General features: G+C 63.9%; 47 protein-coding genes and 4 tRNA genes (1 of these 51 running past the window's edge). 29 read left to right on the top strand and 22 right to left on the bottom strand.

What is annotated here, in order from left to right; genetic code table 11:
* From QRN54_RS23110 to QRN54_RS23100, 3 genes are all read left to right on the top strand, one after another.
* Positions 1–992, top strand: partial view of a PucR family transcriptional regulator gene (locus tag QRN54_RS23110; RefSeq protein ID WP_003945374.1) — the 3' portion only. Its footprint begins 268 nt before the window's first position; only the last 992 of its 1,260 coding nucleotides appear in the window; the start codon falls outside the window, past its left edge; the stop codon is at positions 990–992.
* Between the two features lie 363 nt (positions 993–1,355).
* Positions 1,356–1,499, top strand: a complete 144-nt coding sequence (locus QRN54_RS23105) for a hypothetical protein (RefSeq protein ID WP_003945326.1) — start codon at positions 1,356–1,358, stop codon at positions 1,497–1,499.
* Positions 1,500–1,742: 243 nt separating this feature from the next.
* Positions 1,743–1,910 (top strand): hypothetical protein, encoded by a 168-nt coding sequence (locus QRN54_RS23100; protein WP_003945367.1) that lies wholly within the window; start codon positions 1,743–1,745, stop codon positions 1,908–1,910.
* 154 nt (positions 1,911–2,064) lie between these two features.
* Here the strand turns inward: QRN54_RS23100 and QRN54_RS23095 are convergent, their stop codons facing one another.
* From QRN54_RS23095 to QRN54_RS23085, 3 genes are read right to left on the bottom strand one after another with little or no spacing between them, the layout of a single operon-like run.
* Positions 2,065–2,310 (bottom strand): hypothetical protein, encoded by a 246-nt coding sequence (locus QRN54_RS23095; protein ID WP_003945295.1) that lies wholly within the window; start codon positions 2,308–2,310, stop codon positions 2,065–2,067.
* A gap of 13 nt (positions 2,311–2,323) precedes the next feature.
* Positions 2,324–3,496 (bottom strand): fatty acid desaturase family protein, encoded by a 1,173-nt coding sequence (locus QRN54_RS23090; RefSeq protein ID WP_064689260.1) that lies wholly within the window; start codon positions 3,494–3,496, stop codon positions 2,324–2,326.
* Between the two features lie 35 nt (positions 3,497–3,531).
* Entirely contained in the window at positions 3,532–4,665 is a 1,134-nt protein-coding gene (locus QRN54_RS23085) for a ferredoxin reductase (protein ID WP_042923877.1), read from the bottom strand.
* A gap of 168 nt (positions 4,666–4,833) precedes the next feature.
* Between QRN54_RS23085 and QRN54_RS23080 the strand changes: the two genes are divergently transcribed.
* The 3 genes from QRN54_RS23080 to QRN54_RS23070 all read left to right on the top strand — a co-directional run bounded on the left by QRN54_RS23080 (position 4,834) and on the right by QRN54_RS23070 (position 7,301).
* Positions 4,834–5,529 (top strand): TetR family transcriptional regulator, encoded by a 696-nt coding sequence (locus tag QRN54_RS23080; RefSeq protein ID WP_003945327.1) that lies wholly within the window; start codon positions 4,834–4,836, stop codon positions 5,527–5,529.
* Between the two features lie 35 nt (positions 5,530–5,564).
* On the top strand, positions 5,565–6,404 hold the full coding sequence (locus tag QRN54_RS23075) for an alpha/beta fold hydrolase (RefSeq protein WP_003945355.1): 840 nt from the start codon (positions 5,565–5,567) through the stop codon (positions 6,402–6,404).
* Positions 6,405–6,479: 75 nt separating this feature from the next.
* Positions 6,480–7,301, top strand: a complete 822-nt coding sequence (locus QRN54_RS23070; RefSeq protein ID WP_007733332.1) for an acyl-CoA thioesterase — start codon at positions 6,480–6,482, stop codon at positions 7,299–7,301.
* On the opposite strand, the gene QRN54_RS23065 is transcribed toward QRN54_RS23070, so the two are convergent.
* Complete coding sequence (locus QRN54_RS23065; protein WP_099698702.1) at positions 7,291–8,652, bottom strand: MFS transporter; 1,362 nt, start codon at positions 8,650–8,652, stop codon at positions 7,291–7,293. The genes QRN54_RS23070 and QRN54_RS23065 overlap by 11 nt on opposite strands.
* A gap of 128 nt (positions 8,653–8,780) precedes the next feature.
* Here QRN54_RS23065 and QRN54_RS23060 point away from each other — a divergent pair, with 128 nt between their 5' ends.
* The 5 genes from QRN54_RS23060 (at position 8,781) to lysA (ending at position 14,334) form a co-directional block, all read left to right on the top strand.
* Entirely contained in the window at positions 8,781–9,395 is a 615-nt protein-coding gene (locus QRN54_RS23060) for a PadR family transcriptional regulator (protein ID WP_042923881.1), read from the top strand.
* Positions 9,392–11,422, top strand: coding sequence for an NADPH-dependent 2,4-dienoyl-CoA reductase (locus QRN54_RS23055; RefSeq protein WP_007733329.1), 2,031 nt, complete (start codon positions 9,392–9,394; stop codon positions 11,420–11,422). Before QRN54_RS23060 ends, QRN54_RS23055 begins: the two co-directional genes overlap by 4 nt.
* Before the next feature lie 19 nt (positions 11,423–11,441).
* Positions 11,442–12,245: a mycolate reductase gene (cmrA, locus tag QRN54_RS23050; RefSeq protein WP_007733327.1), complete on the top strand. Its 804-nt coding sequence runs from the start codon at positions 11,442–11,444 to the stop codon at positions 12,243–12,245.
* Positions 12,246–12,417: 172 nt separating this feature from the next.
* Positions 12,418–12,855, top strand: a complete 438-nt coding sequence (locus QRN54_RS23045) for a hypothetical protein (RefSeq protein WP_007733324.1) — start codon at positions 12,418–12,420, stop codon at positions 12,853–12,855.
* A gap of 135 nt (positions 12,856–12,990) precedes the next feature.
* On the top strand, positions 12,991–14,334 hold the full coding sequence (gene lysA, locus QRN54_RS23040; RefSeq protein WP_047270266.1) for a diaminopimelate decarboxylase: 1,344 nt from the start codon (positions 12,991–12,993) through the stop codon (positions 14,332–14,334).
* A gap of 19 nt (positions 14,335–14,353) precedes the next feature.
* On the opposite strand, the gene QRN54_RS23035 is transcribed toward lysA, so the two are convergent.
* On the bottom strand, positions 14,354–16,093 hold the full coding sequence (locus QRN54_RS23035) for a helicase HerA-like domain-containing protein (protein ID WP_285183122.1): 1,740 nt from the start codon (positions 16,091–16,093) through the stop codon (positions 14,354–14,356).
* A 120-nt stretch (positions 16,094–16,213) separates the two neighbouring features.
* Here QRN54_RS23035 and orn point away from each other — a divergent pair, with 120 nt between their 5' ends.
* Positions 16,214–16,813 carry an oligoribonuclease gene (gene orn, locus QRN54_RS23030; protein ID WP_024487359.1) on the top strand — a complete coding sequence of 200 codons (600 nt, stop codon included), beginning with the start codon at positions 16,214–16,216 and terminating at the stop codon, positions 16,811–16,813.
* A gap of 84 nt (positions 16,814–16,897) precedes the next feature.
* Positions 16,898–16,970: transfer RNA gene (locus QRN54_RS23025), tRNA-His, on the top strand.
* Positions 16,971–17,262: 292 nt separating this feature from the next.
* Here QRN54_RS23025 and QRN54_RS23020 read toward each other — a convergent pair.
* Positions 17,263–17,673: a MerR family transcriptional regulator gene (locus tag QRN54_RS23020; RefSeq protein WP_099698696.1), complete on the bottom strand. Its 411-nt coding sequence runs from the start codon at positions 17,671–17,673 to the stop codon at positions 17,263–17,265.
* Between the two features lie 55 nt (positions 17,674–17,728).
* On the opposite strand from QRN54_RS23020, the gene QRN54_RS23015 reads away from it, so the two are divergent.
* Complete coding sequence (locus tag QRN54_RS23015) at positions 17,729–18,691, top strand: oxidoreductase (RefSeq protein WP_058038876.1); 963 nt, start codon at positions 17,729–17,731, stop codon at positions 18,689–18,691.
* A gap of 134 nt (positions 18,692–18,825) precedes the next feature.
* Here QRN54_RS23015 and QRN54_RS23010 read toward each other — a convergent pair whose 3' ends face one another.
* Positions 18,826–19,995 carry a L,D-transpeptidase gene (locus QRN54_RS23010; RefSeq protein ID WP_125052658.1) on the bottom strand — a complete coding sequence of 390 codons (1,170 nt, stop codon included), beginning with the start codon at positions 19,993–19,995 and terminating at the stop codon, positions 18,826–18,828.
* Between the two features lie 368 nt (positions 19,996–20,363).
* Between QRN54_RS23010 and QRN54_RS23005 the strand changes: the two genes are divergently transcribed.
* The 3 genes from QRN54_RS23005 (at position 20,364) to QRN54_RS22995 (ending at position 22,144) form a co-directional block, all read left to right on the top strand.
* Positions 20,364–20,436 (top strand) — tRNA-Lys (locus QRN54_RS23005).
* A 111-nt stretch (positions 20,437–20,547) separates the two neighbouring features.
* A complete protein-coding gene (locus QRN54_RS23000) occupies positions 20,548–21,978 on the top strand; it encodes an amidase (RefSeq protein WP_285183121.1) in 1,431 nt (476 codons plus the stop codon).
* Between the two features lie 93 nt (positions 21,979–22,071).
* A tRNA-Lys gene (locus QRN54_RS22995) sits at positions 22,072–22,144 on the top strand.
* Between the two features lie 66 nt (positions 22,145–22,210).
* On the opposite strand, the gene QRN54_RS22990 is transcribed toward QRN54_RS22995, so the two are convergent.
* Positions 22,211–22,432 carry a DUF3618 domain-containing protein gene (locus QRN54_RS22990; RefSeq protein WP_007733292.1) on the bottom strand — a complete coding sequence of 74 codons (222 nt, stop codon included), beginning with the start codon at positions 22,430–22,432 and terminating at the stop codon, positions 22,211–22,213.
* Positions 22,433–22,577: 145 nt separating this feature from the next.
* Between QRN54_RS22990 and bcp the strand changes: the two genes are divergently transcribed.
* Positions 22,578–23,051 (top strand): thioredoxin-dependent thiol peroxidase, encoded by a 474-nt coding sequence (bcp, locus tag QRN54_RS22985; protein ID WP_285183120.1) that lies wholly within the window; start codon positions 22,578–22,580, stop codon positions 23,049–23,051.
* On the opposite strand, the gene QRN54_RS22980 is transcribed toward bcp, so the two are convergent.
* Positions 23,048–24,397: a dipeptidase gene (locus QRN54_RS22980; protein WP_285183119.1), complete on the bottom strand. Its 1,350-nt coding sequence runs from the start codon at positions 24,395–24,397 to the stop codon at positions 23,048–23,050. The genes bcp and QRN54_RS22980 overlap by 4 nt on opposite strands.
* Before the next feature lie 290 nt (positions 24,398–24,687).
* Here QRN54_RS22980 and QRN54_RS22975 point away from each other — a divergent pair, with 290 nt between their 5' ends.
* Positions 24,688–25,389: a TetR family transcriptional regulator gene (locus QRN54_RS22975; RefSeq protein WP_003945379.1), complete on the top strand. Its 702-nt coding sequence runs from the start codon at positions 24,688–24,690 to the stop codon at positions 25,387–25,389.
* Positions 25,390–25,447: 58 nt separating this feature from the next.
* Here QRN54_RS22975 and acpS read toward each other — a convergent pair whose 3' ends face one another.
* Together acpS and QRN54_RS22965 are read right to left on the bottom strand one after the other, a co-directional pair.
* The gene (gene acpS / locus QRN54_RS22970) at positions 25,448–25,846 is read right to left on the bottom strand and encodes a holo-ACP synthase AcpS (RefSeq protein WP_003945362.1); all 399 of its coding nucleotides are present in this window, start codon (positions 25,844–25,846) and stop codon (positions 25,448–25,450) included.
* A gap of 10 nt (positions 25,847–25,856) precedes the next feature.
* On the bottom strand, positions 25,857–35,168 hold the full coding sequence (locus tag QRN54_RS22965) for a type I polyketide synthase (RefSeq protein WP_285183118.1): 9,312 nt from the start codon (positions 35,166–35,168) through the stop codon (positions 25,857–25,859).
* A 419-nt stretch (positions 35,169–35,587) separates the two neighbouring features.
* On the opposite strand from QRN54_RS22965, the gene QRN54_RS22960 reads away from it, so the two are divergent.
* Together QRN54_RS22960 and QRN54_RS22955 are read left to right on the top strand one after the other, a co-directional pair.
* Positions 35,588–36,304: a DUF8548 family protein gene (locus QRN54_RS22960; RefSeq protein ID WP_064075832.1), complete on the top strand. Its 717-nt coding sequence runs from the start codon at positions 35,588–35,590 to the stop codon at positions 36,302–36,304.
* Between the two features lie 73 nt (positions 36,305–36,377).
* Positions 36,378–36,459, top strand: a tRNA-Leu gene (locus QRN54_RS22955).
* A gap of 59 nt (positions 36,460–36,518) precedes the next feature.
* Here the strand turns inward: QRN54_RS22955 and QRN54_RS22950 are convergent.
* On the bottom strand, positions 36,519–37,238 hold the full coding sequence (locus QRN54_RS22950; RefSeq protein WP_099698634.1) for an aspartate/glutamate racemase family protein: 720 nt from the start codon (positions 37,236–37,238) through the stop codon (positions 36,519–36,521).
* Between the two features lie 282 nt (positions 37,239–37,520).
* On the opposite strand from QRN54_RS22950, the gene QRN54_RS22945 reads away from it, so the two are divergent.
* The gene (locus QRN54_RS22945; protein WP_020970031.1) at positions 37,521–37,928 is read left to right on the top strand and encodes a hypothetical protein; all 408 of its coding nucleotides are present in this window, start codon (positions 37,521–37,523) and stop codon (positions 37,926–37,928) included.
* A complete protein-coding gene (locus tag QRN54_RS22940) occupies positions 37,925–38,305 on the top strand; it encodes a DUF3817 domain-containing protein (protein WP_003945334.1) in 381 nt (126 codons plus the stop codon). The genes QRN54_RS22945 and QRN54_RS22940 overlap by 4 nt, the downstream gene beginning before the upstream one ends.
* Positions 38,306–38,367: 62 nt before the next feature.
* Here QRN54_RS22940 and rdgB read toward each other — a convergent pair whose 3' ends face one another.
* The 7 genes from rdgB to clpS form a co-directional block, all read right to left on the bottom strand.
* Positions 38,368–38,976: an RdgB/HAM1 family non-canonical purine NTP pyrophosphatase gene (rdgB, locus tag QRN54_RS22935; protein ID WP_285183116.1), complete on the bottom strand. Its 609-nt coding sequence runs from the start codon at positions 38,974–38,976 to the stop codon at positions 38,368–38,370.
* 3 nt (positions 38,977–38,979) lie between these two features.
* Positions 38,980–39,765, bottom strand: coding sequence for a ribonuclease PH (gene rph, locus QRN54_RS22930; RefSeq protein ID WP_003945332.1), 786 nt, complete (start codon positions 39,763–39,765; stop codon positions 38,980–38,982).
* A 52-nt stretch (positions 39,766–39,817) separates the two neighbouring features.
* Complete coding sequence (locus QRN54_RS22925; RefSeq protein ID WP_007733274.1) at positions 39,818–40,576, bottom strand: cyclic nucleotide-degrading phosphodiesterase; 759 nt, start codon at positions 40,574–40,576, stop codon at positions 39,818–39,820.
* Positions 40,577–40,673: 97 nt separating this feature from the next.
* Positions 40,674–41,333: a rhomboid family intramembrane serine protease gene (locus tag QRN54_RS22920; RefSeq protein ID WP_285183115.1), complete on the bottom strand. Its 660-nt coding sequence runs from the start codon at positions 41,331–41,333 to the stop codon at positions 40,674–40,676.
* Between the two features lie 92 nt (positions 41,334–41,425).
* Complete coding sequence (locus QRN54_RS22915; protein ID WP_064689272.1) at positions 41,426–42,493, bottom strand: P1 family peptidase; 1,068 nt, start codon at positions 42,491–42,493, stop codon at positions 41,426–41,428.
* The gene (aosR, locus tag QRN54_RS22910; protein ID WP_042925785.1) at positions 42,490–43,080 is read right to left on the bottom strand and encodes an oxidative stress transcriptional regulator AosR; all 591 of its coding nucleotides are present in this window, start codon (positions 43,078–43,080) and stop codon (positions 42,490–42,492) included. The genes QRN54_RS22915 and aosR overlap by 4 nt, the downstream gene beginning before the upstream one ends.
* 56 nt (positions 43,081–43,136) lie before the next feature.
* Entirely contained in the window at positions 43,137–43,448 is a 312-nt protein-coding gene (gene clpS / locus QRN54_RS22905) for an ATP-dependent Clp protease adapter ClpS (RefSeq protein WP_029255695.1), read from the bottom strand.
* Positions 43,449–43,569: 121 nt separating this feature from the next.
* Here clpS and QRN54_RS22900 point away from each other — a divergent pair, with 121 nt between their 5' ends.
* From QRN54_RS22900 to QRN54_RS22890, 3 genes are read left to right on the top strand one after another with little or no spacing between them, the layout of a single operon-like run.
* A complete protein-coding gene (locus tag QRN54_RS22900) occupies positions 43,570–44,910 on the top strand; it encodes a nicotinate phosphoribosyltransferase (RefSeq protein WP_030537905.1) in 1,341 nt (446 codons plus the stop codon).
* A complete protein-coding gene (locus tag QRN54_RS22895; protein WP_042925786.1) occupies positions 44,907–45,554 on the top strand; it encodes a nicotinamidase in 648 nt (215 codons plus the stop codon). Before QRN54_RS22900 ends, QRN54_RS22895 begins: the two co-directional genes overlap by 4 nt.
* Before the next feature lie 9 nt (positions 45,555–45,563).
* The gene (locus QRN54_RS22890; RefSeq protein WP_058038870.1) at positions 45,564–47,612 is read left to right on the top strand and encodes an ATP-dependent DNA helicase; all 2,049 of its coding nucleotides are present in this window, start codon (positions 45,564–45,566) and stop codon (positions 47,610–47,612) included.
* Positions 47,613–47,680: 68 nt separating this feature from the next.
* Here QRN54_RS22890 and glgP read toward each other — a convergent pair whose 3' ends face one another.
* The gene (glgP, locus tag QRN54_RS22885) at positions 47,681–50,281 is read right to left on the bottom strand and encodes an alpha-glucan family phosphorylase (protein ID WP_217017436.1); all 2,601 of its coding nucleotides are present in this window, start codon (positions 50,279–50,281) and stop codon (positions 47,681–47,683) included.
* Between the two features lie 176 nt (positions 50,282–50,457).
* Between glgP and QRN54_RS22880 the strand changes: the two genes are divergently transcribed.
* The 3 genes from QRN54_RS22880 to QRN54_RS22870 are packed head-to-tail and all read left to right on the top strand — an operon-like array spanning position 50,458 to position 56,131.
* The gene (locus QRN54_RS22880) at positions 50,458–52,482 is read left to right on the top strand and encodes an alpha-1,4-glucan--maltose-1-phosphate maltosyltransferase (protein WP_234552673.1); all 2,025 of its coding nucleotides are present in this window, start codon (positions 50,458–50,460) and stop codon (positions 52,480–52,482) included.
* Entirely contained in the window at positions 52,482–54,683 is a 2,202-nt protein-coding gene (gene glgB / locus QRN54_RS22875; protein ID WP_003945366.1) for a 1,4-alpha-glucan branching protein GlgB, read from the top strand. The genes QRN54_RS22880 and glgB overlap by 1 nt, the downstream gene beginning before the upstream one ends.
* The gene (locus QRN54_RS22870; protein ID WP_042446171.1) at positions 54,683–56,131 is read left to right on the top strand and encodes a neutral zinc metallopeptidase; all 1,449 of its coding nucleotides are present in this window, start codon (positions 54,683–54,685) and stop codon (positions 56,129–56,131) included. The genes glgB and QRN54_RS22870 overlap by 1 nt, the downstream gene beginning before the upstream one ends.
* 18 nt (positions 56,132–56,149) lie before the next feature.
* On the opposite strand, the gene QRN54_RS22865 is transcribed toward QRN54_RS22870, so the two are convergent.
* Both QRN54_RS22865 and QRN54_RS22860 read right to left on the bottom strand, forming a co-directional pair.
* Complete coding sequence (locus tag QRN54_RS22865) at positions 56,150–57,046, bottom strand: tetratricopeptide repeat protein (RefSeq protein ID WP_030537899.1); 897 nt, start codon at positions 57,044–57,046, stop codon at positions 56,150–56,152.
* A gap of 105 nt (positions 57,047–57,151) precedes the next feature.
* Positions 57,152–57,514: a DUF3817 domain-containing protein gene (locus QRN54_RS22860; protein ID WP_003945330.1), complete on the bottom strand. Its 363-nt coding sequence runs from the start codon at positions 57,512–57,514 to the stop codon at positions 57,152–57,154.
* Between the last annotated feature and the right edge of the window lie 157 nt (positions 57,515–57,671).

Raw genomic sequence — 57,671 nt, 5'->3', positions numbered from 1 at the left:
TCCAACAAGCATTGAAAGGCGTGCCACTCAGCGCGATCCTCAACTTGACCAACGAGGGCATCAGCACTTTTCGCACCCTCATCCTCAGCCGGGCCGACGCCGAGGACTCCGCCAATCTCGGGGATCTCAACGAGTTCTTGTTCGCACTTGCGCAGCGGCTTCACTCGTTCATCTCGATCAGCTATCTCTCGGCTCTTCCAGCCGGTTCCCAACTCGGGGAATACTCCGCCGGCGCCCTCGTGAAGGCCATGCTGGACGGCGACGATCCCACCCAGCTTGCGTTGCAGATGGGCGTTGAACTCGCACCCCGCTATCTCGTCCTGCGGCTCCTGGTGAACCTGCCGCCCATCCGCCCGGGAGCACGCAACGGCAACCACCAGCGCATACAGGCCTACCGTGACCTCTCCGTCGCTCAATCGAAAATCGCGGCACACTTCGGGTCGGCACTGCTCGAAGCTCCTGCACCGCAACGTGGTCTGGTGCTGATCGAGGGCACGCCCGACTGGGGAACAGTGTGCGAGGTCATCCAACGTGCACGCGCGACGGTCGGGGTGGAGATCACAGCAATCGCCGAGAACGCAGCGGTACGAGATATCGCCGCCGCCCAAGCAACCACTCACGAATTGGCGCAACTCGTGCGGCGCCTGAGACTGCCGGCGCGGTCCTACCGAATGGAAGACCTCGCGCTCGAGTATCAACTCACTCGGGGTGGCGCAGGCCGCGACAGCTTGATCAATCTTCTCAAGCCACTCGACGGCAATCCGGAACTGCTGCAGACATTGTCCATACATCTCGCCAACGGCCAGCATCGTCAGCGCACCGCGTCGGCGCTCGGCCTGCACACCAACACCGTCGACAATCGAATCAAGCGCATCGCAACCCTGACCGGATTGGATCCGGCCCTGCCCTCTGAACTGCTCAAACTGCGCGCTGCCATGATCTCGCTGACCTTCGCAAGCACTGATGTGGACAATCGTCCAGCGAAAATGTGAACACTCACATCCTCGCTATTAGCTGTCCACGTGTGGCGCCTGGACCCCACTTTTCCGCCCCGAACCGGGCTATAAAAGTGTGGTGCGAATCACCGCGCAAACCAGTAACAATTAAGGGGAAACACATGATCAACGGCCAGGATAACGCTCTCCTCGGTGCCTTCTTCGACACCATCCTGCAGCTCTTCAACGCGGGCAGCACCGGCACGGGCTCGACGGATGGCGGCGGCGTCTCCTAGGACGAATCTCGGGCCCTGTGCGAGAGAATTTCTCGCACAGGGCCCGCTCCAAGCCGCCTGACACTGTGATGGCGGTGACCACGGTGACCACCACGTCGCCACCGCTGAAACCAGGAGCAAGCACATGATCGCCGCACCAACCACAGGCGCTTTGGCCGTCGTTTTGAACACCGTCCTACAGATGTTCAACGCCGGCAGCAGTTTCCTCTACACCGACAACTCTCCGATTGGCGGCGGCGGCGAAACTCCCACGACGCCTGCTCCCTGATCGACTTACCCGCTCGCATCACACAGTCGCGGCACAGACAGGAACCACCGTGATAAACCAGCACACCCTGGGCAGCCTGGTCATCGACTTCGGCTCACTCTCCCGAGCACTCGGCTTCGGCAACGGCTCCATCGTGTCGCTCGGCAGCACCGGAAGTGGCTGAAACAGCCCGCCTGACCACGTCGACGATCCCGTCGCCGCTCACCTTCTCACCACATCTCGAAACAGAAAGCAGGTCCCCCTGTGCCTACAATTCCGCTCACCGGCGACCCCATCGTCATCAACATCATCGTCCAGCTACTGAGCGCGGGCAGCAGCAATGCACTCGCACTGGGCGGAGTCGGTAGCAGCGGTCTCGGTAGCACCGGGCTCGGCAGCTTCGACTCGGCGAGCCTCGGCAGCGCTGCTTAGGACCTCACTTGTGATCGGTGTTCGATCCGCGTCTTCGGCCGCCGAAACAGTCCACGAAACCCACGTTGCCCTCCGTCATCTGTGACGGAGGGCAACGTGGTCGTTCAGGCGAGACGGCTCGCGGTTGCGCGATCAGGCCGTCCGCCGCGGTGAATCAACGCCAGTCTTCAGGTGGATCGCTGTCGTCGTGCTCGATGGTCACGGACTCCGAACGATCGTCAGCTGCAGCCTTTTTCGCTGCTTCACGCATCTCGATTCCGTCGGACACCCAGTCGCCGATCTCGCGCGTCACGTCTCGAACGGCCCCGGCGATGATCATCGCGATCGAGCCCACGTGGTTGGCTGCACTTTCGGTCAGTTCCTGGACCGTGTCCTTGCGGCGTTCGAATTTCCCGACCATCAGTGTGTGCCTCTCAGGCTGCAGTTCGCTGGCGCTCGACGATAACACCGGGAGGGGTCGTCGACTTGACCAAACCGGGCGGAAGAGCGAGCTTGAAGATCTTGCCCCATACCGAACCGATCTGCTTGAAGAACCCACCGGTGTTGTACGGCAAACCGTACTTCCCACACAATTCTTTCACCTGGGGAGCGAGTTCCGGATAACGATGCGCAGGCAGGTCCGGGAACAGGTGGTGCTCGATCTGGTGCGAGAGGTTGCCGGACATGATGTGGAAGAGCGGGCTTCCCTCGATGTTGGCGCTGCCGAGCATCTGACGCACGTACCACTGCCCGCGAGTCTCGTCGGCCGTCTCGTCCTCGGTGAAACTCTGGACACCGGTGGGGAAATGGCCACAGAAGATGATCGAGTACGTCCACACGTTCCGGACCAGGTTGGCGGTGACATTCCCCGCGAGAGTGGTCACGAACAGCGGCCCCGTGAGAACCGGGAAGATGACGTAGTCCTTGAGGACCTGCTTGCCCGCCTTGTTCCACCAGCCCTTCAGAAGCGGCTTGACGTCGTGCCACTTGCGTTTGCCCTGGATGACGTTCTCGATCTCGAGGTCGTGCATCATCACGCCCCACTCGAAGAGCATCATCAAGGCAAAGGCCCAGACCGGATTACCGAGGTAATAGGGGTTCCACTTCTGCGCGTCGTCGATACGCAGGATGCCGTATCCGATGTCACGGTCTTTGCCGAGAATATTGGTGTACGTGTGATGCATGTAGTTGTGCGAGTGACGCCACTGGTCGGCCGGGCACACCGTATCCCATTCGAAGACTTCGGAATTGAGCCCTGGTTCACGCATCCAGTCGTACTGACCGTGCATGACGTTGTGGCCGATCTCCATGTTGTCGAGGATCTTGGACACGCTCAATGCACCGACTGCCGCGAGCCACACCGGAGGCAGGAAGCCGAGGTACATCAAGCCGCGACCTGCGACCTCGAACCCGCGCTGAGCCTTGATGATCTTGTAGATGTACTCCCGATCCTCCGCCCCGAGCGAGGCGACGGTGCGATCGCGCAATGCGTCCAACTCGCGGCCGATCTCCTCGACCTGCTCGTACGTCAGGACGACGGGAGCGTCGTCCTTCGCATCGGAACCGTTGCCGAGGAACGGGAGGGTGGGAAGTGAAAGTCCAAACATGTCGGTCTCCAGACAGTCGTGTGGAAAATGGGACTTCAGATGTCGACGGTGACGTCGCCGACGGGAGCACTGACGCACAGCTGGATCTTCTTGTCCGGCTCGTCGTCTGTCTCACCGGTGCGCACGTTTCGGGTACGGCCCGCCTTCTTGACGGAGGTGCAGGAGAAGCAGATTCCCATCCGGCATCCGTACTCGGGATTGAGGCCCGCAGCTTCTGCTTGTTCGAGAAGTGTTTCGCCGGAGTTCTCGGCCGCCACCCCACTTTTGGTGAACGACACCTCGCCGCCGGCCTCCCCCGGCTCGGCCACCGCCGGCGCGAACTCCTCGGTGTTGAGCAAGTGCTCGACGTCGACCTCACGGAACACCTCACGCACTCCCCGCATCAGACCGGGAGGTCCGCAAAGATAAGCCTGGGCGTCGATCGTGTCCGGATCGGCGATCCACGGAGCCACGGCGTCGAGGTGCCCGCGATCGAAGAAACCTTCGAGGTCACCTCCACCGCTTTCGGTGTACACGAGTACCAGTTTCACGTTCGGGTTCTGCTCGGCGATGGTCTTCAGCGCGCGCGTGTATGCCACGTCGGCATCGGTGTTCGCGTAATGCACGAACACGATCTCGCCCGAGTGATCCTCCTCCACCAGCGTCCGAAGCATCGACATGACCGGGGTGATTCCACTTCCGCCACTGATCAACAACACCCGACGCGGGCGGTCGACGGGAAGGGAGAACACCCCGTCTGCCTGCGAGAGGCTGACAACGAGTCCGGGTGCCGCGTTGGCGTACAGATACTGCGACACCAGGCCACCCGGATGCGCTTTCACGGTGAGCTCGATCAGCCCACTGCGCGTAGACGCACCCCCGGCCGGCGAGTAGCAGCGAGTGTGACGAACACCGTCGATCACCACGCCCAACTGCACGAACTGGCCCGCCTGAAAACCGCGCCACTGGCGAGTCGGGCGCAGCGTGAGAGTGACTGAGTCAGCCGTCGGATGGTCGACGGCGACAACCTGCGCGCGGATGTCACGAACGGTCGCCATCGGGTTGACCAACTCGAGGTACCGATCGATCTGATGTGGAGCAGCCATGGCTTCGATCAGTCCCACCAAGGACAGTCCGCGCCGAGGTGCGGACTTCGGTGTCGTGTTCTCAGGAGCAGATGCGATTGTCATGACCCTCCTCGTACTTCGATTGCCGGGTGTATCGATTGCTGGGCTAGCTTCCCCCGACTGCGTGAATTCAGTGTACAAATGTTCACCGAAGATAGTGTGACAGGTGCACACAAGTACATGTCAACAAGAATGTGATCCGAGTTACACGAGTTGCCGAAAGGAGCCGGAATGCCTGTACCTACACTCGACGTCGTGACGAAGGCCGGACCGGTGAACCCAGAGCGCAGGGAACCCGACAACAGGGAGCCGGAAAGTCGTGCCGCCAAGAAGGAACGCACACGCCAAGCGCTCCTGGACACTGCCATGGACCTCTCGGCCGATCGGGGCTTCGCCGGAATCAGCTTGCGAGAGGTAGCCAGGGAAGCCGGGATCGTTCCGACGGCGTTCTACCGCCACTTCGCTTCACTGGAGGACGTCGGTGTCGTCCTCGTCGAAGAGAGCATGCGCATGTTGCGCCAGATGCTGCGCGACGCAAGGCGTAATCCCAGCACCAAGGACGCCGCTACGTCACTGGGCATCCTTGTGCGACAAGTGCATACACACGAGCGACAGTTTCGGTTCCTCTGCCGCGAACGCTACAGCGGCGTCAGTGAGGTACGACGTGCGATAGCCACTGAAATGCGGTTGTTCGTCAGCGAACTGACCATCGACCTCTCCAGAATTGCCGGACTGGAAAGCTGGTCGTCGGACGATCTGGAAATGGCTGCCGACCTGATCGTCTCGACGATGTTCAGTGCTGTCGTCGAACTGCTGGACGCCGGGACCGCCGGGTATCGCGACGAAGCCGCCGTCATCACACGAGCCGAGAAGCAACTGCGAGTCATCATGCTCGGAATGGCCACCTGGAATCCACCTCGAAACTGACCTCGGGTTCACCTTTTCGACGTACGGTGAGAGTCATGTCTTCCACGAGTACATACGAAATCCCCGTTGGCGACCTCACCTTCGACGTACTGATCTCGGGCCCGGACGACGGCATTCCGCTGGTAGCGCTGCATGGCTTCCCGGAGAGCGCCGCATCCTGGGGCAAGGTCACACCACTGCTCACCGCAGCGGGCTACCGCGTAATCGCACCGAATCAGCGCGGTTACTCCGCCGGCGCACGCCCCGAAGGGGTGGATGCCTACAAGATCGAGCACCTGGTAGCCGACGTCGTCGGATTGCTCGACGCACTCGGCCTGTCCGACGCGCATCTGGTCGGCCACGACTGGGGTTCGGCGGTCGCCTGGCAGGTCGCCGGTCGCCATCCGAACCGGATCCGCAGTCTGACCGCGATCTCGGTCCCCCACCCCACCGCCTTCGGCTGGGCACTCCGCGAGGACGAGGACCAAAAACAACGCTCGTCGTACATCGGACTTCTCCGACAGGAGGGCAAAGCCGAGGAAGTGTTGTCGGAGGACAACTTTCGCCGGCTGCGCGCCATGTTCGACGGCCAGATCGATCCTGAATTCGCCGACGAGCACATTCGTGTCCTGAGCGGGGAGGGCGCGCTGACCGGCGCCTTGAACTGGTACCGCGCGATGACCCGCGACTTCGGCGACATCGATCGCACCACCGTGCCGACCACGTATGTCTGGAGCACCGGCGACACAGCGCTCGGCCGCGCAGGCGCAGAACGCTGTGGTGAATTCGTGGACGCCCCCTACGAGTTCGTCGTGCTCGACGGCGGAAGTCACTGGATTCCGGAAGAGCGAGCCGAAGAGTTGGCCGAGGCGATCCTCGCACGTGCAGGATCCTGATCGCCGCGACGAATTCGACTCTATGTATGTTGTCATACATAGAGCCGAATTGATTCCATCACCAGGAGTTCTGCGATGACCGAGACCGTTGCACCACCCCATCCTTTCGACGCTGCTGTCGGATTGACGCCACTCACCGCCGGCTTGTCGACCGGCGAGACCAATCCGGCGTACAACAACATGGTCGGGCCATTCGGCGGCGTCACCGCTGCCACGTTGCTCGAATCCGTACTGAAGCACCCCGAACGCCTCGGCGATCCGCTGTCGTTGACCGTCAACTTTGCCGGTCCGATCACCGAGGGCGCCTTCGAGATCTCCGCCCGGCCGGTGCGCACCAACCGCTCGACGCAGCACTGGTCCATCGAACTGTCTCAGGACGGAACCGTCGCCACTACCGCGACGGCAGTGTTCGGTACCAGGCGTGAAACCTGGTCGTCTACCGAGATCACAATGCCGGAAGTTCCGTCGGCCGAAGACGTTACGCTGCTGCCGTTCCCCGAGTTCATCGCCTGGGCACAGAACTACGAGATGCGCTTTGTCGAGGGTGCGATCCCCGACCTGGAGTCGGGCGAGCATCCCGACTCGACAACGACGCTCTGGGTGCGCGATCAACCGGCACGCGCTCTCGACTTCACGTCGCTGACCGCACTGTGCGATGTCTTCTTCCCACGAGTTTTCTTGCGCCGAGGCAAGATGGCTCCGGCTGGGACGGTCTCGATGACCATCTACTTCCACGCCGACGCTCAGACGCTGACCGAACAGGCAGACAATTCCGTGCTGGGAACCGCGCGGACCCAACGGTTCGGCAACGGGTACTTCGATCAGTCGGCCGAAATTTGGGGCAGTGACGGCGCATTGCTCGCTACGACACACCAGTTGGTCTACTTCAAGGATTGACGGGAAGCGCACTGTCCCCTTCCGGCGCCTTCACCATCGACAATGCGGCAAGGCCGACGCCGAGAACCACCAGCAGTCCGATGATGCCGGCACGGTCTGCACCGAAGAGCCATGCGAACAGGCCGAACAGTGTCGGTGCCAAAAACGACACTGCTCGGCCTGTGGTCGCATACAGGCCGAACATCTGACCTTCACGACCAGGCGGGGTGATGCGCGCCAGGAAGGTTCGTGCCGAAGACTGAGCGGGCCCGACGAAGAGGCAGAGCGCGAGACCGAAGATCCAGAACATCACCGGCCCTGACACCGCGATCAGGATCGCGCCGACCACGATCATCGACGCCAGCGAGACGGTGATGACCTGTTTCGGTCCGATCCGATCGTCGAAACGTCCGGCCACCAATGCACCGATTGCGGAAATCACGTTGGCCGCAACACCGAACAACAGCACGTCGGCCGCACTGATTCCGTAGACGTTGACAGCCAGCACGGCTCCGAAGGTGAACACGCCCGCGAGACCGTCACGAAAGAGCGCGCTCGCGATCAGGTACCAGATCGTGCGCCTGTCGACGTTCCAGAGTTCGCGCAGATCGCGCCACAACACCCGATAGGAGTCGAGGAACCCGGCCTTGGACGCTCCCGGATCGACCGCGGGGCTGGGCAACTCGGGAACCTTGAAGAACACCGGAATCGCGAAGACCGCGAACCACACTGCAGCCAGCAGTGCCACCATCCGGATGTTCATGCCGCCGTCGGTGGTAAATCCGAGGAATCCCCGAGTGTCGCCGTCGCCGACGATGAACCCGAAGTAGCACAGCAACAGCAGCACGATTCCGCCGAAATATCCCATGGCCCAGCCGAAGCCGGAGACTCTACCCAGATTCTCCGGTGTCGACACCTGCCGCATCATGGCGTTGTAGGGAACGCCGGCCAGTTCGAAGATCACCGAACCGATTGCGAGCAGAACCAATCCGAGCCACAGATAGCGGTAGTTGTCTTCGACGAAGTAGAGGCCCGCCATCGAGAGCACGGTGATGCCGGTCAGTATCGCGAGCGAGAGTTTACGTTTACCCGACGCATCGAAACGTTGTCCGGTGATCGGAGCGAGAATCGCGATGAAGAAGCCGGCGATTCCGAGTGCCCAGCTGAGCCACGTAGTTGCCGAAATCGTGCCGGGAAGGTCGTCGCCGACCGCGTCGGTGAGATAAACCGAGAAGACGAACGTGAGGATCACTGCGTTGAATGCGGCCGATCCCCAATCCCACAGCCCCCATGCGAACACTTGACTCTTCGTGGCCGCACCGCCGATGCCTGCGGGTGGCTCTGCCTGCGTGCTCGTGGACTCGGCGCTCATACGGCGAAGCCTAACTGCGCGCGGGCGACTCGGCGCCTCTCTCCGAAGTCGACATACAAGACGCTCTATGCACCCGAGTTAGTACGCACTTAGTTGCATACGCACCTGAGTGCATAGATACTTTTTCCATGGCACTCGAACATGCGTTGCTCGTCTCCCTTTCCGAACAGGATGCGTCGGGATACGACCTCACACGCCGGTTCGACAAGTCGATCGGCTTCTTCCACAGCGCGACGCACCAGCAGATCTACCGAGTCCTCAAGCGAATGGACGAGGCAGGCTGGGTGGAGGTGGAGGCCATCGCGCAGGACGGCCGACCGGACAAGAAGATGTACCGCGTCAGCGATGCCGGCCGCGCCGAACTGACCCGATGGATCGCAGAGCCGTCCGAACCGAACCACCTGCGCAACGAGTTGGCCATCAAGATCAGGGCCGCTGCGCACGCCGATCTCCCCGCTCTACGACGCGAAGTCGCTCGCCACCGCGACGGCCACGCCGCCCGCCTCGACGTCTACCGACTCATCGAAAAGCGTGACTTCCCCAATCCAGCAGCGCTTTCCGGCTCTTCACTGCACCAGTACCTCGTACTTCGCGGCGGCATCCGCGTCGAGGAAGGATTCACCGACTGGTGCCAGGAAGTTCTGGACGCATTGCCCACTGGCGAGTACGCCACCGAAGACACCGGCGAGTACGCCACCGAAGACACTGGCGAGTACGCCACGGAAGGACATCTTCAGTCATGACGGATACACAGTTCCCCCGCCTGCTCGAACCGCTCGACCTCGGATTCACGACGCTGAAGAACCGCGTCGTCATGGGATCGATCCACACCGGCCTCGAAGATCGCGCGAAGGACACCGACCGCTTGGCCGAGTACTTCGCCGAACGTGCCCGTGGCGGAGTCGGCTTGATCATCACCGGCGGCTACGCGCCCAACCGCACCGGTTGGCTCTTGCCCTTCGGCGCCAAGCTGACCAACCGCATCGAAGCGCGCCGTCACCGCCGGATCACCAAGGCGGTTCACGACGCGGGTGGAAAGATCGCCATGCAGATCCTGCACGCCGGCCGCTACAGCTACCAGCCGTTCAGTGTCTCCGCGTCGTCGATCAAGGCGCCCATCAATCCGTTCCGTCCGCGCAAGCTGACCGGCCGTGGGGTGCGTTGGCAGATCCGGAACTACGTTCGCTGCGCGCGTCTGGCCAAGTCCGCGGGTTACGACGGCGTCGAAATCATGGGCGGTGAGGGCTACTTCATCAACCAGTTCCTCTGCGAGCGCACGAACAAGCGCACCGACCAGTGGGGCGGCAGTTCCGAGAACCGTCGACGCATGGCAGTCGAAATCGTGCGACGCACACGCAAGGCCGTCGGCCCGAACTTCATCATCGTGTTCCGGCTGTCGATGGCAGACCTGGTCGAGGGCGGTCAGACCTGGGATGAAATCGTCTCGTTGGCAAAGGAAGTCGAAGCTGCCGGCGCCACGATCATCAACACCGACATCGGATGGCACGAGTCACGGGTGCCCACCATCGTCACCTCGGTTCCCCGAGCAGCCTTCGTGGACATCACGAGCAAGCTCGAGAAGCACGTCGACATTCCGGTAGCCGCCTCGAATCGGATCAACATGCCCGAGACTGCCGAAGAGATCCTCAACCGCGGTGACGCGCAGTTGATTTCGATGGCCAGGCCGATGCTCGCCGATCCCGACTGGGTGAACAAGGCCGAGCGCGGAGCGTCCGACGAGATCAACACGTGCATCGCCTGCAACCAAGCCTGCCTCGACCACGCCTTCGTTCACAAGCAGGTCTCCTGCCTGCTCAATCCGCGCGCGGGCCGTGAGACCACGCTGATCCTCTCCCCCACTCGGCGGACCAAGAATCTCGCCGTCGTCGGCGCCGGTCCTGCCGGACTTTCCGCAGCACTCAATCTTGCTCAGCGTGGTCATTCGGTCACGTTGTTCGAGGCCTCGGACAAGATCGGCGGACAGTTCGGGATCGCACAGCTCATTCCGGGTAAGGAAGAGTTCGCCGAAACCATTCGCTACTACACCCGCATGCTGGACGTGGCCGGAGTGACAGTCAAGCTCGAAACCCGCGTCGCACCAGCAGATCTCATCGGATCCTTCGACGAAGTGGTGGTTGCCACCGGCGTGACGCCGCGGGTTCCCAAGATCCCCGGCATCGAGAACCCGAAGGTGCTGACCTACGCCGAGGTCGTCCGAGAGGGCAAGCCCGTCGGCAAGTCCGTCGCCGTCATCGGTGCCGGCGGCATCGGCGTCGACGTGAGCGAATTCCTCACGCACCCCACTTCCCCCACTCTTCATCTCAAGGAGTGGAAGCAGGAATGGGGCGTCACCGAACCCGAAATGGCCCCGGGCGCTCTCACCACTCCGGTACCAGAGCTCTCCGAGCGGGAGGTCTACCTCCTCCAACGCAAGCCAGGACGCATCGGCGCCGGCCTCGCGAAGACCACCGGCTGGGTCCACCGGGCGGCCCTCAAGAACAAGGGCGTCCACGAGCTCTCGGGCGTCAACTACGAGCGCATCGACGACGCCGGCCTGCATATCACCTTCGGTGAGAAGCACGAGAAGCCCCGACTTCTCGAGGTCGACACCATCGTCATCTGCGCCGGGCAGGAGTCGGTTCGCGATCTCGTGGACGAACTGACCGTCGCGGGTGTGGTGACCCACATCATCGGCGGCGCGGATGTCGCTGGCGAACTCGACGCCAAGCGTGCCATCGAACAGGGCACACGACTGGCCGCGAAGATCTGACCGGCTACGCTGACTGATCGTGAGCCTGCCGACACCCACAACCACAGCCCGCGCCGTAGTGACCGGCGCCTCCTCCGGCATCGGAGAGGCACTGGCCGCTGATCTGGCATCACGCGGACACTCCCTGATCCTCGTTGCCCGTCGTGGCGAGGTCATGGAGGCCCTCGCCGAGAAGCTTCGCGCCGCGCACGGCGTCGAGGTGGAGGTCCGTGCATCGGACCTCTCCGACAGCGCGGCGCGTGCCGTTCTGGTCGAGGAACTCGGTGGCCGCGACATCAGCATCCTGTGCAACAACGCCGGTATCGCCACCTTCGGGCCGATCGCCGAGCTGGACCCGGCCTACGAGCGCGACCAGGTCGAGCTCAACGCCGTTGCAGTGCACGATCTCACGCTGGCCGTGCTGCCCGGCATGCTCGCGCGCAAGTCCGGAGCCATCCTGATGGTCGGGTCCGCGGCCGGCAACATGCCGATCCCCAACAACGCGACGTACGCAGCCACCAAGGCGTTCGTGAACACCTTCGCGGAATCGTTGCGAGGTGAACTCAAGGGCACCGGAGTGAACGTCACCCTGCTCGCGCCAGGCCCCGTTCGCACCGAAACCCCGGACCCGGCCGAAGCATCGATCGTCGACAAGCTCGTCCCGGACTTCTTCTGGATCTCGAGCGAGTACACCGCCAAGGTCTCGCTCGACGGCCTGGCCGAGAACAAGATGCGCGTCGTACCGGGCATCTTGAGCAAGGCGATGTCCGTCGCGGGCGGTTACAGCCCGCGTGCCGTCGTTGCGCCGATCGTGGGCACGTTCTACAAGAAGCTCGGCGGCTGATTCACTCAAACTTCTCAGAGCAGGCCATAGCAGACCATATAGTCGGTTAATGGCGATGCGAAGAACACTGGCAGTCGGGGCAATCCTTCTTTTGACCGGAGGGTTGCCCTTACTGCTGCCCACGGCAGCGAATGCATGTTCGTGCGCATCATCGGCTACCCCGGAAGAAGCCGTGAGCGTCTCCAGCACCGTTTTCCTCGGAACTCCGACGGAGAAAACTTCGGACGGATTCGAGGACACCTACCTGTTCGACGTCAGCCGGGTCTACAAAGGCGATCTGGCATCGGTGACGTCGGTGGGGACACTCGCGAACGGGAACGGTTGTGGCACAAGCTACGTGCTCGGCACCGAGCAGCTGATGTTCGTTTCTGCGCCGTACGACGTCGACGCCGAGCACGAGGGGCACCGCTGCGGGCCGGCTACCGAAACCGGGTTCGACATCCAAGCGGCGGTCGAGTCCGTGTACGGCGCCGGTTACGCCCCGAGTGCCGGCGGAACTCCGTCCGTTGGTGTGTCCGCCGACCGATCGACGGTCATCGGCGGAGGCGCCGCGGTGGCATTGCTCGCGGTGCTCGGTTGGTTCGGATGGAAGCGCCGGCGAGCACAGTAAGTCGAGGACGTCAGGGCCGCGTCAACCTCGTTCGGCGGCGCGTCAAGTAAGCGTCAAGATCCGCCCCACCGGTGATCTTCGGGAGTAGATCTGAAGGTAGCCCGCAACACGGCGGGTCACCTTCAGGAGATCGACGTGACGCTACTCGAAATCTTCCCCTCCCTACGCGGCGCAATGACACCGCGTATGGATCCTGCGTTGTGGCCCATCAGTACTCGCCACGACCACAGCGGGCGTGTCTGCATCGGCGACGTCTCCCTCGAAGAGATCGCGGACCAGTACGGCACACCGACGTACGTCGTCGACGAGGCGGACGTGCGGCACCGCTGCCGCACGTATCGAGAGATCTTCCCCGACTCGGAGATCGTGTACGCCGGCAAGGCACTGATGATTCGAGCGATGGCTACCTGGGTCTCCGACGAGGGACTCGGGGTGGATGTCTGTTCCGCCGGTGAACTCGCCGTCGCGCTTGCCGCGGGCGTGGACCCCAACCGAATCATCCTGCACGGCAATGCCAAATCGGTTTCCGAACTGAGGGCGGCGGTCAACGCGGGTGTCGGCCGGATCGTCCTCGACTCCCCCAGCGAAGCGGTACGGCTCGCGTCGGTGTGCACCCACCGACAGAAGGTGTTGGTCAGAGTCACACCCGGCATCGACATACACGGACACAAGGCAGTGTCCACGGGCATCGTGGACCAAAAGTTCGGCCTACCAGCGTTTTCCGAAGAACTGGAACATACGGTATCCGTCGTCGCCAACGCGACGCACCTGCAGCTCATCGGCCTGCATTGCCATCTCGGCTCCCAGATCACCGATCCCGAACTCTTCCGCCCCGCGATCGAGACGATGATCGCACAGATGGACGACATACGACGCACGCATCGAATCATCCTCACCGAACTCGATCTCGGCGGTGGCCATGGGATCGCCTACGTGCCGGGAGATGCCCAATTGGATCTGACCCGCCTCGCTCACGTCATCGACGAAACTCTCGACGACGCGTGCACCCGAAACCGCTTCCCTCGCCCCGAAATCGTGCTCGAGCCTGGCCGAGCGATCGCTGCGCGGGCCGGAGTCACGCTCTATCGCGTACAGAACATCAAGTCGATCAGCGGGGGACGAACCTTCGTCTCCGTCGACGGCGGGATGAGCGACAACCCTCGGGTGTCGTTGTACGACAGCCACTACGACGTCGAACTGGTGAACCGGCATTCGCGCGCACCGCTCCAGGAAGTAACCGTCGCCGGGCGACACTGCGAATCGGGCGACGAAATTGCCGTCGGAGCAAGGCTTCCCGCCGACCTACATGAAGGTGACCTGTTGGCAGTGCCGTGTACGGGCGCATACCACCACAGCATGGCCTCCACCTACAACAGCGTCGGCCGGCCGCCGGTCGTCGCCGTGCTGGGCGGGATTGCGCGGCCGTTGATCAGGCGCGAATCGATCAACGACCTGCTGGCCCGCGAGGTCGGCATCTGACCTCACGGGCGCCTGAGCCTCAGCGCCTGCGGCGACTACCGGTGCCGAAGATGTTTCGCGAAATCTCGCGTCCCGCAGCCGAAGCCGCCGAGCGCAGGAAACTCTTGACAGCCGAGTTGCCCAAGATCTGCTCGGCGATGTTGGGGCCCTCCGGCTCGGCCGGCGGCGGTGGCGGCAGATCGGGCAGCGACGGAAGATCCAGAGACTGATCCGCTGTCGGAGCACCGGCCACCTTGGCCGTCAGCTTCTCGTACGCCGACTCGCGGTCGATGGTCTGGCCGTACTTCTGATTCAGCGGACTCGACGACGCGGCCGCCTTGATCGCGTCGTTGCCGATGGTGTCCATCAGCGACCTCGGAGGACGAATCTTGGTCCAGGCCACCGGCGTCGGCGCACCCTTTTCCGAGAGTACGGTCACGATGGCTTCACCGATGCTGAGTGAAGTCAGTGCCTTTTCCAGGTCGTAGTGCTCGGTTTTCGGGTACGTGCGGACGGTCTTGTTGAGGGCTTTCTGATCGTCGGGCGTGAAGGCACGCAGGGCGTGCTGAACCCGCGCACCCAACTGTGACAGCACCGAATTCGGAATGTCGGTCGGAAGTTGCGTGCAGAAGAACACACCGACGCCCTTGGAACGAATGAGCTTGACCGTCTGTTCCACCTGCTGAAGGAAGGCCTTCGACGCGTCCGCGAACAGAAGGTGCGCCTCGTCGAAGATGAACACGAGCTTCGGCTTGTCCAGATCTCCCTCTTCGGGCAGCGTCTGGAACAGGTCCGCGAGCACCCACATCAGGAAGGTGGAGAACATTGCCGGGCGCGCCGCCTGGGCACCGAGTTCGAACAGCGTGATCACACCGGCACCGCCGACGACACGCAGCAGATCCTCGGTTTCGAGTTCCGGTTCACCGAAGAAGGTGTCACCACCATCTGCTTCGAGGTTGACCAACGCGCGCAGAATCACTCCCGCCGTCGCCGAGGAAACTCCGCCGATACCCTTCAGATCGGCCTTGCCCTCAGCGCTCGTCAGGTGCGCGATGACCGAACGCAGATCCTTGAGGTCCAGCAGGGCCAGGCCCTGAGTGTCGGCCCAGTGGAAGATCAGCCCTAGAGTCGACTCCTGGGTCTCGTTGAGGCCCAACACTTTACTGAGCAGGATCGGCCCGAAACTGGTGATGGTCGCGCGCACCGGGATACCGATTCCGTCCGTTCCCAACGACAAGAACTCGACTGGCATCCCAGCGGGAGTCCACGAATCGTCGCCCGTCTCGACTGCGCGAGACTTCATCTTCTCGCTCGGATCCCCCGCCTTCGACAGACCCGAGAGATCGCCCTTGACGTCGGCCATCACAACCGGCACACCCGCGGCGGACAGCTGCTCGGCGATGCCCTGCAACGTCTTGGTCTTGCCGGTACCCGTCGCACCGGCGATCAGACCGTGACGGTTGATCGTCGCCAACGGAATCCGCACCCGTGCGGTGGGATCTGCCACACCGTCGATAACCACCGAGCCGAGCTCGAGTGCCCGCCCCTCGGATGAATAGCCCGCCGCGATTTCAGCGGCAGCACCCGAGGGCACCTGAGCAGCGGGGGTGGCTCCGGCCGATGCTTCGGCCTCAGCGGCAGCCGCTTCCTTCTCGGCTTCCTCAGCTGCTGCAGCGGCTTCAGCTGCAATCCGAGCGGCTTCGGCAGCGGCAGCCTTGGCAGCTTTCGCCTTCTCCGCCGGCGTCAGCGGCGCTGCTCCGTCCTTCGGATCCACGGTCATCGAAAAGCCCTCCTCGTTGCAATGCGGCGAAGTTCTTGTCATCACCCGAACGCCGTCTTACACACGTCGAGTTTCCACCGCAGACCTTATCCCGCGCCCGCGCGCACTACTGTGTTCCTGGTGCAGGACAAATTGGTATGGATCGATTGTGAAATGACCGGGCTGCGACTCGAGTCGGACAAACTCATCGAGATTGCGGCTCTGGTGACCGACAGCGACTTGAACATCTTGGGCGAAGGTGTGGACATCGTCATCCACGCCGACGACGACGCGTTGGCTGCAATGCCCGACGTCGTGAAGAAGATGCACGCAAAGTCGGGACTGACCGAAGAGGTTCGTAAGTCGACGGTCACCCTCGCCGAGGCGGAGAAAGAGGTGCTCGCGTACATCCGCAAGCACGTTCCCGTCGCCGGTACGGCTCCCTTGGCAGGCAATTCAATCGCCACCGACCGCGGATTCATCTCACGGGACATGACGGCACTGGACACATACCTGCACTACCGGATGATCGACGTCAGCTCCATCAAAGAACTCTCCCGCCGCTGGTACCCGCGAATCTACTTCGGCCAGCCCGAAAAAGGTCTCGCCCACCGGGCACTCGCCGACATCAAGGAATCCATCCGCGAACTCAAGTACTACCGCGGCACTGCATTCGTCGCGGCGCCCGGACCGTCGAGCGCGGAGATTGCAGCCGTCGTAGAGGGCTTGGGTCCCGCCTGACCTGCCGATTGGCTTCCTGACCGACTTTCGCGCTAGTATCTCTTTCGTCAAAGCAGCCGGGTCAAACCGGTGGCCGAGGCAATGGTGGGCGTAGTTCAGTTGGTAGAGCACCAGGTTGTGATCCTGGCTGTCGCGGGTTCGAGTCCCGTCGCTCACCCAAGCGGAACCCCCGAAGATGTCGAAAGACATTTTCGGGGGTTCTTTTGGTTTGTGCGCCAGCCCCAATCTCCCCTTCCACCGCCGGGTGAACGTATCGCTCCCCTTCTCTGACGGGGGCAGCGATACGTTCACCCGAAGTGGGTGGGGTGGCGACCGCGACAAATCGCGCGCTCCCGAGCAACCCGTGCCCGAGCCGAGCGAACGTACCTCTGGTCGCCTCAGAAAGACCGAAAGCCACTTTCGCTCGCATCGGGGTAGCTGGAATTCGCCGCAAATGGCCCAGCCGTCGATCACTCGGGCGACGGTTGCGGCTCCCAGACACCTACGACGGTCCCCTCGCGAACATGTCGCTCGTACGCCGAAACCTTGTCGTGGATGACGTTCAGGTTTTCCTGCATCGCAGCGATCCTGGATCGAATCAACTCCTCATGCGACTGTAAAAGTGAAAGCCGCTCTTTCTCGTTTCCCGGCCCTGACCTGACGAGAGCGGCGAATTCGCGGATCGTGGCGATCGGCATACCCGAGTCTCGGAAGCGATTGCACAGCTTCAACCAAGAGACATCGCTTTCGGAGTAGACCCGACGCCCACCTGCCGAGCGCGCCACCTCGTGAACGAGCAATTCCTCACGTTCGAAGTATCGAAGGGAATCGATACTGATTCCGGTCTGGACAGCGACGTCACCGATTGACAGTTCGCGCATTGCCTGGCGACCTTTCCTTGACCTGGAGTGCACTCCAGATTTTACGGTCGCAGTCATGAATTCCATCCAGCGCAAAATCAACACCGGATTCTCCCGAGTCTCCACTGCCGACGACGTACTTGCCGGACAAGATTTAACGGGCACTACGGTTTTGGTCACTGGCGGGTACTCCGGACTGGGATATGAGGTTTCGCAGTCACTTTCTTCGGTCGGGGCGCGAGTTGTAGTTCTTGCCCGCCGACCAGAACAGGCACGGAGCGCGGTGGCCGACCTTCCGGGTATCGAAGTGCGAGCGTGCGACCTGTCGGACCCGAGCAGTGTCAGATCGTGTGCGCGAGAAATTCTCGAATCCCGGATCACTCCGGACATCATCATCTGCAATGCGGGGGTCATGGCCTGCCCGGAACTCCGTGTCGGCTCCGGCTGGGAATCACAATTCGCGATCAATCACCTCGGGCACTTTGTACTGGTGAACCTGCTTGTGCCAGCCATGCCCGCAAACGGCTCTCGCGTCGTAGCGGTCTCGTCGGCGGGACATTTTCTGTCGGGAGTGCGTTGGAATGACATACATTTCCGCAACGGTTACGACCGCTGGCTTGCGTACGGTCAAGCCAAGACTGCCAATGCTCTATTCGCTGTACAGCTGGCGAGCTCCGGTGCTTCACGCGGTATCAGTGCGTTCTCCGTCCATCCCGGGAGCATCCTCACTCCCCTTCAACGTCACTTCTCTGCATCGGAGAAACACGATCTCGGATGGACGACGCCGAATGGCGACGCCGTGCCGGGGTTCAAGACTCCCTCCCAGGGCGCCGCTACAACGGTGTGGGCAGCGACGGCACCGATACTCGCCGATCACTCCGGCGCGTATCTCCAGGACTGCAACATCGCGGACGTCGCGCAGACTGATGACATGAGCGTCGGCGGAGTGAAACCTTGGGCTACCGATCCCGCCGACGCACGCAGATTGTGGGCACTGTCCGCTGAGATGACCGGAGTGGACGCGTTCGGTCGACGCTGACACCGAGCGAACGTACCTCCCGTCGCCTCAGATAGACCGAGAGGCACTTTCGCTCACAAAAGGTGTGCAGATGCAGAAATGCCCCCAACCGGACGGTCGGGGGCATTCTGCCGTTCAAGGCTTCAGGGACGCACTCAGACGTCCGCGTTGCCGGTCTTCCAGACGCTCCAGGGGATGTTCCAGTCACCGAGGCCGTCGGTGCCGGAGAGAGTGCCGCCGACGGTGTTCTTGACGACGACGATGTCCCCACGCTTGGTGTTGTCGTAGACCCACTTGGCGTTGGACGGGCTCAGGTTGAGGCAGCCGTGACTGGTGTTGGAGTAGCCCTGCTGCCCGACCGACCACGGCGCCGAGTGGAAGAAGATACCGCTGTAGGACATTCGGGTCGCCCAGTCGACGGGGGTCTTGTAACCCTGCGCCGAGGTGACCGGGACGCCGTACGTGGACGAGTCCATGATCATGTTCGCGAAGCGGTCACCGATGATGTAGACGCCGTTGTCGGTAGGAGTGCTGTCCTTGCCCATGGAGGTGGGCATGGTCATGACAGTCTCACCGTTGACCTGGAAAGTGACCTGCTTGGTGTTGTCGTCCGCCGTGGCGATGACGGCATCACCGATGGTGAAGGAACTCTTCGCGTCTTCCTGCCCGAAGACTCCCTTGCCGAGATTGCGCCCGTACACGTTGACGCTCACGTCGACCTTGGTGCCCGGTGCCCAGTAGTTCTCCGGACGCCAACGGACCTCACGATTGTTGACCCAGTAGAACGCACCTTCGACGGCCGGAGTCGTGGTGACGGTGATCGCAGCTTCGGCAGCCTTGCGATCGGGGATGTTCTCGTCGAACTGCACCGCGATGGGCTGACCGATGCCGACCACGTCACCCTCGTTGGGCAAGACATACGGCTTGGTGACGTTGCCGGGCGCGCTGGTGGTGAAGGACGTGACCGTCGTACTGGCGCCACCCAATCCGAATGCGCGGGCCTCGATTTTGTACTTGCGGTTGTAGCCGAGTGGCTCGGTGGTGGTCCACGACGCACCGTCGGCAGCAATCGCGCCGGCAACTGCCTTGCCGTCCTGATTGACCATCGTCACGTCGGACAGAGCGCCGTCAGCGACGTTGATCTTGACCGGGTCGCCCGGCGAGAAGCCGACAGCGCCGTCGGCAGCGGTCGAGGTGAGCTTCGGCTTGATGAGTTCGGTGAGCGGATTGGAATCGATCGGCGCCGACCCTTCGGTACTGACGTCCTTGCCGCCCGACGTACACGCGGTCATCAGAACGAGAGCACCGAGAGACGCCGCGATCATCGCCGCGCCCTTCGACGCTCGACCGTTCCCCCCGCGCACGGACAGACCCCACCTTTGACGACTCATCGTTCGACTCCGCTTCACAATTTCTCCGACTAACTTCCGCGTCACATGCGAATCCCACCTACCGGAAGGCAAGTGGGACTTGCGGTATGACTGCGCTGCACCAATGATGCCAGGCGCGCTCGTTACCAACGGTCATGAAAGCCCACGCCGTCAGTAACGTTCAAGTATCAATCGCTCCGAACCGTCCGTTTTGTTACCGCTTTCAGCGGATTTCCTCCGATCGGACTACAGCGGTGACGCCTCCACCTGGCGATTTGCTCCCGAACCGGCGATTCGGCTAATGTTCTGTCTCGCAAGAGCGAGCGCCTATAGCTCAGTTGGTAGAGCAAGTGACTCTTAATCACTGGGTCCGGGGTTCGAGTCCCTGTGGGCGCACTTGCAAAGGTCCCCACCTTCTTCGGAAGGTGGGGATTTTTCTTTGTGTCGTGGTGGACAGGTTGTGGTGAATAGACTTCACAGTTATCGGAACCACGGCCTGGAGGATTGATGACCGAGCGCGAAACCACACCGGGCAGCGAGCTGGCATTTGCCGGGGTTGCGGGTCAGGCCGCTCTGATCCGGTCCGGAGAATTATCGGCCCGCGAGCTCACCGAGAACACACTTCGCCGTATCGAACGCCTCGATTCGACGCTCAATGCTTTTGTGCGGGTTCTCGCAGACGAAGCGCTCGACGAAGCGACACGTCTCGATCAGCGCCAGGCCGACGGCCACAGCCTGGGCCCACTGCACGGAGTCCCGATCGCGATCAAAGACGAGAACGACGTCGCCGGAACGCCGACGACGTACGGCGGTGCGGCAGCAACTCGCATCGCATCGGCCGATTCAGAGGTCGTCCGGCGGTTGCGCGAAGCCGGCGCGGTGATCGTCGGCAAGACGACGATGCCCGAGTTCGGCATCTGGCCCTTCACGGAGACTGCTGCAAACGGCTACACCAGAAACCCTTGGGACACCGGCGTATCCACGGGCGGATCGAGCGGAGGATCTGCGTCGGCCGTCGCGTCGGGCATGGTCGCAGCGGCAATCGGCGGCGACGGCGGCGGTTCCATCCGACTGCCTTCGGCGTTCTGCGGGTTGTTCGGACTCAAACCGCAGCGCGGTCGGGTGAGCACCGCGCCGAACCGCAACCTCTGGCGCGGACTCGGCACGCTAGGCCCTCTCACTCGTTCCGTCGAGGACAGCGCGCTCGTGTACGACGTGATAACCGGTACCACCGGGACCGACGACTACACAGCCGAAACGCTCCGCACCAGCTTTGCCGAGTCAGCCGCGTCGGCGCCCGGGCCGCTTCGCATTGCAGTGTCCACCCGGAGTCCGGTCCGGGGCGTCCGCCCGTCCCCGGAGGTCGTTGCCGCGGTGCATTCGATCGCAGAGATGTTGAGCGCGTTGGGACATCACGTCGAAGAGCACGATCCCGAGTACCCGGACGCAACTGCAGCATTTCTCCCCCAGGTGCTCGGCGGCGTCCGCGACGAAGCACTGCGCGTCGATCATCCAGCGTTACTCGAGAAGCGCACACGAGCACTCGCGTCGATCGGCCGGATAGCCGCTCCCGCGCGCGTCGGGAAATTCGCTTACCGCAAAGGCGAGCGAATCGCAGCGACGGTCAACCAGGTCTTCGACACCTTCGACCTGGTCCTGATGCCGACCACGCCCGCGCTGCCACGCCCGATCGGACAACTCGAAGGAACCGGCCTTCTGTCAGCAGTCCGCAAGGCGTTGCCGATCGCCGCCTACTGTTCGATCTGGAATGTCTGCGGCAACCCGGCGGCCGCTGTGCCCGCCGGGTTCTCCGAACGCGGACTCCCCCTGAGCGTCCAACTGGTCGGGCGCAGCGGTGGTGAACCGACCATTCTCGCCGTCGCACAGCAGTTGGAAAGCACCGTCCGCTGGCCGGATTCGCACCCTCCACACTCGTGAATTCCGGAAGCGATGTAACCATCGTCACCACGATGAACACGCGTTTTGCAAACTCCTGAGCCTGTCGGCTAATGTTCTGTCTCGCAAGAGCGAGCGCCTATAGCTCAGTTGGTAGAGCAAGTGACTCTTAATCACTGGGTCCGGGGTTCGAGTCCCTGTGGGCGCACTTGCAAGAAGGCCCCCACCTCACCAGGTGGGGGCCTTCTTCATGTTCTGTCTTCGACAACTCGGGTCAGCGAATGATCTTCCGGACCACGAGTATTCCCACCACTGAACCGACTGCGATCAGCGCGTACTTCACTGCCGGCTCGTTGAGCTTGGCGAGCACCGTCTTCTTGGTGTTCTCGACCAGCCGCTTCGGGTTGGTGCGGACCGTCAGTTCGTCGAGTGTGCTCGCGAGCTGGTTACGCGCCTTCTCGATCTCGCGTTCGATGCTCTCGGTGTCCCTGGGCACGTGTCCTCCAACTTGTCTGTGTTCTGCTGCTCTGTGTGCGGGTCTGCTGTGCGGACGCAGCGCGCCGACACTTCGCTCTACCGTAGAGGAGCAGAATGCCCTCGCGCCCACCTGCCGCGCAATTTCTCGACTAACCTCGATTCCCGTGACCGAGAACAGTAGATTGTCCGCCGGCGACGTCGCGCCGGATTTCGCGCTCCCAGACGCCGATGGCAACGAGGTTTCCCTTCACGATTACCGCGGCCGCAAGGTCATCGTGTACTTCTACCCGGCGGCCAGCACCCCGGGGTGCACCAAGCAGGCCTGCGACTTCCGTGACAGCCTCGCCGAGCTGAACGGCGCCGGCCTCGAAGTCATCGGAATCTCGCCGGACAAGCCCGCAAAACTCGCGAAGTTCCGCGATACCGAAGAGTTGACCTTCCCGCTGCTCTCCGATCCCGAGAAGGCGACGCTCGAAGCCTGGGGCGCGTTCGGTGAGAAGAAGATGTACGGCAAGACCGTCCAGGGCGTCATCCGCTCGACGTTCCTCGTCGACGAGGAAGGCAAGATCGAGGTGGCCCAGTACAACGTCCGGGCCACCGGCCACGTCGCCAAGCTACGACGCGATCTGTCGGTCTAACTCCCGTACCGGCTCAAGAACAGAGCCTCCGCGAAAGCGAGATTCTCGATCTCCGACGGGTCGACGCTTTCGTCGGGCGCATGAATGCGGCATTGCGGTTCCTCGACGCCGATCAACGCGATCTCCGCGTCGGGGAACTGCTCGGCCAGTGCACTGCACAGCGGTATCGATCCCCCTTGGCCGGCAAATCCGACTTCGCGGCCGTAGGCATCGGTGAACGCGGACTTCAGCTGCGCGAAACCTGCACCCTCCGTCGAGGACGAGAACGGCGATCCCGTCGATTCCGGAACGACCTCGATGTGGACGCCCCACGGCGCCGCCGCGCGGAGGTGGTCCGTCAACAACTTCTGTGCCTGCGCCGGATCCGTGCCAGGCGGGACACGAAGATTCAGGCGCGCCGACGCGCGGGGCGTGATCGCCGCCGCCGAACCCACGACCGGCGGGCAGTCGATACCCAGGATGGTCAGCGCCGGACGAGCCCACACCTGCTCGGCGACCGAACCGGAACCAGTCAGCTGCACCCCTTCGAGCACCCCGGCGTCGGAGCGGAACTGATCGCCGTCATAACTGACACCCGCCCATTCCTGGTCGTTGGTCAAGCCTTCGACAGTGGTGTTTCCGGCGCTGTCGTGCAGCGTCGAGAGTATGTGCACCAGCGCGGTGATCGCATCGGGCGCCGGTCCACCGAAGACACCGGAGTGAATCTCACCCTCGAGCGTCGACACGTGGACCACAACATTCGCGATCCCGCGCAATGACGTCGTGATCGTCGGCTCCCCGACTTCGGTGTTGCCGGTATCGGCGATCAGGATCATGTCGGCTGCAAAAAGTTCGGGCCGCTCTCGCACCAGATCCTCGAGACCGCCAGTGCCCATCTCCTCGGATCCTTCGGCGACGAGCGTCAGGTGGACGCTCGGGTCCACACCGGCTGCGGCGAGCGCTCGCAGAGCTGTCAGATGCATGACGACGTTGCCCTTGCAGTCGGAAGCGCCCCGTCCGTACCACCGTCCGTCGCGCTCGGTGAGCGTGAAAGGCGGGGAGCCCCAGAGCTCTTCGTTTCCGGGCGGCTGAACGTCGTAGTGGCAGTACAGCAGAACGGTCGGAGCACCGCCCGGGCCTGGTCGACGCCCGACAACCGCGGCCGAACCGTCGGAGGTCTCGATCGCCTCGATATCGGCGAAACCCTGAGCCCGGAATGCCTCCAGGACCCAATGCGCAGCGGCCGCGCATTCTTCCGGCGGGTACTGCCGTGCATCGGCAACGGACTTCATCGCCACAAGTGCACTCAGATCCTCACGGGCACGCGGCATGAGTTCACCTACCGCGGTTCGCAGTTCTTCCGTCATCGTCTCCCTCTCCTCGGCATCGAATCTCGGTGTGCCCGAAGAATCTCAGTCTGCCCGAATCGGACGTAGGCAGGCGCCAGGATCGCCGTTGCGCCACACCGCGCAGCAACCTCTTCGGCTACTGGACAGTTGGTCACCTAGTATCGAGGTGTGGCAACAGCATCGGGACTCGTGTGCGCGCACCTGCGCGGTGCGTTTCGACCGATCACGACCGCCGAAGTAGGTGGCCGATGACACCGGATAATGCACAAGTCCCAAATTCGACAGAAAACACCGATAGCCTGGAAGACGTGCAGCCCACGACTCGTCACCGCGCGCGGCGACGAGTCGACCCAGCACTGGAGAATCCCCAGAGCCTCGAAGAACCGCAGGAACTGCTGCCGCGCAAGCGTCCGACGCAAGAGCGCAGCCAGCGTAAATTCGACGCACTCCTGGCTGCGTCACGGGAACTCCTCACCGATGTCGGTTTCGAATCGTTCACCTGTGAAGAAGTCGCGGCACGTGCTGACGTCCCGATTGGGACGCTTTACCAGTTCTTCGCGAACAAGTACGTCATCGTGTGCGAATTGAACCGCCAGGACCTCGTCGGGGTCCAGCACGAGCTTGCTCAGTTCGGCGGCGAAGTACCCTCGCTCGACTGGTTGCGGTTCCTGAACAGTTTCGTCGATCACATGGCCGGGCTGTGGACGTCAGATCCGTCGCGCCGCGAGGTCTGGCTGGCGATGCAGTCGACGCCGTCCACGCGGGCAACCGGAGTCATTCACGAAAAGCAGTTCGCCGAGACCGTAGCGAAAATGCTCGGCCCGTTGACGCCTCGTACGCGGCGAGATCGTCGCCTGATGATGGCGGAAGTTCTTGTCCACGTGGTGTATTCGATGCTCAATTTCTCGGTTCAGGACGGTCAGTCGCATGCCGACGCCGTCGCCGAACTGAAAAGGTTGATGATCGCGTATCTCCTCGTCGCCGAGAAGGAATCCCGCACGAAGGACTAGTCGAACGACAAAGAGCCGGTCTCCCCTTGGGAGACCGGCTCTTTCGTGTGCGGCAGTGCTACTCCGGGTCGGATTCGATGACCGCGAAAGCGCCCGCCATGTCCCCGTCGTGGGTGAGCGAAATATGAATCTTCACTCCGGTCAGGTGTTTGGCCACGTCACCGCGAAGCCGGATGCCGGGGCGCCCCCAGGCGTCCGAGACGACCTCGATCTGATTGTGGATCATTTCCCCCAGCACCGGTGGGCCGGCGAAGAGAGCAGTTGACCATGCCTTGATCACTGCTTCCTTCGCAGCCCACCGGGCGGCGAAATGTCGTGCCGGTTCGGAGCTCCGGGTAGCGGCGTCTCGACGCTCGCCCGGTGTGAAGTTGTCGAGCATTGCCGTTCCCGGCCTGTTCAATTGCTCGGCGAACTCCGACACCGTCACGAGGTCGAAACCGATACCCAGAACTCCCATACCGTGACTACTACTTGCAGCCGGGCAGATTCGAGCGGTACACCTGGTCTGCGCCGAGTCGTGCGTCCTCGCTCAGCAGCATGTCCGCTTCGAGCTGACGCGACGCCTTGGCCGGCGTTCCGTCGGCACCGAGGCGACGATCCGCCGGGCGCTCGTAGAGGCTGTCGCCACCGCACATCGCCTTCGCGAGGCGACGCTGACCGTCGATCGTCCGCTGCTGGGCCGCAGCAACATAAGCGTCACGCTTGTCGGCCGGGACCGACTCGACGAATGCCTGCGGGTGCACGACTGCGATCAATCCGGAGACGTGACCGAAGCCGAGGCTGGTCAGCAGGCCCGCGCGCAGCGGAAGATGCTCACCGAACTTGAGCGGCTGACGTGCCCACACGAGGTGCTCGAATTCGGCCATCTTGTCGTCGACGCAGTCGAGGCTGCGGTTCGGCGGGACGATGCCCTGGCTCAGTACCTGGCAGAGCCCGATCAGCTGGAAGGCTGCGGCACCACCCTTGGCGTGACCGGTCAGGCTCTTCTGCGAGACCACGAACATCGGCGCGCCTTCACTGCGTCCCAATGCCCCGGCGAGGCGCTCGTGCAGCTCTGCCTCGTTGGGATCGTTGGCGGCAGTGGAGGTGTCGTGCTTGGAGATCACGGCGATGTCGTCGGCGCTCACGCCGAGTGCGTTGAGCGAGAGTGCAAGCTGCGAATCCGCTCCCCCACGTCCGGCGCCCAAAGCTCCGAGTCCCGGTGCCGGGATCGAGGTGTGGACACCGTCGGCGAACGATCCGGCCCAGGCGACCACACCGAGGACGGGAAGACCCATCTCGAGTGCCAGGTCACCGCGAGCGAGGAGAATCGTTCCGCCACCGGCCGACTCGACGAATCCGCCGCGGCGACGATCGTTGGCCCGCGAGAAGCGGCGATCCTCGATGCCCTTGGCATGCATGTCCTCGGTCTTGGCAGTGGCCGACATGTCGCCGAAGCCGATGATGCCTTCCGTGCTCAGATCGTCGAACCCGCCGGCAACAACCAACTGCGCCTTGCCGAGTCGGATCTTGTCGACGCCTTCTTCGACGGATACCGCTGCCGTGGCGCAGGCGGCGACGGGGTGAACCATCGCACCGTAACCGCCGACGTACGACTGAACGACGTGCGCTGCAATGACGTTCGGCAGCGCTTCCTGCAGGATGTCGTTCGGACGGTTCTCGCCGAGCAGCGTGTCGATGTACAGGCTCCTCATGGAGGTCATGCCGCCCATGCCGGTGCCCTGCGTGTTGGCGACCAGGCTCGGGTGTACCCAGCGGAGCAGTTCGCTCGGAGTGAAGCCGCCCGTCAGGAAGGCGTCCACCGTTGCGACGATGTTCCAGAGTCCGACGCGGTCGACCGAATCTGCCATGTCGGCGGGGATGCCCCACTTGGTGACGTCGAAGTTGGTCGGAATCTGGCCGCCGACACTGCGAGTCAGCTTCATCTTGCGCGGGACGCGGATCTCGGTGCCTGCGCGGCGGGTGACCGTCCAGTCTCCGGACTCGGCGGAAACCGTCGCCGTCGTGTTCTCCGGATCGGATTCGACGAAGGCCTGAGCCTCTGCCTCACTGCCGACCACGAAGCTCAGATCCTTGTCCAGGAACACGGAGGTGAGCAGCGGAGCGGTGTTGTCGATCATCGCGCCCTCGTCGACGTAGCGACGGATGCCGCAACGCTCGACGACTGCGTCGTGGTACTTGTCGGCGATTTCCGCCTCGGGTACCAGGTCACCGGATTCGACGTCGTACCAGCCCGGCTTGGGGTCGTTCTCCCAGACGATGAGTCCGGTGTTCCACGCCAATTCGAGAACGCCTGCGGCAGAGAGCTGCTCGTCGACCTCCATCTCGAAGCGGGTACGCGAGGAACCGTAGGGTCCGAGCTCTCCGGCACCCACGATGACCACGAGGTCCGCGGGGGTGACGTCCAGTTCGGGCCAGCTCGGAGCCTTGACCGAGTCGTCGATGCGAGCCGGAGCGGGCAGCGCCAGGATGCTGGACTCGTCCACTGCTTCGTCGACAGCTTCGGCGATCTCGGCAACCTCGGCAGCTTCCTTGGCCAAAGCACCCAGATCCAGGTTGGCCTCGGACAGTCCGCCGGTCAGGTCGACCTCGAGCGGAGCCTCGGCAGCAGCGCGCCGCGACTCGCGGGTTGCCGTCTTCAGCAGTTCGGTCGCCATCTCCTGGGTGGACCAGGTGCGGACGCCCGCAGCTTCGACTGCGTCGACGATGGGATCGTTGTGACCCATGAGTCCGGTTCCGCGAACCCAACCGATGACCGCATGTGCCAACGTGACCCGCTCGGCCCAGTTGCGCTCGGCCTTCCAGCGATTGACCACGGCGATCAGCGAAGCCTTGGCCTCACCGTATGCACCGTCGCCGCCGAACGTTCCGCGGTTCGGCGAACCGGGCAGCACTACGTGCAGGTGCGTGTCGACATCGCTGTCGTAACCGATCTTCGACAGACCGCCGATGAGGCGCTCCACCGACCAGAGCAGCACGCGCATTTCCATTTCGGCGCGAGCGCCGGCGTCGGAGAGTTCGCCGCCGACACGGGGAGCTGCGAAGGGGAAGAGCATCGTCGGCGTCATGGCCGGCTTGATGAGCTTCTTTGCGCCGCCTGCGTTCTCGGTGGCCTCGTTGCCGATCCAGTCGATCAGTGCGTCGACGTCGGTGTACGACGCCATGTTCGCGGGAACCACCCAGAGGGCGGCACCGGCGCGAGCATTCTCGCGGTACAGGTCGCGGTAGAAGCCCAGACGCTGACCGTCGAGTCGCGAGGTGGTCACGAATACCGTTGCGCCACCGGCAAGGAGCTTGCCCGTGACCGCTGCCGCGATGGAACCCTTGCTGGCGCCCGTCACTACTGCGACCTCGCCTGCCCACTCGGGTGCGTCGGATTCTGCCGCAGCAGCCGCATCAGCGATGCGGGTGTAGACCTCGGCGAGTGGGGTGCGGCCTTCGTCGGTTGCACGGGTGGCCCACCACTTCGCCTGTGCGGCGACGGTGGAGCCGGCACCGATGAAGTTCTCGACCGACAACGCGGTGTCACCGAGCCAAATGCGAGCGAGATCCTCACGCGCACTTGCCCAGCGGTCGTCGAGCAGCACGGCCTTCTGCGCGTCGAATGCCGGAGCAACCAGACGCGGCCAGTCGGAGCCGAGTTCAGCCGAGACCAGGTCGACCAGTTCGGTGTCCTCGACCGTCGCGACTGCCGTTTCTTCGTTCAGTCCGAGCTGCTCGAGTACCAGGCGTGCGGCCGAGGCCAGAACGCCGTTGCGACCGGTGATGTTCTCGGTGAACTCACCCAGAGCGGCTGCGTCGACGGTTCCGCCGCTTCCGCCGCCGGTAGCCGGCAACGAGACGCTGACTCCGCGAGCAGACCCGACCGAGGCAACTGCGCTGTCGATGACTGCGTCCACTGCTGCAGCGTCGGCCAGTGCGCCGGAGCTCAGGCCACCGAGGTCGCCGCCGCGGATGCTGGCGCCGTCACGGGTACCGAGAGCCACTGCTGCGGTGACGTGATGTGCCCAGCCGTCGCCCAGCTCCCAGACCTTCTTGACGCGGTCGGCGATGTAGCCGGGACGCTTGCCCGAGGGGCCGAAGACCTTGCGTAGGTGATCGTTGATCGAATCGGAGAGCACCGGTCCGAACGGCTTGTACGTACGGGCGAGCTTGTCGACGGTTGCCCCCAGGGAGCCCATGTCGGCGTCTGCGGCCCCGTCGATGGCACCGAGGGAGAGCTCGGAGCCGAGGTCGACCAGAAGCTGGTTGCGACGCGAGGAAACGCCGTCGCACAGTGCCTCGATCGTGTCCGCGGGGCCCACCTGATCGGGACGGAGCTTGGTCCACAGGCTGATCAGGACCTTCGTGGCGTCGGGCGCCTTGAAGGTGAGGTCGTCCGGACGCGGTCCACCCGAAGGTGCAGCCGGCGCGGCAGCGGCAACCGGAGCAGCGGCCGCGGCGACCGGAGCAGCCTGCGCGGCAGGCGCTTCGATCTCGTCGTCGTCATCGACAGCGGGGTCGACGTCGGTGCCGTAGACGATCGCAGCTTCGCGCTCGACGTTGAGAACCTCGACCGGGTAGCCGAAGCGGCCCGGCAGCTTGAGGGTCTGCGACGCGAGGTTCGCGACGGTCGGGGCAGCGCCGAGACCGATCTCGACGAAGCGTTCGACCCCGAGCCCTCCTTCGGACTCGTCACCGAAGAGCAGGTCCTGCGTCTCGATCCAACGGACCGGGCTGGCGAACTGCCAAGCCAGCAGCTCGATCAGGATGATGCGGGACAACTCGTGAGTGCGCGTTGCGTAGCTGTCGAAGTCTGCGAGGACTTCCTGCAGCGGCTCGGACGGCACCAAGTCGGCGATTTCCTGAACGAAGTCACGACGCAGCGAGAACGGCTTCGGAACCAGGTTCGGGATGTAGCGGCCGATCAGGATGTCCGGGTCGATGTCGTGCGGGAGCAAGTCCTGCAGGCACACGCGGAAGTCCGCCACGCCACCGCGAAGGACGGTGGAGTGGAACGGCACGTCGATGCCGGGAACCTGGATGTATGCCCGCTTGCCACCGAATTCTGCTCGGCGACGGTCGATTTCGACCTCGAGTGCGTCGAGACCGGCTACCGAACCGGCGATGGCGTACTGGCTGCCGCGCAGGTTCAGGTTGACGATTTCGAGGAACTCACCGGAGGTCTCGGCGACACCGGCGACGAAGCCCTGCACGTCGTCGTCGGAAACACCGATCTGCGACGGGCGAATAGCGGCCATGCGGTAGTCGGAGCGTCCGGCTTCGTCACGGGGAACGAGCTGGTGCATGGCGGAGCCACGCTGGAAGACGACCTCGAGAAGTGCTTCGAGCGGGAAAACCTCGGCGACAGCGGCGAGTGCGTTGTACTCACCGACCGAGTGACCGGCCAGAAGGGAATCCTCGATGAAGGTTCCGGATTCGCGCAGCTCGGCAACCTGGGCAACACCGAGAACGGCCATGGCCACCTGGGTGAACTGAGTCAGGTGCAAGACACCGTCGGGATGCCTGTGCTCGACACCACGGGCCTTGACGGTCACCGGGTTGTCGCGCACGACAGCGAGAATCGAGAATCCGAGTGCCTTACGAGTGTGCTTGTCCGCGCGCTCCCAGACGTCGCGGGCGGCCTTGGAGCGTGCGCGAGCGTCGAGGCCCATGCCCGGGCGCTGAATGCCCTGGCCGGGGAAGGCGTAGACGGTCTTCGGCGCGGCGGTGCGGCCGGTGGCGACCATGACCAGTTCACCGTCGATGCGGCAGCCGACCTCGACGATTTCCGCGCCCTGGTCGATACCGACACGATCGACACGGACGTCGATCTCGGCGCCGGGTCGAACCATCCCGAGGAAGCGAGCTGTCCAGGCGGTCAGGCGGCGCGGCGGGACGCGGGTCTCGCCCGGGTCGACTGCGGTGACTACCTGCTGCGCTGCGGCGGAGAGCCACATGCCGTGCACGATCGGGGTTCCGAGGCCGGCCAGCAGAGCGGCGTTGTCGGAGGTGTGAATCGGGTTGTGGTCACCGGAAACCTGAGCGAACGCGCCCATGCTGACCGGAGCGAGGATCTTCGCGTCACGGCGACGACGCCGCGAGGTGTCGACAGCCGCATCGCTGATCGATCCACCGGCGCGAGCCGGGTCGGCGAGTTCGCCTGCACCGGTGCGTCCGCGGATCGCGAAACGCTCGGTCATGGTGACGACTGCGGGGGCGTCGAGGCCCTCGCCGAGCATGGCACCGACCTCGACCTTGACCTCGACGACACGACCGAGGTCGGTGTCGAGAACCGAGGCGACCTCGGCATTGACCACGAGAATGCTTGTCTCGGAGGGAAGTTCACCGACGAAGTCGACGGTGTGGTCGAGGTGGACCAGGTCGAGCATGCCTTCGATAACGGAAAGACTGTCGAGCTTGGCTGCGCCGAGGACTGCGAACACTGCAGGCCAGCATGCTCCGACGACGACGTCCGGAACAGCCTTGCCGCTGACACTGAGCGTGGCGGGCAGACCCGAACCGGTGACACCGGCGTGATCGGCGATGCGATCGGGAACCCACGCGACGTTGAGGCGAGCCTTGCCGTTCTTGACTGTCGGAAGTTCCTGTCCGGCAGCAACTGCCAGGAGCGCGGACATCGCACCTTCGGCATCGGCTTCGGTGACAACCGGAGCGCCGCCGTCGACGACGGACTCGGGGATCGTGATCGTGATGTCGACGGACTTGCCTGCCACCAACGGAACCGAAAGCAGCACGTGCGAGGAATCGACGACGGTCAGACTGGAACCGGTGGTGCCGTGAACTGCCTTGTCGGCAGACTCTGCACTCCACTCGTCGAGGTCGCCGAGACGACGGACGGGGTTCTGGGTCAGGCGGCCGGCCCACTGGAGGTCAGGAGCCGAGAGAACGGCGTCGAGAAGTCCGGGTGCGGAATCCTGGTGGCGACGGCTCGCGAGTGCAACCGGAGTGGTTCCGGCAGCAACCAATTCGTCGTAGGTCGCCTTCTCGAAGCGATCGAGCAGGTCACCGACCGGCTCGTCGACACGGGTGATGCCGGCGACGGCAACGGTGCCGGGGATGACGCAAACCTGATCGGCGGTGTAGCGGGGGTCGTGTGCCTGCCACAGGGAGTCGCTGCGCCACCAACGACGCACGTCACCGTCGACGACGGGAACGAAGTTGACCGGCTTGCCCGGCGTCTTGCACAACGAGATGAAGAACGAGACGTCTGCGGGATGCAGAACGGTGGTCGAGTAGTCCGGGTACGACGCCTGCAGTGCGCAGATTGCAGCCTCGGGGCGCTCGAGGGTCTCGGCGTCAGCGAACAGCGTGGGGATCGGGCCGCGGTCGACCGGGTGCAGACGCGCCTCGGTGCGCTGGAGCATCTCGCCGAAGCGAGCACGCCAGGTGATGTCGAGCCACGGGCTCGACGTCGCCTCGACGATGGCGTCCTGAAGATCGGCGCCGCAGTCGAATTCTTTCGCCGCGTCGATGCCGACGGTCAGCTCGAGGTAGCGGCGCAGCCACTGTGCGTACGTCATGGTCTCGACGTCGCCGAAGTACGGCTTGGCGGTGACGTCGAGGGCGGCGATGATCTCGTCGCGGCGCTCGGCCACTGCCTCGGAATCGCCGGCAACCTCGTCGAGGAGGCGCCCGGTACGCGAAGCCGCGTTGTCGATCTCGTGGATGTCGGCACCGAGCTGGCTACGGCCGGAGGCCATTCCGCCTTCAGCGGTACCTGCACCGACCCAGTCCGGCGTACCGGGTGTGTCGACGAGGAGCTGCTTGACCTCGGGAGAGGTGGTGGCCTCGAGAGTCGCCATGGCTGCGGTGCCGACAAGGATGCCGTCGACGGGCATGGCCGGGAAACCGGCTGCGGCGGACCAGCGACCGGTCAGGTAATCGGCTGCGCGCTCAGGTGTTCCGATGCCGCCACCGACGCAGATGACCAGGTTCGGACGTGTACGCAGCTCGGCGTACGTGTCGAGGAGCAGGTCGTCGAGGTCTTCCCACGAGTGGTGTCCGCCGGCGCGGCCGCCTTCGATGTGGACGATGACCGGGAAGTTCGGAACCTCGTTGGCGATGCGGATCACGGAGCGGATCTGCGCCACGGTGCCGGGCTTGAATGCAATGTTGGTGATGCCGATCTCGGACAACTCGTCGATGAGAGCAACAGCCTCTTCGAGTTCCGGGATACCGGCGGTGACGATGACGCCGTCGATGGGAGCACCGGCGGTACGGGCACGCTGCACGAGGCGCTTGCCACCGAGTTGCAGCTTCCACAGGTACGGGTCGAGGAACAGGGAGTTGAACTGGACCGCGCGGCCCGGCTCGAGCAGCATCTTCAGCTCTGCGACACGGTCTTCGAAGATTTCTTCGGTGACCTGCCCGCCACCGGCAAGCTCGGCCCAGTGACCGGCATTGGCTGCCGCGGCAACGATCTTGGCGTCGACCGTCGTCGGCGTCATACCTGCGAGCAGGATGGGTGAACGACCGGTCAGCTTCGTGAACGCGGTCTCGACGCCGATACGGCCGCCGGGAAGCGCAACGGGCTTCGGCGCGAACTCGGACCACGAACGTGAGACCTCAGGTGCTGCACCGGGGGTGAGCAGATTGCGGTGTCCGCCGCGGGTGGCTGCGGCGATGATGCCGATGCCCTGTCCACGCAGCGAAGAGGACGTCATACGGGTCAGCTGATCGCTGGGTCCGAGATCGAGAATCCACTTGGCGCCGGCGGAGATTGCGCCGTCGACAGCCTCGACCCAGTCGACCGGATCGACGAGGACACCCTGCGCAAGTTCGCGCGCACGGTCCGCGTCGAGACCGCAACGGGTCGCCCAGCTGCCGACGAGTTCGACGGCCTCGGTCAATGCGGGGTGATGGAAGCCGATTTCGGTGTCGAGCGGATCGAAGGACGGCGCGAAGACGGAACCGCCACGCTTCTTAGCCTCACGCTCGCGGGCTTCCTCGGCTTCGATCTGCTCGCAACGCTCTTGCACGCGTGCCAGCTGAGCGGGCGGCCCGGCGAGAACGACGCGGCGACGGCCGTTGCGGATGGCGAGGACAGCCGCGCGCTCAGGCGCCACACCCTCGGCAAGCTCGGCGACGATGGCGGCGAGACGCTCGGGATCGACGCCCGAGACCGCAACCATCGGCTTCGCGGAGGCGCCGGCGATGACGCCGCGGCGACGGCCGACCAAGCTGGCAGCAGCACCGACGAGCTGTGCGACGGCGAGGAGTTCACCGTCGTCGTTGCCCTGCGCGGCTACGGCAGCCGTGGCCAGAAGGCCCTGCGAGTGGCCGATGACGGCAGCCGGCGGGTTACCGGCTACATCCAGACCCTGAGCGGAGAGTGCACGCAACGCCGCAAGCTGCGTGAGGAAGACGCCGGGGAGTGACACCGGAGCTGCGGTGAGCGCGGCAGCGGAAGGCCCGGCCGACTTCTCACCTTCTTCTTCGTCGACGATCTCGGCTTCGAGCATCCACGCGATCGGATCGAATCCGACCGGGCGAACCACGAGGAGATCCTGTGCGACGGGCGCGAGGCGTGCGGCTGCGTCATTGACCAGATCGGTCAGAACGGGCTCCAGGCCGTTGTCACGGCTGAGCTCCTCGAGCGAGGTGAGCCAGGGAGCGCCCTGTCCACCGAAAGCGATTGCGTAGGAAACGCCGTTGTTCAGCGAATCGACGAGGGCACCTTTGCTGGTCGTGCGGGACTGTCCCCCATCGACGCCGAAACGGCGCCCACCCTTCGAGTCGCGTCCGTTTCCTGTAGGTGTCGTGTCATCGATCGTCACGCGTACGTCCTCTCCTGGTCACCTCTGCGGCGAGGTGGGATTTGCGGTGTGCTGCCCGGCTGAAGTGCTCGCGAATTCGTCGAGAGAATCGACGGAGTCAGGGCGTTCGTGCAAGACAAGGTTTACACAGAATCATGAGGATTTCCTCACGTTTGTCGGCACCCTGGAAATCTGGACTTTCGGGGCCGTGATCTTCCTCACGAGACTTCGAGAAAGTGACTCGCGAGTAGGTCGCGAACGCCCTGCCTGGGACTGTTACCGGGATTTTCAGAAACCTGAGGAACCCCTCATATTTATTGTTACCAATTCGTGACCTCCTTGACGGACGGTCGATCCCGTGCGTTCCGGGCCACAATCTGTCGGACTCCCTCGCTACGTTCAGCGCGTCCACACCGGACAACTTCTCGGGGGGAGAAATCATGAAAGACACAGACGTAGTCAGAGCGGCCGAATTCATCGGCGCCGAGCTTCCGCGCGAGGCGTGGCCGCATTGGAATCAGGGATGGCCGCGCGAGTCCGAAGCCGCCCTTCTCGATGCGATCTTCTCGTCGCGCGCCGCCTATGGAACACCGAAGACCGGAGTCCGCGCCGTCGTCGACCGTTGGCGCACACACCGCTCGGTAGCCGCCGACGATCGCCTCGACAGCTTGCCCGCTCTCGCCGCCTTCACCGACCGTGGCGACGAGCTCGCAACGATTCTCGGCAATCGCCAGCGCGTGCCGGGCAACTACTTCACCAAAGCCGAGGGTGCGGCTCGCGCGGCCAAGGCGCTCGTCGAATCCGGTTGCCGGTCCAGTGCCGACGTCGAGGACACCGAAAGCCTCCGTTCGGCAGTTGTCTCCGTTCCGGGGCTCGGCCCCAGGACCTTCGAGACGCTGGTGTTCCTGTCCGGGAAGTTGACGGTAACTTCGATAGATCTACTTGCACGGTTCGCCACCGAAGCAAGCAGTAGCGAGAAATTGTTGTCGAGCACCGACGCAGCCGAGTTGCTCGTTGCGGTTGCCGAACATCTCGATGTCGATGTTCAAACGCTCACCCACGCTGCGTGGCGATATCAACGCACGGCCGAGCAACCTCGCCGGTCGAAGAAATCCACCATGCCGCCCGCAGCGGATCCACTCGCCGAAACGGCCTGAGAGCGGGCGGGCGCATCCCGACCAGGGTGGTGTGCCCGCGAGCGATTCCACTCGCGTATCCTTTGAATTCCGCGCGCGAGTGGCGGAATTGGCAGACGCGCTGGATTTAGGTTCCAGTGTCTCAGGACGTGGGGGTTCAAGTCCCCCCTCGCGCACAACGAAGAGCCCCGCCGGATCTGATCCGGCGGGGCTTTTTCGGTTCTCGTGAGCAAGGTCAGCGCTTTCGATCCTTGACCGGTGGAGTCATGTACGTCGTCCGACTCGGTGTCAGCCCCAGACGGACCGAGCTCTCCAACCATGTGATCGCCGCTGCCGTCGGGTCCACAACCGGAACATGAATCCCTTTGCCATGCAGCCTGTCTCGGACTGCGGCGGTCACACCGAGCATGCCGGTGCAACCGAGAACGACGGAGTCGGCGTCACCGTTCTCCACTGCCGTAGACGCCTGTGCGGCCAGTCGATCGATCAGTTCCTCCCGATCGGTGAGGCCCAGCACCGGCATGTCCACGACTCGAATACTGCCCAGCCGACTATCGAGTCCATACCGCCGAGTGAGCGATCGGAGCATCGGCACGACATTCGGCAGGATGGTCACGACACCGACGCGATCGCCCAGACTCATCGCTGTCAGAAATGACGGCTCGAAGCCGCCGACCACCGGAGCGTCGATGACCTCTCGGGCGGCATGCACTCCGGGATCGGCGAAGCATGTGATGAACACACCGTCCACGCCGTCGGCTGCCGCTTCCTCGACCCTCTGCACTATCCCGGGGCCGGCAAGTGCCTCGTCGTACTCGGACTCGATGCTCGCCGTACCGGTAGGCAGCGAAACGACGTCGACCGTCGTGCCGGGCGCCGCCCAGTGCTCCACCTCGGCTGTCACCGCCGGAGTCAGTGTGGTGTCGATGACCGGGCGAATCACTCTGATGTGCATGAAACACTCCCCTGCTTTCGGATACGCGCCGAGGTTATCGATGCAGCACAGCCGGGAGAATGTGTTCAGTGCCCTGGCGTTGCGGGTGAGGATGGGCATAGCGCACAGGTGCTGTGGAGCGGCTTCTACGACACGCCGTGGCACGGCTCCTACGACACGCCGTGGCACGGCTCCTACGACACGCCGTGGCACGGCTTCTACGACACGCCGTGGCACGGCTTCTACGACACCGTGTCGGAGATCGCAGGGCGAGGCACTATAGCTCTCAGGTACCGTCTTAGTGTGTCCAAGAACGCTACTAAACGCCGACCTGCGCTGATTCTGCTGGTCATCGTGTCAGCTGCCGGCTGCCTCGCGCTCGGCTGGTGGCAGTGGGAGCGCTTCGAAGCCGTCGGAGGCTCGGGACAGAATCTCGGGTACGCGTTCCAGTGGCCGCTGTTCGCGGCGTTTGTCGTGTACGCGTATCGCAAGTTCGTTCAGCTCGAAGACGTGGACCCCGAAGAGGCCGAAGCCGAGGAAGCCGCCGCGGAGCCGCGTGAGATTCCCGCCGACCTCTTGCCGCAACGCCCGCGGGCCGAGTTCGACGATGTGAACCTCGACGTCGACGACCCTGAAGCCCGCCAAATGCTGGAATACAACGACTACCTTGCGCAGCTTGCCGCTCGCGAGTCCGATAGGAGCACGACGTGAGTACCGGTTCGGAAGCGAGCATCGCTACCCCCGCAGTCAACGCAGAAAAGCAGAAGAAGGTTGCGTCGGCGCTGGTCCGATACCGCGTTCTCGCCTGGATCACCGGCCTCTGGCTGCTGTTCCTGACCGGTGAGATGGTCTACAAGTACCTGATTCTCGACAATTCGGCGGACGCGCCGTCGTGGTTGTTCTACATCGGCCAGATCCACGGCCTGTTCTACATGCTCTATCTCGTGTTCACGATCGACTTGGCGATCAAGGCTCGGTGGAAGCCCGGTACGACGGTTGCCACCGCGCTCGCCGGCACGATCCCGTTCCTGTCGTTCGTGTTCGAGCACAAGCGAACTGCCCAGGTGAAGCAGGCTTACCAGCTCTGAGAGTTTCAAAAAGTGGAGCCCTGAACGCAGACGCGTTCAGGGCTCTACTTTTCGGATTCGGTTCAGCCGGCCAGTGCCGCCAGCGCGGGAACGAGCTGTACGAGCGCGCGCCCTCGATGTGACGCCGCATCCTTCTCGGCCGGGGTGAGTTCTGCGGCCGAGCGGGTGTCGCCGTCCGGACGGAAGATGGGGTCGTATCCGAAGCCGCCGTCGCCGGCTGGTACGCGGCCGATCACCCCGCGCCATTCGCCGCGCACGACGGTCTCGTCGCCGCCGGGGATCACCAGTGCACAGGCGGAGACGAATGCCGCGCCTCGACGCTCGTCCGGCACGTCTCCCAGCTGAGCCAGGACCAGAGCCGTGTTGGCGCCGTCGTTTCCGTGAGTACCCGACCACCGCGCGGACAGCACACCCGGCATACCGTTGAGTGCGTCGATCTCGACACCGGAATCGTCTGCGATGCAGGGCATTCCGGTTGCAGCTGCTCCGTCACGCGCTTTGGCGAGCGCATTCTCCTCGAACGTCGCTCCGGTCTCGGGGGCTTCGGCGAACGGCGGGACCTCGTCGAGCCCGACCAATTCGATTCCGTTCACTCCAGCGGCGTCGAGCACCCGGTGAAGTTCCTTCAGTTTCTTGGCATTTCGGCTGGCAACCAGTACTCGTACGCTCACAGCTCAGGCACCGAACTTCTTCTTGGGTTCCGGATTCTTCGGTTCGGGTAGCACCCCGGGATACGGCTCGGCCAACGCTTGACGCTGGATCTCGAAAAGTTGCTCACAACCAGCCAGAGCGGAGTCGAGCAGCTTGTCCAGCGTCGAGCGTGGGAAGGTGGCGCCCTCACCGGTTCCCTGAATTTCCACCAGCGTGCCGGTATCGGTGGCCACGACATTCATGTCTACCTCGGCACGCGAATCCTCTTCGTACGGAAGATCGAGGCGCACTCGTCCGTCCACGACGCCGACGCTGACGGCCGCTATGCCACACGAGATGGGCTGAGGGTCGGATAGCAGGTCGGCTGCGCGCAGGTACGTCACGGCGTCGACCAGGGCCACGTATGCCCCCGTCACTGCCGCGGTGCGAGTGCCACCGTCGGCTTGGAGGACATCACAGTCGAGGGCGATGGTGTTCTCACCGATTGCCGCGAGATCGATGCACGCTCGAAGTGATCGGCCGATGAGTCGACTGATCTCCTGCGTGCGGCCGCCGACCTTGCCCTTGACCGATTCGCGGCCACTGCGTGTGTGCGTGGCGGCGGGAAGCATCGCGTATTCGGCTGTCAGCCAACCCAAGCCGGAGCCCTTGCGCCAGCGGGGTACACCCTCTTCGACGCTGGCCGTGCACATGACGCGAGTGTTCCCGAACTCGACCAGAACGGATCCGGCCGGGTGACTGGTGAACCCGCGGGTGATCTTGACCGTGCGGAGCTCGTCGTCCGCCCTACCGTCTTCTCGTGTAGTCACCTTCGTGAGCCTAGCGGTCGCCCGGTGAGCGCTGCACCGAATGTGAGGGGAATCAGATGTCGTAGACACTTCCGGCGGAGACGGCATGGACCGGTCCGGAGAATTCGGATTTCGCTTCGGCGATCACGTCTTCACGCGATGTCCACGGCGGGATGTGCGTGAGGAGAAGTTCCTTGACGCCGGCGAGCGCAGCCACACGGCCGGCTTCCTTACCGGAGAGGTGAACTCCCTCGGGGCGATCCGGACTGTCGGTCCACGACGCTTCGGAGAGCAACACGTCTGCACCACGCGCGAGTTCGACGACGTTGTCGCACATACCGGTGTCGCCTGTATAGACGAGGACGCGGCCGTCGGCGCCGGTGATCCGGAAACCGTAAGCCTCGGGTGGATGATTCATCCGGCGGGCGACGACGCTCAGTTCACCGAACGTCACCGGCTCGTTCTCGGCCCAGAGCCGGACGTCGATGGTGTCGGAGATGTCGTCCATCTCGCCGGCGCACTCGGCGGAGGACACTCCGATGCGGCACGCGGTGTCGGTGGGGCCGTAAACCAGAGCACGGCCGACCGGCGGGTTGGGGTGATAGCGACGCCAGACGAGCAGGCCGGGCATGTCGAGACAGTGGTCCGCATGAAGGTGCGAAAGCAGGATCGTCACCTCGCCCGGATCGGCGTATCGCTGCAACGCCCCAAGAACTCCCGGGCCGAAGTCGATCACGAGCGGCGGAGTTCCCGGTGCCGTGAGCAGGTATCCCGAAGCCGGTGAATCCGGACCCGTGACGCTGCCGGAACACCCCAGGACGGTCATGCGCATACCGGTCATGCTGCCACGTCTACCCGTCTGGGAAAAAGCTCTTGGTGGTTTTGGCGCGTCGAAGTCACACCGCAGTGAGGGTGTGACCCACGTCCGTTCAGAAACTCGGTGGTCGAACGGCCGGCGCCGACCCGGCGCGCTTGGCCCTCTCCCCCGACGTGAGCGCCCAGGCGGCCACCACGCCGCCGATCGCTCCGAACAGATGTCCTTGCCAGGAAACCCGTGGATCGCTCGGCAGAACGCCCCACAGCACTCCGCCGTACACGACGAAGACGGCAACGCCGATCAGGATCTGTGTGAAGCTCCGCGTGAAGAACCCGCGCACCAACAGGTAGGTGACCCAGCCGAAGATCAGCACGGACGCACCGACGTGATTCGAGTTCGAGCCGGCGAACAACCAGGTCCCGACGCCGCCGATCACCCAGATGATGCCGGTCGCCGCGAGTCCTCGCGCAATTCCCGACACCAGCACGAGGTATCCGAGGATCAGCACCGGAATGGTGTTGGCGATCAGATGACCCCAGTCGTCGTGCAGCACCGGGGCGAACAGGATTCCCCACAGGCCGTCGAGCGTGCGCGGGGTGACGCCGGCGTTCTGGACATTCTGACCGGAGATGACATCCACGATCTCGATCACGTAGAGCAGGATCGCGAAGCCGCCCACCAACACGGACGACTGCTTCCACACCGAGGGCGGACCGGATTTCGGTGCCGGCGTCCGGGTGCCGAAGTCCGGACTGTTGAAATCCATCGTCATCGTGTGCGTCCTCCACCGTCGATCCGGTCTTCTGATCCGGTCACTCGCGACCAGGCTCAATTCGAGATTACCGCCGATTCCAGGAGTGCTGCCTAGAGAAATGCGGACGGGAAGAGTTCGCGGTAGCTCGGGATTCCGGCTACCGACGTGGCGTCGAGAATCGCTGTGACGATCGCACGTTCGACCACCCGGGCCGAAGCCGCGCACACCGCGTCGAGTATCGGCAGATCGTTCGGGAAAGCGTCCGGAACCGTGATCTCCGAATTCGGAGTGTGATCACCGGTGGCGAGCGCAAAGATCGTGTCGCCGTCGAGCGGCGAATGTGCGGGCCGAATCGCTCGGGCCAGGCCGTCATGACCTGCGACGGCGACGCGTCGGCACCCGGCTTTCGTCAAGGCGGCGTCAGTGGCGACCACACCGATCGTGGTGTTGAGGACGGTTCCCTTGGCTGCAACGGCGTTGGCCGCCGCGAGTTCGGACGCGTCGGGGAGCCTGAGGCCGAACGACTCCGCGCCGTCCGAGCCGACGCCCCACGGCAGGCCTGTTCTGGGGTCGAAGACCGAACCCACCGGATTCGCCACGATCAAGGCGGAGACCGTCGCCCCCTCGGCGGGGCCGTCGACGATCACGACGCTGGCCGTTCCCACCCCACCCTTGAGCGCCCCGGCTCTGGCACCTACCCCCGCGCCGACCGTGCCGGTGGCGAATTCGCGCGAAGCAGTGTCGGCAGCGAGGAATCCGAAATCGCCGGTCGGACGAACGGTCCAGTCCCCCACCGGCAGATCGAAGATCACGGCGCCGGGCACGATCGGTACCACCTGGCCGGGAGCGCCCATCGCGATCCCGTGATCGTGTTCCTCGAGCCAGCGCATCACTCCGTCGGCCGCGGCAAGTCCGTAGGCACTACCGCCGGTCAACAGCACGGCATTGACCTGCTGGACCGAATGGCTCGGGTCGAGCAGATCGGTCTCGCGGGTACCCGGACCGCCGCCCCGGACGTCGACTCCGGCGACCACACCGGCCGACGCGAGCACGACCGTGCAGCCGGTGGCTGCGCCGCTTCCGAGAGTGGCTCCCTCGTCGAGCTTGTGGTGATGACCGACGGCGAGGCCGGCGACATCTGTCAGTGAATCAGTGGGCCCGGTCCGCGTTGTGGTCATGGCATGAGCGCCTGGACGAGGGAGTCCTGCATCCACGTCAACCAGTGATAGACGTCGAGATGCGGGGCTCGCGGGTCGTCGGGTTCGAGGCTCTCCGGGGTGTCGGCGTCGATGCCGAGATTGGTTCCGAGCGCGAGACGGACGTCGTTGAGCGAGGACAGCCAGGCGTCGGCCTGTTCCTGCGTGAGAACGACCTTGCCGCCGGCCTCCGGAAGCGAAGCCAACAACATGCGAGCGGACTCACGCTTGGCGTCGATGATCTCGGGTTCGTGCAAACTGCGCAGCGCGCCGTTGACATTGGCGCCGGCGTCGTCGAGATCGTCACTGTCCGGAGCGACCTTGTCCGGATCGGTGCGCTGGAAGTCGGGAAGCAAACGCGCCAACACCGGATTGTCGGGCGGCTCCGAATTTCCGGTACGAAGACCCGTCAGCGCGGCGAGCTCGTCTTGCGGCGCCGAAGACGCGCGCTCGTCGAGAAGCCCGGTCACCGACTCCACGAGCGAGCGCAGAACCGCCGCCTCGTGGCCGTCCATCTCGGATTTGAACTTCACTCCGCCGAGTGAACTCTTCCTACTCCACGTCCGCACGCGTCGGACTCCCGTCTACGAGTTAGGCGAACAAATCGGTCGAAAAAGTGCTTTTCTCAGGTGTCGTCGCGTTGCATCGTGGCCCAGAGACCGGCAGCGTGGAGGCGACGAACATCGGCCTCCATCTTGTCGCGCGAACCGCTCGAGACCACGGCCTTGCCCTCCGAATGGACCTGCATCATCAGGTCGGTGGCCTTGGCTTTGCTGTAGCCGAACAACTTCTGGAACACGTAAGTCACGTAATGCATGAGATTGACCGGGTCGTCCCAGACGATGGTCACCCAGGGCCGATCTGCGGCTTCGATGGTCGCAACAGCCTCCGACTGCTCGGGCGTGGCTTGAGGAGAAGAAGCCGTAGCGCCTCTCATCGTTACGTTCGCCGAGTAAGTGCCGGACACGGTCGCGCCGCCGAAAACCATGTATCCAGGGTACGGCGCGACGAGAGGCGACAACACCCACCCACGTCGTCTCGCGCATAGAGTTGTGTGCGTGCCTACGCAAATTTCCGACATCCGCGACGCCGGTGCCAGCACCGCACTGCTCACCGATCAGTACGAACTGACCATGCTCTCGGCGGCTCTCGCCGACGGATCTGCCTTCCGCAACTGCAGTTTCGAGGTATTTGCACGGCGGCTGCCAGACGGTCGTCGCTACGGCGTCGTCGCCGGTACCGAGCGCCTTCTCGACGCACTCGAGCAGTTCCGGTTCGGTGAACCGGAACTGGCGATCGTTGCAAAATTTCTCGACGACACGACCGTCGAGTGGCTGCGCAACTATCGATTCTCCGGTGACATCGACGGCTACCGCGAGGGAGATTTCTACTTCCCCGGATCACCGATCCTCTCGGTCCGCGGAACGTTCGCCGAGTGCGTCATCCTCGAAACCTTGATTCTCTCGATCCTCAACCACGACAGCGCGATCGCTTCGGCCGCTGCCCGCATGGTGAGCGCAGCGGGCGGTCGACGGATGATCGAGATGGGCTCGCGTCGTACACACGAACAGGCCGCCGTCGCCGCTTCACGTGCCGCGTATCTCGCCGGCTTCGACGCCACCTCCAACCTCGAAGCCGCGCGGCGTCACGACGTACCCAGTGCAGGTACCAGCGCGCACGCCTTCACTCTCCTGCACACCACCGAAGACGGTCCGGACGAGGCAGCGGCATTCCGCGGTCAGGTCGCGGCACTCGGCGTATCCACCACGTTGCTCGTCGATACCTACGACATCACCGAGGGTGTGAAAACGGCTGTCGCCGTTGCCGGTCCCGAGCTGGGCGGGGTTCGCATCGACTCCGGCGATCTCGGCGTTCTTGCTCGTCAGGTACGCCAACAACTCGACGATCTCGGTGCTACCAAAACACGCATCGTCGTCTCCGGCGACCTGGACGAGTACGCGATCGCGGCTCTGCGCGCCGAACCCGTCGACTCGTACGGCGTCGGCACTTCCCTGGTCACCGGATCAGGCGCCCCCACCGCCGGCATGGTCTACAAACTTGTCGAGGTCGACGGAATCGCGGTCGAGAAGAGAAGCACCAACAAGGCATCTCGCGGCGGCGCAAAGAAGGCACTGCGCGTAGTACGTCCGACCGGAACGATCGTCGAAGAAGTCATCTACCCCGCCGGATCACCGTCACCTGTCTCCGAGGCGGACGGCGCGACCGAACTGCTGATCCCGCTGGTTCGCGAAGGCAAGGTCGTCGACAGCGCGCCGACGCTCGAAGAGAGCAGAGCAGTTCTGAAGGCAGGGCTCGTGAGCCTGCCGTGGGAAGGCCTCAAACTCTCGCGCGGAGACTCGGCTGTGCCCGTTCGATTCACCGGAGGTGAGCACCAGTGAGTGCAAAAGCACTGATAATTGTCGACGTTCAGAACGATTTCTGTGAAGGTGGCGCTCTCGCGGTCGACGGCGGCGCTGCGGTTGCGGGAGCCGTCAACGATTTCGTCAACTCCCACGAGTACGACGCCGTAGTCGCGACTCGCGATTTCCACATCGACCCTGGGGCGCACTTCTCCGAGAATCCCGACTTCATCGACAGCTGGCCGGTTCACTGCGTCGTCGGGACAGCCGGCGCCGAGTTCCATCCGGCGTTCGACGCTTCCGTCGCCGGGTCGGCGATCTTCTCCAAGGGCGCCTACAGCGCGGCCTACTCCGGTTTCGAAGGAGCAGCCGAGGACGGCACGACGCTCGAGGACTGGCTCCGCGCCCACGAGATCACCGACGTCGACGTGATCGGAATTGCCACGGATCACTGTGTCAAGGCCACGGCCGTCGATGCCGCGCGCGCGGGGTTCGCCACGACTGTCCTTCTCCCCTTCACCGCTGGTGTGTCGACCGCCACGATCGAGTCGGCATTGGTGCAGATGCGGGAGGCGGGAGTGCAGCTGATCGGGCGAGACGAGGCCTCGTCGGAAGAAGACTCGAATGCCGGGGAACTACCCCGGGAATCATCCGTGGACGTTTCTGACGTAGGGATCCATTAACCTTCGTGGGTGGCCGATCAACTCCCGAACGTTCCCGAACTGCTCCAGACAGCGGTGCGGTCGCTCGGCGGTGCCGAACGAACCAGTCAGCTGACGATGGCGTCCGCCGTGGCGCACTCGATCGACACCGGCGAGCATCTGGCCGTCCAGGCCGGCACCGGTACCGGTAAGTCGCTCGCCTACCTCGTTCCGAGCCTGCGCCACGCGGTCGAATCGGGACGCACCGTGGTCGTGTCCACCGCCACCATCGCGCTGCAGCGTCAGCTCGTCGACCGAGATCTGCCTCGACTCGCCGATGCCCTGAAGAAGCCACTCGGCCGACGCGCAGAGTTCGCAATCCTCAAGGGCCGCAACAACTACCTGTGCATGAACAAGATCCATACGGGCGCGTCCGAGCAGCCACCCGAGGACGAGTTGTTCGATCCGTTCACGGTCTCGCGTCTCGGCCGGGAGGTCGTCCGCCTCACCGAATGGTCCTCAGACACCGAAACCGGTGATCGGGACGAATTGGTGCCGGGCGTATCCGATCAGGCGTGGCGGCAGGTCAGTGTCACCTCCCGCGAATGCATCGGTAAGAACCAGTGCCCGGTCGGTGAGGACTGCTTCGCCGAGCGCGCCCGAGTCGAGGCGTCGAAGGCCGACGTAGTGGTCACCAACCACGCACTGCTCGCGATCGACGCCATCACCGGCATCCAGATCCTGCCTGACCACGACGTCGTGGTGATCGACGAGGCCCACGAGTTGGTCGACCGCGTCACCGGCGTCGCCACGGCCGATCTCACTGCCGCCTCGATCAGTGCCGCGGCCCGGCGTTGCGGCAAGATCGCCGAAGAGCAGGATGCCGATCGCCTCGAAGCTGCCGGCGAGGGGTGGGCTGGACTCCTCGAGGAATTGCGCCCAGGTCGCTGGGAAGGCCTCCCGGACGGGGCGGCACCCGCACTGGCTGCGATCCGCGACGCGGCCTGGTCGCTGCGCACCGCTATCGGTCCGGCCAAACCGGGAATGGCTGCTGCAGATCCCGAAGCCGCTGCGGCCCGCAACGCCGCACTCTCGTCCGTCGACGACGTCCACGACAGTGCCGTGCGTATTCTCACCGCTTTCGACGAACCCGACCCGGCCAAGCGCAAGGACGTCGTCTGGCTGTCCTCGGACGAGTTCCGCGGATCGGTGCGGCGCTCCGTCCGGATGGCTCCGCTCTCGGTCGGCGGATTGCTGCGCTCGCGACTGTTCGCCGAATCCACCGTCGTTCTCACTTCCGCGACACTGACCGTCGGCGGATCGTTCGACGGTCTCGCCGTCAACTGGGGTCTTCCTGCGGAGTCGTCCGCGCGCCCCGACTCGGGTACCGCCATCGGCACCGAAGCACCTTCTGACGCTTCGGCTTTCCGCTGGAACTCACTCGACGTCGGGTCGCCCTTCGACCATGCAAAGGCCGGCATCATCTACATTGCCCGCCACCTGCCCACGCCCGGCCGCGACGGCCTCTCCCCGGTCTATCTCGACGAGATCGCCGAACTCGTCGAGGCTGCGGGCGGACGCACCCTCGGCCTGTTCTCGTCGATGCGCGCCGCCAAAGCCGCCTCGGAGGCGATGCGTGAACGCCTCGACACCCCCATCCTGTGCCAGGGCGACGACGCCACCGGCACCCTCGTCAAGGCCTTCGCCAAGGACGAACCCACGTCACTGTTCGGCACGTTGTCCCTGTGGCAGGGCGTCGATGTTCCGGGTCCGTCACTGAGCCTCGTCATATTGGACCGGATTCCGTTCCCGCGCCCGGACGATCCACTGTTGATGGCTCGCCAGCAGGCTATCGAATCCCATGGCGGTAACGGCTTTCTCAGCGTCTCGGCCAATCACGCGGCGCTGCTCCTGGCACAGGGCGTGGGTCGCCTGCTTCGAAGCACCGACGACAAGGGCGTGGTGGCCGTGCTCGATCCGCGTCTGGCCACGGCGAGATACGCGGGTTACCTTCGCGCATCACTGCCTCCGTTCTGGGAGACGACCAACCCCGAAGTCGTCCGCAAGGCACTCACCCGCATCCGCGACTCACGTCCCTGACCCAGTTCTCACGCGGGCACAATTCTGCCCCGGTACCGACCGAACGGACCGGGGCAGAATGTATTACGTCAGACGCTCGGAGTGGTCACCAACCCGAGTTCGGAGGCATCGACCAACAACCGGTGATGCGGCAACACCCGCACGGTGTAACCCACGGAGCCGGAGACCGGAAGCGCAGCCTCGGCTTCGAAGATCTCGGCTCCGTCCTCGGTTCCGAAATGTGTCATCGGGAACGTCACCACGTCGGTGAGTTCCTCGCCTGGGCTGACGCGTCCCAGGACTGCCTGAACCTCCACATCCGAGACCGACAAGCCGCCGAGGCGGACCTTGGCTTTCAAAGAGATGGTCGCACCGATCTCCGGAGTGTCCGGCAAGCCGGAACCGTCCACCTGCTCGACGGCGACCGACGGCCACTGCGACTCGATACGGCGACGGAACTCGGCCACCTCACGCGCGCCGGCAAAATCGTCCGCCACTACCGCTCGAGCTGATTCCGCCGAAGGGGCGTAGTAGTCGACGGCGTAGTCACGAACCATGCGTGATGCCAACACCTTCGGGCCCAGATTCTCGAGGGTGTGGCGAACCCTCTCGACCCAGCGCGTCGGCAGATCGGCTGCATCACGGTCGTAGAACGTCGGCAGTACCGCGTGCTCGAGAAGTTCGTAGAGGGCGCTGGCTTCCAGATCGTCACGCCGCACGTCGTCGAGAACACCGTCGGCCGTCGGAATGGCCCACCCGTTCTCGCCGTCGTACATCTCGTCCCACCATCCGTCGCGAATGGAGAGGTTGAGGCCGCCGTTGAGCGCGGATTTCATGCCGGAAGTACCGCACGCCTCGAGTGGGCGAAGCGGGTTGTTGAGCCACACGTCGCAGCCCCAGTACAAGTAGCGGGCCATCGACATGTCGTAATCAGGCAGGAAGACGATGCGGTGACGCACATCCGCTTCGTCGGCGAACCGCACGACCTGCTGGATGAGTGCCTTACCGCCGTCGTCGGCGGGGTGCGACTTGCCGGCCACCACCAACTGCACCGGACGTTTCTCGTCAAGCAACATCGCACGCAGACGCTCGGGATCACGCAGCATCAGCGTCAACCGCTTGTACGTCGGAACGCGCCTCGCGAATCCGACTGTCAAGACGTTGGGATCGAATACTCCAGTGGTCCAGCCGAGTTCGGCCTCGGTCGCGCCGCGTTCGAGCCAGGACGCTCGGACGCGACGACGAACTTCGTCGACCAACTTGCCGCGCAACGCATTACGTGTTTCCCACAGTTCGGTTGCCGACAACTCGTGCAGGCGCTCCCACCCGCGTGCTTCTTCGAGTTGCTCCTGACCGACGATCCGCCTGGCCACGTCCATCCACTCCGGCGCCGCCCACGTCGGCGCGTGAACACCGTTGGTGACCGAACCGATCGGCACCTCGTCGGCGTCGAAGCCCGGCCAGAGACCGTTGAACATGTCGCGGCTGACGATGCCGTGCAACTTCGAGACGCCGTTGGCTCGCTGGCCCAGGCGAAGACCCATGTGCGCCATGTTGAAGATCGACGGATCGGCTTCACGCCCCATCCCGACGATGCGGTCGACGGTCAGGCCGGGAAGCAAACTCGATTCGTTCTCGCCGTTCGCTCCGCCGAAGTAGTGACGGACCAGATCCGCCGGGAAGCGGTCGATTCCGGCGGGAACCGGAGTGTGCGTCGTGAAGACCGTTCCGGCACGGACCGCGGCCAGAGCCGAATCGAAGTCCAGACCGCTGGTGGTGACAAGTTCCCGAATCCGTTCGATGCCGAGGAATCCGGCATGCCCCTCGTTCATGTGGAACACCTCGGGATCGGGCAATCCGTACGCCGCGGTGTAGGCGCGCACCGCGCGGACGCCGCCGATACCCGCGAGGATCTCCTGCTTGATGCGGTGATCCTGGTCCCCGCCGTAGAGACGGTCCGTGACGCCGCGCAGATCCGCGTCGTTCTCGGCGATGTCGGAATCGAGCAGCAGCAACGGCACTCGTCCGACCTGAGCGATCCACACTCGCGCACGCAGCACCCGGCCACCGGGCATGGCGACGTGAATGACGACCGGCGATCCGTCTTCGGAAGCCGGGCCTGCGTCCGTCAGCAAACGAAGAGGCAACCCTTGAGGGTCGTGCGGCGGGTAGTGCTCGGCCTGCCAACCGTCGGCGGTCAGCGACTGGCGGAAGTAGCCGGATCGGTAGAGCAGTCCGACGCCGATGAGCGGCAGCCCGAGGTCGGACGCGGCCTTGAGGTGATCGCCCGCCAGGATGCCCAATCCACCGGAGTAGTTGGGCAGAACTTCGCTGACTCCGAACTCCATGGAGAAGTACGCAATTCCGCCGGCTGACGATGCGCCCTTGGCCTGCTGGGACTGATACCAACGCGGGGTGCTCAGATAAGCGTCGAGATCAGCTGCTGCAGTGTCGAGGTCACCGAGAAATGCCTCGTCACTGCTGAGTTCGTCGAGACGGGTGGGGTCGACTTCCCCGAGCATGCGGACCGGATCGAACTGGACTGCTTGCCAGAGTTCGGGGTCGAGTCGCGAGAACAGATCCTGTGTCTCGGGATGCCACGACCACCGAAGGTTGGTGGACAGGGGGCCGAGCGCGGCAAGGCGCTCCGGAAGGTGGGCTCGGACAGTGAACCGACGCAAGGCTTTCACCCCGCGAACCCTAGTCGAGTTCCTTGCACTCTGTCCGGTGGAACCGAACGCCGAGCCGACCTGACCACCGACAGACCCGAATTCGTCGTTATCAGCACTCCGGCGCCGCACCCACTACGGTTGAACCCGGCGAAAGAACGTTTTACCGCGATCCATCATCAGAAATGGAGCTTCCCGTGTCAGGACGCCTCGGTATCGACGACGTGGTACCCGAGATCTCGGGTAACTATCCGGCAAAGGCCGTGGTCGGTGAAGTCTTCCCAGTGCACGCCACGGTGTGGCGAGAAGGCCACGACGCCATTTCCGCCACTCTTGTCGTGCGTGGTCCGCGCGGTACCAAGCCGCTGCGCATTCCGATGGACCCCGGGACCGAACCGGACACCGTCGACGCGGTGTTCACGCCGTCCGCCGAAGGTATGTGGTCGTTCCGGATCGAGGCGTGGAGCGATCCCATCGCCACCTGGAAGCACGCCGTGGAAGCGAAACTCGCCGTCGGGCAAGGGGCGGCCGAGTTGGCCAACGACCTGGAAATCGGTGCGCGCCTGTTCGAACAGGCCGCGCACGAGGTACCGCGGGGCAACAGGTCCAGGCTCGAGGCCGTCACGGCGTCGCTGCGCAGCGATCAGGCGCTGACTGCTCGCGTCGCGCCGGCCTTCGCCTCCGACGTCGCCGAACTGCTCCGCGCCACTCCGCTCCGTGAACTGGTCACCAAGGGCGAGTCCCACCCCGTCGTCGTCGATCGCAACCGTGCACTGTTCGGATCGTGGTACGAGTTCTTCCCCCGCTCGACGGGCGGTTGGGACGAGAACGGGGTGCCGCAACACGGTACTTTCCGAACCTCGGCCGAAGACCTACCCCGCATCGCCGCAATGGGTTTCGACGTCGTCTACCTTCCGCCGATCCATCCCATCGGCGAGATCAACCGCAAGGGACGCAACAACACTCTCACTCCCGAACCCGGTGACGTCGGCTCGCCGTGGGCCATCGGCTCGGTCGACGGCGGGCACGACGCTGTTCACCCGCAACTCGGCACGCTCAAGGACTTCAGGGCCTTCGTCGCTGCGGCCCGCAAGCTCGATCTCGAAGTGGCACTGGATCTCGCGCTGCAGTGCGCCCCGGATCATCCATGGGCCAAGAAGCATCCGGAGTGGTTCAACGTCCTTCCCGACGGCACCATCGCCTACGCCGAGAACCCGCCCAAGAAGTATCAGGACATCTACCCGATCAACTTCGACACCGATCCTCGCGGTCTGGACAAGGAAATCCTGCGAGTCGTCCGACACTGGATCAGTGCCGGAGTCAAGATCTTCCGGGTCGACAACCCACACACCAAGCCGCCGAACTTCTGGGAGACGCTCATCTCTGAGGTCAAGAAGACCGACCCCGACGTCCTGTTCCTCGCCGAGGCATTCACTCGTCCGGCGCGCATGTACGGCCTTGCCCGGCGCGGGTTCACGCAGTCGTACACGTACTTCACCTGGCGAGTTGCGAAGTGGGAACTCACCGAATTCGGTAACGAGCTGGCGGCGAAGGCCGACGAAGCCCGACCGAACCTCTTCGTGAACACGCCGGACATCCTGCACGAGTCCCTCCAGCACGGTGGGCCCGGAATGTTCGCTCTACGAGCAGCTCTCGCCGCCACCCTGGCGCCGACGTGGGGCGTCTACTCCGGTTACGAACTCTACGAACACCAAGCCGTTCGCCCCGGCAGCGAGGAATACCTCGACTCCGAGAAATACGAACTTCGGCCGCGCCGTTTCGCCGAAGCAGCAGCGCGAGGCGAGTCTCTCGAGCCGTGGATCACCGCGCTCAACCGCATCCGGCGTGCACATCCGGCCCTGCAACAGTTGCGGAACCTGCACTTTCACCACATCGACAACGACGCGTTGATCGCCTACTCGAAGTTCGACGCCTCGACCGGTGACGCCGTCCTGACGGTGATCAACCTCAACCCGTTCGCTGCAGAAGAGGGCACCGTCTGGTTGGACATGCCGGCGCTCGGACGCGAATGGCACGACCACATGACCGTGCTCGACGAGGTAACCGGTGAGCAGTTCAATTGGGGCCAAGCCAATTTCGTCCGCCTCGAGCCCTGGCGTTCGGTGGCGCACATCCTCGCGCTCCCACCCGTTCCGTATCCGGCCCGGATCTCTCTGGCCTACCAAGCACGCAATGCGCACCGCGCAGGTGGAGGCAAGTGATGTCAACCGAGAAGTTCCCTTCGGGTATCGCACCGGACAATCACGATCTGGAGCTGTTGGCGCGCGGTGAACATCACGATCCGCACAGTGTCCTCGGCGCCCATCCCCACGCCGACGGCACCGTTCTGCGAGCGTTGCGTCCCAACGCCGAGTCCGTCAGTGCCGTCATCGGCGGCAAAAACTTTCCTCTCGAACATGTTTCGAACGGAATCTTCGCGGCTCTGGTCCCCTACCCCGACCTGATCGACTATCGCTATTCCGTGACGTACCCGGGTGGACACACGGTTCTCGCAGCCGACCCTTACCGGTTCCTGCCTACTCTCGGTGAACTCGACCTACACCTGTTCGGCGAAGGTCGGCACGAACGACTGTGGGACATCCTCGGTGCACATCCGCGTTCTTACGAGACACCGGACGGCCCCGTCGACGGCACCTCGTTCGCCGTCTGGGCTCCGGCCGCCCGCGGCGTGACCGTCGTCGGCGACTTCGACGGGTGGAGTGGGCAATTCGCCCCCATGCGAGTCCTCGGATCCACTGGGGTCTGGGAACTCTTCCTGCCCGACATCGCAGTCGGTTCGCTGTACAAGTTCCGGGTCCACGGCCACGACGGCTCCGTTCGCGACAAGGCCGATCCCATGGCATTCGGTACCGAGGTCCCGCCGGCGACGGCGTCGCGAGTGACCACCAGTTCGCATGAGTGGAACGACGCGGCCTGGCTCGAAACCCGCGCCGGTGTCGATCCTTCGCAGTCCCCGATGAGCGTGTACGAGGTGCACCTCGGATCGTGGCGTCCGGGACTCGACTACCGGCAGATGGCCGAGCAACTCGCCGTCTACGTCACCGAAACCGGATTCACCCACGTCGAACTGCTGCCCGTCTCCGAGCATCCGTTCGGTGGATCGTGGGGATACCAGGTCACCTCGTACTACGCACCGACCTCCCGCTTCGGCACCCCGGACGACTTCCGCTGGTTCGTCGACCACCTGCACGCCGCAGGGATAGGTGTCATCGTCGACTGGGTGCCTGCACACTTCCCCAAAGACGAGTGGGCCCTGGCTCGTTTCGACGGAACTCCCCTGTACGAGCACGCCGATCCGCGTCGCGGCGAGCAGTTGGACTGGGGCACATACGTATTCGACTTCGGTCGCCGCGAGGTCCGAAACTTCCTCGTCGCCAACGCGCTCTTCTGGCTCGAGGAGTTCCACATCGACGGACTGCGCGTCGACGCCGTCGCATCGATGCTGTACCTGGATTACTCACGCCCGGAAGGTGGATGGACTCCCAACATTCACGGCGGCCGCGAGAATCTCGAAGCCGTTGCGTTCCTGCAGGAGATGAACGCCACCGTCCACAAGAACCATCGAGGAGTCGTCACCGTCGCCGAGGAGTCGACGGCGTGGCCCGGAGTCACTCGGGCGACCAATGTCGGCGGCCTCGGATTCAACATGAAGTGGAACATGGGGTGGATGCACGACACCCTCGGGTTCCTCGGTCACGACCCGGTACACCGGACCTACCACCATCACGAGATCACGTTCTCACTGATGTACGCGTGGAGTGAGAACTACCTGCTACCGATCAGCCATGACGAAGTGGTGCACGGCAAAGGAACTCTATGGACCCGGATGCCCGGGAACGACTTCGCCAAGGCGTCCGGCCTGCGCTCACTGCTTGCATACATGTGGGCGCATCCAGGCAAGCAACTGCTGTTCATGGGACAGGAATTCGGTCAGAGTGCGGAATGGTCGGAAGAACGCGGCCTCGACTGGTGGCAGCTCGACGATCAGTACACCGGCACTCTCCATCGCGGCGTCCAGCGACTGGTCGGCGATCTCAACTCCGCGTACCGACGTCATCCGGCCATGTGGACCCTCGACACCTCGCCCGGTGGATACTCCTGGATCGACGCCAACGACACCGAGAACAACGTCCTCAGTTTTCTGCGTTACGGTACTGACGGTTCGATTGTCGCCTGCCTGTTCAACTTCTCGGGCAGTGAGCACTCGAGCTACCGCGTCGGGCTACCAGAGCCCGGCCGATGGGTGGAAATTCTCAACACCGATGCCGAGGTGTACGGCGGCTCCGGAGTCGGGAACCTCGGAGCGGTCACAGCAACGTCGCATTCGTGGCACGGTCGGCCAGCCTCCGCACAGGTGGCGCTGCCAGCTGCTGGAGCGATTTGGATAAGTCTGGAGCGTTGATGGTCGGCCGGCGAGTAGTCATTGTCACGTCGTCACTGTTGGCAGTGGCCGCACTGCTCGCCGGTTGTGCCCAGGGAACGAGTGGCCACGCCGTCTCGATTTATCACGATCCCTTCCGCGTCGCCGGACTCGACGCAACGGCAGGACCAAGTGGGTTGCGTCCGGGAGCCCCCAACGCCGACCGAGCAATCACCGGCACCGACGGCGGGGACATCGACGCGCTGGCAGCCAACGCCATCACAGACATCGAAACCTACTGGGCCGCCGAGTACCCGGCTCTGTTCGACAAGCCCTTCGAACCGGTCGACGAGCTGATCTCGTGGGACCCCACCGAATCGAACGGCCCGGACTTCTGTGAGGAGACCACCGAAGAACTCATCAACGCCGGGTACTGCAGCATCGATCACACCATCGGTTGGGATCGTGAATTGCTGCTGCCCGAGGTGCGGGAGAAGTTCGGTGACGTGGCCGTCGCGTTCATCTTTGCGCACGAGTACGGCCATGCCGTTCAACGCAAGGCCGGGATCGTCGGCGGTAAACGAGACGCAGCCCTGGTGCGCGAACAGCAAGCCGACTGTTTCGGTGGCGCCTTCTTGCGGCACGTCGCCGAGGACAAGGCCGCGCACTTCACGATGAACACCTCCGACGGACTCAACAAGGTGTTGGCGTCGGCGGTCGCCATCCGCGACGAAGACCCTAATGATCCTGAGAGCCACCATGGTTCGGCGTTCGAGCGCGTCACCGCCACTCAGATCGGCTTCACCGACGGCGCCGGTGCGTGCGCGAAGATGGACGCCGACGAAATCGAGTCACGACGTGCAGACCTCCCGCAGCAGTTCGCCGAGGGCAACGATTCCGGAGAACTGCCCGTCACCGAGGCAACTCTCGACGAGTTCGTGAAGACCTTCCAAGCGATCTTCGATCTACCGCAGCCACCGAAGGTCGTGTTCACCGGCGCAGACACCGGGTGCAGCGATGCCGTTGCGACCGAACCCGTCTCGTACTGCCCGTCGACGAACACCATCGGAATCAGCGTCGACGACCTTGCCGAGCGCGGCACGCCGGGTCGCGTCGGGCGACGCGAGTTAATCCAGACCAACATCACCGGTGACTACAACGCCTATGTCCTGCTCGCGTCGAGGTACACCCTCGCGATGCAGAAGGAGAACGGCCAATCGCTCGACACTCCGCAGACTGCCCTGCGCGCGGCCTGCTTGTCCGGTGTCATCACCGCAGCACTCAGTCCCACCAACGCCGCGGCGTCCGGAGCACAGGTCACACTCTCCCCCGGCGACCTCGACGAAGCTGTATCGGGGCTGCTGACCGACGGCCTGGCTGCCAGTGACGTCAACGGTGAGACGGTCCCGAGCGGGTTCGCACGTGTCGACGCGTTCCGGACCGGCGTTCTCGGTGGCCGGGAAGTGTGCGACAGCCGCTACACGGAGTAGCGACTGCCGGTCCACACGTCAGTAGAGAGCGGAAGCCAACTTACGACGGGCCGCGATGACGATCGGTTCTGCCGGGTCGAACAGTTCGAACAGTTCGAGCAGGCGCGTCCGAGCGGCAGCCTTGTCGTCGCCGGCAGTTCGCGAGACCACCGAGATCAAGCGGGCGAACGACGCCTCGGGTTGCTGGGCGAACATTTCCAGGTCGGCCGCAGCGAACTGCAGTTCGAGATCGGACGGATCAGCATCCGCGGCCGCAATCGACTCGGGATCGACACCCTGAACCCGAGCCATGAACTTCACCTGGCGGACAGCGCTCTTGGCCTCCGCATTGTTGGGTTCGGCGTCGAGAATTTCCTGGTACGCAGCGATGGCGGCGTCGAGATCGCCCTCGTCCAGCGCGGTTTCAGCGGCCACGAAGCGAGGATCCTCGACCTCCTCCACCGGTTCGTCCGCGTCGGAGACCGGCCCACTCAACTTGCCCTCGACAGCTTGGAGGACTGCGTCGAACCACTGGCTGAGCTGCGCCTCTGGCTGAGCGCCCTGAAAATCGGCCAACGGCTGACCAGCCGCGACAGCAACAACCGTCGGAACCGACTGGACACCGAATGCCTGCGCGATACGAGGGCTCACGTCGACGTCGACGTTGGCAAGAATCCACTTGCCGCCGGCTCGCGCTGCAAATGATTCGAGAACTTCGGTGAATACGACCGAGGGCTCGTATGCGCGGCCACCGATGTTGACGATCACCGGCACCTGGCTCGACTTCAGCAGGACTTCGCTTTCGAAGTTCTCCTCGGTCACCTCGATCACTGCCCCGGAGACAGCAGAAACGGCCCCGTCGCCGCTGGTGTTACGCGGCGGTGGTGGGGCCGTGGCCCGCTCTTTGAAGGCGGACAAGTCGACTGCGCCGCTCATGGCGGCAGCAACTGCGGACGAACGCGCGGGGGGCCTGGAACCTGGTCGAGTCACGGCTCCCAGTTTGTCACGAGTTGCGAGAAGCTACGTAGAGGGATGCAGCACTCAGACGAGCGCCGCGTTGCCCTTGGACGCCTCGAACTCCGTGGACAGCTCACCGAGCTTGCCGTTTCGCACTGCCCAGCGTTCGAAGATGACGGTGCCGAAGGGCGGAACGCTCGAGATCAGCGCAAGGATCGTGGTCTTGACGTCCCACTTGAGCGACCACGCGGTCAGGAGTGCAACAACGATGAACACCAGGAAGCCGGCGGTTCCGTGGACCATTCCGGGGATGCGAATCGCTTCTTCGTGTCCGAGGACCCACTTGAAGAACATGGCAACCAGCAAGGCCGCCCAGGTCACAGCTTCCCACCACGCCACCAGACGGAAGCGTTTCGCGGGAGTGGATACGTCAAAGATGTTCGCCATGAGGCCATTGTGCCCGAACAACTACGACGCCCCGTAGTTGTGTGAGGAAAACCACGGGGCGTCGCAGAGCGAGAGCGCTCGTTCAGGTGTATTTAGACACTCACGCCTTGGGGACGCGGACGATGAGTGCGTCGCCTTGTCCGCCGCCGCCGCAGAG

Origin of the sequence: Rhodococcus sp. MEB032 (genome assembly GCF_030208925.1) — a bacterium.
Taxonomy (GTDB): Bacteria; Actinomycetota; Actinomycetes; order Mycobacteriales; family Mycobacteriaceae; genus Rhodococcus_F; species Rhodococcus_F qingshengii.
The sequence above is the reverse complement of the archived record's forward strand: the minus strand, read 5'-3'. Positions and strand labels throughout refer to the sequence as shown.

Excerpts from the sequence above, each read along its gene's own strand:
- QRN54_RS23080 (WP_003945327.1), top strand. The coding sequence starts at position 4,834 with ATGCCTGTACCTACACTCGACGTCGTGACGAAGGCCGGACCGGTGAAC.
- QRN54_RS22860 (WP_003945330.1), bottom strand. The coding sequence starts at position 57,514 with ATGGCGAACATCTTTGACGTATCCACTCCCGCGAAACGCTTCCGTCTG.
- QRN54_RS23035 (WP_285183122.1), bottom strand. The coding sequence starts at position 16,093 with ATGACCGTGGATCCGAAGGACGGAGCAGCGCCGCTGACGCCGGCGGAG.
- QRN54_RS23055 (WP_007733329.1), top strand. The coding sequence starts at position 9,392 with ATGACGGATACACAGTTCCCCCGCCTGCTCGAACCGCTCGACCTCGGA.
- QRN54_RS23085 (WP_042923877.1), bottom strand. The coding sequence starts at position 4,665 with ATGACAATCGCATCTGCTCCTGAGAACACGACACCGAAGTCCGCACCT.
- QRN54_RS22960 (WP_064075832.1), top strand. The coding sequence starts at position 35,588 with ATGAAAGACACAGACGTAGTCAGAGCGGCCGAATTCATCGGCGCCGAG.
- QRN54_RS23090 (WP_064689260.1), bottom strand. The coding sequence starts at position 3,496 with ATGTTTGGACTTTCACTTCCCACCCTCCCGTTCCTCGGCAACGGTTCC.
- QRN54_RS23095 (WP_003945295.1), bottom strand. The coding sequence starts at position 2,310 with ATGGTCGGGAAATTCGAACGCCGCAAGGACACGGTCCAGGAACTGACC.
- QRN54_RS22950 (WP_099698634.1), bottom strand. The coding sequence starts at position 37,238 with ATGCACATCAGAGTGATTCGCCCGGTCATCGACACCACACTGACTCCG.
- QRN54_RS23015 (WP_058038876.1), top strand. The coding sequence starts at position 17,729 with ATGAATTCCATCCAGCGCAAAATCAACACCGGATTCTCCCGAGTCTCC.
- QRN54_RS22865 (WP_030537899.1), bottom strand. The coding sequence starts at position 57,046 with ATGAGCGGCGCAGTCGACTTGTCCGCCTTCAAAGAGCGGGCCACGGCC.
- QRN54_RS23105 (WP_003945326.1), top strand. The coding sequence starts at position 1,356 with ATGATCGCCGCACCAACCACAGGCGCTTTGGCCGTCGTTTTGAACACC.
- QRN54_RS22925 (WP_007733274.1), bottom strand. The coding sequence starts at position 40,576 with ATGCGCATGACCGTCCTGGGGTGTTCCGGCAGCGTCACGGGTCCGGAT.
- QRN54_RS23010 (WP_125052658.1), bottom strand. The coding sequence starts at position 19,995 with ATGATCGCGGCGTCTCTCGGTGCTCTCGTTCTGATGACCGCGTGTACG.
- QRN54_RS23070 (WP_007733332.1), top strand. The coding sequence starts at position 6,480 with ATGACCGAGACCGTTGCACCACCCCATCCTTTCGACGCTGCTGTCGGA.
- QRN54_RS22920 (WP_285183115.1), bottom strand. The coding sequence starts at position 41,333 with ATGACGATGGATTTCAACAGTCCGGACTTCGGCACCCGGACGCCGGCA.
- QRN54_RS22980 (WP_285183119.1), bottom strand. The coding sequence starts at position 24,397 with ATGACGGAAGAACTGCGAACCGCGGTAGGTGAACTCATGCCGCGTGCC.
- QRN54_RS22870 (WP_042446171.1), top strand. The coding sequence starts at position 54,683 with ATGGTCGGCCGGCGAGTAGTCATTGTCACGTCGTCACTGTTGGCAGTG.
- acpS (WP_003945362.1), bottom strand. The coding sequence starts at position 25,846 with ATGGGAGTTCTGGGTATCGGTTTCGACCTCGTGACGGTGTCGGAGTTC.
- clpS (WP_029255695.1), bottom strand. The coding sequence starts at position 43,448 with ATGAGAGGCGCTACGGCTTCTTCTCCTCAAGCCACGCCCGAGCAGTCG.
- QRN54_RS23065 (WP_099698702.1), bottom strand. The coding sequence starts at position 8,652 with ATGAGCGCCGAGTCCACGAGCACGCAGGCAGAGCCACCCGCAGGCATC.
- QRN54_RS23060 (WP_042923881.1), top strand. The coding sequence starts at position 8,781 with ATGGCACTCGAACATGCGTTGCTCGTCTCCCTTTCCGAACAGGATGCG.
- glgB (WP_003945366.1), top strand. The coding sequence starts at position 52,482 with ATGTCAACCGAGAAGTTCCCTTCGGGTATCGCACCGGACAATCACGAT.
- QRN54_RS22915 (WP_064689272.1), bottom strand. The coding sequence starts at position 42,493 with ATGACCACAACGCGGACCGGGCCCACTGATTCACTGACAGATGTCGCC.
- QRN54_RS23020 (WP_099698696.1), bottom strand. The coding sequence starts at position 17,673 with ATGCGCGAACTGTCAATCGGTGACGTCGCTGTCCAGACCGGAATCAGT.
- QRN54_RS23000 (WP_285183121.1), top strand. The coding sequence starts at position 20,548 with ATGACCGAGCGCGAAACCACACCGGGCAGCGAGCTGGCATTTGCCGGG.
- QRN54_RS23075 (WP_003945355.1), top strand. The coding sequence starts at position 5,565 with ATGTCTTCCACGAGTACATACGAAATCCCCGTTGGCGACCTCACCTTC.